The sequence below is a fragment of the Saccharothrix sp. NRRL B-16348 genome, from assembly GCF_001280085.1.
Classification (GTDB): Bacteria; Actinomycetota; Actinomycetes; order Mycobacteriales; family Pseudonocardiaceae; genus Actinosynnema.
On the sequence record NZ_LGED01000244.1, the window covers coordinates 1 to 56642 of the forward strand.

Consider the following 56642-nt stretch of genomic DNA (forward strand, 5'->3'; position numbering starts at 1 on the left):
CCCCACGTAACCGAGCCAACTCCCCCTCCGCCCCCATCCGCTCAAAAATCCGCGTCGCCACCGTCGTGTGCTCCGCGGCCCTCCCCACCTCACCGGCCTCGACCAGCACCGCCGCGAGGTCCTCGTTCGCGTTCGCCCGCGCCCACGGGTGCCGATGCCGCTCCGCCACCTCCAACAACCGCGCCGCGTCCCGGTCCACCAACGCCCGCGCGTGCCCGGCGGCCACCGACACCGCCCCGAACCCCGGGTTCTCGGCCGCCAACCGCTCGGCCACCTCCACCACGTCCCCCGCCAACCCGCTGTCACCCGCCGCCGAGGCCTGCCGCACCAACCACGGCGCGGCACCCGGCTCCTCGATCAGCATCCGCCGGGCCCCGTCGACATCCCCCATCCGCTCCCGCGCCAGCTCGGCCGCCCGCCGCGGCCCGCCCTGGGCGTACGCCAGCAGCAGCTCCACCCAGTCGTACTGCCCCGAGTGCAGCACCGCCTCGCCCGCCGCCAGGTCCGCCCGGTACCGGCGCACGTGCTCGGCCGCCGCCGCGGTCTCGCCCTGGTGCAACGCCACCGTCGCCAGCACGGTCGACGCCAGCGGCACCAGGATGCGCAGGCCGCGGTCCCGCGCGGTCGACAGCCCGCGCCGCGCCGCCGCCAGCGCCTGGCCCAGCTTCCCGGCCTGGACCAGCACCCTCGCCCGCGCGATCGTCCGGGCGGTCGGCGCGCCGGCCGTCACGGCCTCGTCGTCGCACACCACCCCGTCCCGCACCAACTTCTCGGCCTGGTCGAACTCGCCCAACGCCGACAACTTCAACGCGTACGACACCGCCGACTGCGACTGCCACCACGCCGTGGGCCGGTCGAGTTCCCAGCGGGTCGACTCACGGCCCCAGTACATGCCCTCGGCGAGCCTCCCGGCGTTCCACTCCAGGCACGAGTGGACCGTCGCCGCCATCACCACGTCCGCGTCCGCCGGCTCCCGGTCCCGCGTGGTCAACACCGACAACGCGTGCGCGCCCGACCGGCTCCCCGTGGCGAAGTACAGCGACAGCAACCGCCCGGCAGCCGCCAGCCGCCGCAACGGCTCGCGCACACCCGGCGTGGTCACCACCTGCTCCATCGCGGACACCGCGTCGGCGGGCCGGCCGTCCGCCAGCAGGATCCCCGCCAGCACGACGTGCAGCTCCGCGGCCGCGCCGGCGGGCACACCGCCGACCAGGCTCTCCCGCGCCAGCGCGATGGCGGAGCCGAGCTTGCCGTTCGCGGCCAACGACCGCACCTCGCTCACCGCGACCGCGCCCTGCTCCTCGCCCAGCGTCTCGGCGGCCGCCGCGGCGCCACCCACCTCGGCCGACCTCGTGCGCAGCACCTCCGCGTCGTGCCGCAGGGCGTGCCGCACCGACCCGGGCATCGAGTCGACCACCGCCCGCCACACCAGGTCGGACCCGAACTCCAGCCGCTCGTCGACGCACACCACCAGCCCGGAGGCCAGCACCTCGTCCACCGCGAGCAGCAACGCGCCCGTGGTCTCGTTCATCATCGCGGCGACGTCCTGGAGCAGGAACGACCTGCCGATCACGGCCGCGACCCGCAGCACCTGGGTGGCCTTGGCCGACATCGCGTCGACCTGACCGCGCACCACGGCCCCGACCCGGCGCGGCAGCCACCCACCACGGGGCCGGGCCACGCCGTCGCGCACTTCGAGCCGGCCTTCCTCCCGCAACCCCTCCACGAGTTCGGCGACCAGCCGGGGGTTGCCGCCCGCGCCCGCCGTGAAGGACGCCAGGTCCGGGTGGGGCGCCGCGTCCACCAGGTCGGTGACCATCCGCTCGACCGCGTCGTCGTCGAGCGGTGCGAGCCGGAGCACCTCTCCGTGCCGGCGCAGCGCGTCCCGCACGTCGGCGAACTCGCCGCACAACCCCACCAACACCGACACCCGCGGACGCCCGCTCCCCGCCGCCACCGACTCCACCAGGTCCAGCAGCGCCGCCGGGTCCTCGTGCGCCTGGTCGATCACGACCAGCAACCGCCGATGATCATTTTTCACCCGTTCGAGGGCTGTCGCCACATCGGCCGACGCCGCCAACCCGCCGCCCGGAACGGGCACGACGGCGTAACCCCGCTCGCGGGCGGCGGCGACCGCCTCACGCAGCAGGGACGTCTTTCCGGAGCACGGCGGGCCGTCGATGGCCAGCAGGCCACCAGGCGCGGACAGGAAGCGGAGAACCGAAGCCCATTCACGATCCCGGCCGTACAATTTCGACACAATCCAGACTGCTACGCGTCTCGACTGGCTGTCAATTCAGCCACTTCCGCCGTTACCGACGTTTTCACCTAATGCGACGAACGCCGGCCACCCGATCCAGTTCACGCACCACCGACTCGGGATCGGTCGCGAGCACCACTCCGGCGGCACGCAGCACGGCCAGGTGCCCCTCGAACGCGGGGTGCGCCGCCTGGTCCTCGGACACCTGCGGCAGCACGACCATGGGCGTGCGGCGGCCCAACGCCTCGCACAGCACCGTGAGCGCCTGGTTGTCGGCGATCCCCAGCGCGAGCTTGGCCAGCGAGTTCGCGGTCGCCGGCGCGAACGCGAACGCGTCCGGCACCGGGTGCGGCTTGGGCTCGGACGGCAACCGGGACGTCCACCGCACCGGCAGGTCGGTCACCGCACCGAGCGCGCCCAGCTCCGGCTCCAGCCACCGGGCCACGGCGGGGGTGAACGTGATGGCCAACCGCCACCCCCGCGCCGCCAGGGGCCGAGCGAGCCCGTCGACGAACCACCGCTCGACCCCACCGGCCGCTGACGCGACCACCCCGAGCACCGCCGCACCGCTCAATGCGCCGCTCACCGGACCGCCGCCCACCGGACCACCATTCACCGAATCCCGCTCACCGAATCACCCCACCGCTCAGCGGCACCACCTGGCGGCGACCACCGCTCAGCCGCACCACTCAGCGAAACCACCGCTCAGCGGATCAACCCGCCTAACCAAGACCACCACTCACACCGGCCGCCGCAGCATCGCGCAGAACATCGCGTCCGTCCCGTGCTTGTGCGGCCACAACTGCACCTGCGGCCCGTCGCCCAGGTCCGGCACGTCCGGGAAGAACTCCCGCGCGTCCAACCACTCCGCCTCGGTCCGGCGCGCCACGTCGGCCACCACGCCCACCGTCTCCGACAAGTGCGGCGTGCACACCACGTACGCCACCACACCGCCCGGCCTGACCAGCGACAACGCCGCCGTCAACAGCTCGCGCTGCAACCGCGCCAACGGCGCGACGTCCGACGGCTGCCGCCGCCACCGCGCCTCGGGCCGCCGCCGCAACGCGCCCAACCCCGTGCACGGCGCGTCCACCAGCACCCGATCGAACCCGCCCTCCTCCAGCCCGGACTCCCGACCGTCGGCCACGTGCACCGTGATCGGCAGGTCGCCGGCCGCCTTCCGGATCAGGTCCGCCCGGTGCGGCGCCTTCTCGACCGCGTCCATCGACGCGCCCGACATCCGGGCCAGCGACCCCAGCAGCACGGCCTTCCCGCCCGGCCCCGCGCACAGGTCCAGCCACCGCTCGTCACGGCCCTCGACCGGCACCCGCGTCAACGCCACCGCGCACAGCTGGCTGCCCTCGTCCTGCACCGCCGCCAACCGCTCGCGCACCGCGTCCAGATCGCCCGGGTCACCGGAACCCGCGTCCAGGTGCACCCCGTACGGCGAGTACGGCGCGACCTCGCCGCCGGTCATCGCGGCCAGTTCCTCCGCGCTGCACTCGCCGGGCCTGGCCGCCAGGTGCACCGCCGGCCGCATGTCGTCGGCGGCCAACGCCTCCCGCAACGGCTCGCCGCGGCTGCCGAGCGCCTCCGCGAACGCTTGCGCGATCCACCGGGGGTGCGCGTTGGCCATGGCCACGTACCCGATCGGGTCGGTGTCCTCGTCGGGCGCGACCTCCTCGACCCAGGCGGCCTCGTCCTGCCCGGTCACCCGCCGCAGCACCGCGTTCGCGAACCCGGCCGCGCCCGAGCCGCGGTCGGCGCGCACCAGGTCCACCGTCGAGGCGACCGCCGCGTGCGCCGGGATGCGCGTGCGCAGCAGCTGGTAGACGCCCAGCCGCAACGCGTCGAGCACCGCACCGTCCACTTCGGACAACGGTCGGTCGGTGCACGCCGCCAGCACCGCGTCCAGCAGTCCCTGCGCGCGCAGCGACCCGTAGGTCAGCTCGGTCGCCAGGGCGGCGTCACGCCCGGTGATCTTCCGTTCCCGCAGGATGCCCGGGAGCACCAGGTTCGCGTAGGCGTCACGCTGCCGGACGGCGCGCAACGTGTCCAACGCGGCCTGCCGCGCCGGGTCCTCCACCGGTGGCCGGGCCGGACCGCTGCGCCCACGTGGTGGGTGCGCCCGCTGCGGGCGGGATGGACGCGAAGACCTCTGGGTCATGAAATCCGTTCCCCCGCCTCGATCCGGGCGCCGCGCGCCCAGTCGGTCGCCGACATCCGCTTCTTGCCTTGCGCCTGCACGTCGCCCAGCGCCACCGGGTCGGTGGCCGTGCCGACGAGCACGCGCTTGCGCTCCACCCGCAGCTCACCGGGCGCGAGCGGTTCCGCCGCCTCGACCGGGAGCACCGGGCCGAGCTTGAGCCGTTCACCGCGGAATTCCGCCCACGCGCCGGGGTCCGGCGTCACCGCGCGGGCCACCCGGTCGATCGCGGCGGCGGGCGTGCCGAAGTCGAGCCGCGCGTCGTCCACGGACACCTTCGGCGCGTAGCTCACGCCCTCCTCGGGCTGCGCCACCGGCCGCAGCGTGCCGTCCGCGATGCCGTCCACAGTGGACAGCAGCAGCCGCGCGCCCGACTCGGCGAGCCTGCCGAGCAGGTCACCGGCCGTGTCCCGGTCGCGGACCCGCTCGGTCACCACGCCGAACACCGGGCCGGCGTCCAGCTCCTTGACGATGCGGAACGTGGTCGCGCCGGTGATGTCGTCGCCGTGCCGCACGGACGCCTGCACGGGCGCCGCGCCACGCCAGGCGGGCAGCACGGAGAAGTGCAGGTTCACCCAACCGTGGCGAGGGATCGCGAGGGCCGACTCGGGCAGCAGCGCGCCGTAGGCCACCACCGGGCACAGGTCCGGCTCCAGCTCCTTCAACCGCGCCTGGAACACCGGGTCGCCCGCCTTGGCCGGCGCCAGCACCTCGATGCCGCGTTCGTCGGCCAGCGCCGCGACCGGGGAGCGCTCCACCCGGCGACCGCGACCGGCCGGCGCGTCGGGCCGGGTCACCACGGCCACCACCTCGTGCCGGTCGGACTCCAGCAGCGCCCGCAACGACGGCAGCGCGACCTCGGGCGTGCCCGCGAAGACCAGCCGCATGTCAGACCCCTCCGCAACGCACGTCGGGACTCGGACGGCACAGCATGGTTCCCTGGACGAACACGCACTCTCCTCGCATCTTCTGCGACACCGCAGACGGCAAGTCTAGAAGAGCGCCCCGGACCCAGCTCGCCCGCGCGGTCGCACCAAGAGGCGACCGCGCCCGCCGTGCGCGCTGAAGCGGCGATCAAACCCCAAACAACGGGTGGGGCGACTGCTTGATCGTCGGCACGCCGCCGTCGAACCACGACTGCTGCCGGATCGCCCGCATGGCCTCCTTGCGGGTCTGGTCGTCCAGCCGGTCGAGGAACAGCACGCCGTCCAGGTGGTCGGTCTCGTGCTGGATGCAGCGGGCCAGCAGGTCCGTGCCCTCGACCTCGATCGGCTCGCCGTGCATGTTCCAGCCCTTGGCCACGACGTGGCGGTGCCGGCGGCAGTCCCACGACATGCCGGGGATCGACAGGCAGCCCTCCGGGCCGTCCTGCTCCTCCTCGCCGACCACCTCGAACGTCGGGTTGACCAGGTGTCCGGCGAAACCGTCGCAGTGGTAGGTGAACACCCGCAGGCCGACGCCCAGCTGCGGCGCGGCCAACCCGGCGCCGCCCGCCTCGCTCATCGTGTCCCACAGGTCCTTGACCAGCTTGCGCAGCTCCGCGTCGAAGTCGGTGACCTCGACGGCGGGCGTCCGCAGCACCGGGTCGCCGAACAGCCGGATCGGTTGGACGGTCACGCGCACTCCTCGAAGCCTGGGAGGTTCCAGTCTACGAAAGCCCGCTCAGTGCTCCAGGTCACGGCCGAGGAACGTGACGCCGACCAGCGCGGCCAGGAAGTGCCCGACGAACCGGGCCGCCGTCGTGACCACCGGCTTCACCGCGTTGGTGGTCAGGTGGGTGACCGCGCTCGGCGTGGCTGTCATGGTCATCGTGGTCATGTCGGCTCCTCAGCTCCTCGCGTGCTCCTCGCGTGCTTCCACCGTGCGCCCCGGCGACGTCGGCGCGCGTCCGCTCGGAGTAGCGGGTGGGCCTCATCCCGGGGAATGAGGTCGGCTACACGCCGGGGGTAGCTGCGGCTACCTACCGGCATGACTGCTGCGACATCGGGCCGGCAGGGGGCAGCACGGGGGCCAGACACCGACGCGGAGCTGTGGGCGCGCGGCGACCAGGCGGCGTTCGGCGCGCTGTTCGACCGGCACGCCGAGGCGGTGTGGAACCACGCCCACCGGCTGACGGCGTCGTGGTCGCTCGCCGAGGACCTGACCTCCGCCACCTTCCTGGCCGCGTGGCGGCGCCGGTCCGACATCACGCTGGTCCGCGACAGCGCCCTGCCCTGGCTGTACACCGTGGCGGGCAACCTGGCGCGCACCGGGTTCCGCCGTCTCGGCCGGTTCCGGCGGGCGTTGCTGCGGGCGCGCCGCCAGGAGGTGGTGCCCGACCACGCCGAGCGGGTCATCGCCTCCGTGGACGACGACCGCGCGTTACGCCGGGTGCTGGAGGTGGTGGCGTCCTTGCCCAAGGCCGAACGGGAGGCCGTGGAGCTGGTCCTGCTGGGCGAGCTGTCCACGGCCGAGGCCGCCGAGGTGCTCGGGGTCGCCGAGGTGAGCGTGCGGTCGCGGATCTCGCGGGCCCGTGCCCGACTGCGTGCGGTGGAGGAGCGATGAGCCAGCCGGAGATGATGTTGCCGGACCTGCCGCCACGGCGTTCCCTGCCGCCTGACGTGCGGAAACGGTTGCGCCGCCGGGTCCTGGGCCGCCGGCTTCCGGCCGGCCGGGTCCCGAGCGGCGGCGTCCCGAGCGGTGGGGCCGCACGTGCGCCGCTGGCCGCCGCGGCAGCCGTCGTGGTCCTCGCCGCGGGTGGCACGATCGTCGCCCAGTCCACCCAGGGCGACCCGGACGCCGTCACGCCGCCGTCGACCGCGCAGTCGACCGCGGTGTCGTCGTCCCCCGGCGATTCGCCCGTCACCAGTCTCACGCCCGGCGCGACCGGTGGCGAAGCGGAGCGCTGCGGGTTCGGCGGCGGCGACGTGCGGTTCACCCTGGGCCTGGCCGGCCGCCGGATCCTCGTGACGCGGAACGGCCGGTTCTGCGAATTCACGCACACGACCGTGGCGCACGACAGGCCGCAACGCCGGTCTCCGGGGCTGGACGCCGCGCACGTGGTGCTGGCCGGCACGGTCGACGCGGCGCGGGTGGGTGGCGTCGAGATCACCGACAGGCAGGGCCGGACGGTGTCGGCGGTCCTGCGGGACGGCACGTTCGCCGCCCGCCTGCCCGACCAGCCGCCGCTCACCTCGAACACCGTCGCCGAGGGCTTCCGGGTCCGCGTGCTCGACCACGACAACCAGCCGATCGAGACCGTCACGCTCGACTGAACCGCGGATGGCCCACCCGTCCAACCGACCGGGTGGGCCACACACGTCACCTCACGGGCCACGCCACGTCACAGCGCCGACCTCACCACGTGACCGCGCAGGCCACGCCGCGTCACAGCGCGGGACCTCACCGCGTGACCACGCAGGCCAGGCACCACGTCACCCCGTGGGCCACACCGCCCGAGCCGCGCCACCGCCACGCCGGGACGTCTCCGCCGCCGCGCGCCACCGCCCGTCGGGCAGGCGTTCGACCGCCGTGACCGCGCCGATCTCGCTGGTCGACGTGAACCGGTGCCCCAACGCGCGCAGCGGCTCGGCCTCCGCGCCCGCCAGGAACGCGGTCTCGGCCTGGGTGGTGGCGGCGTTGCGCTGGGACGCCCGCGGCGCGGCGATGGCCTCCACCAGCGGCGTGCCGCGGTCCAGCCGGCTGGTCAGCACCTGCAGGACGGTGGTGATGATGCTCGCGCCGCCCGGCGACCCCAGCGCCAGCACCGGCTTGCCGTGCTCCAGCACGATCGTCGGCGTCATGGACGAACGGGGGCGCTTGCCGGGGCCGGGCAGGTTCGGGTCCGGCACGCCCGGCGTCACCGGCGTGAACGAGAAGTCGGTCAGCTCGTTGTTGAGCAGGAACCCGCGACCGGGCACCACGATGCCGCTGCCGCCCTCCTGCTCGATGGTCAGCGTGTAGGCGACCACGTTGCCCCAGCGGTCGGCGACCGTCAGGTGCGTGGTGTCCGTGCCCTCGTACGGCGTGGCGACCGGCTCGCCGCTGGTCGCGCACGGCGTCGGGTTGCGCGGATCGCCCGGGGCGACCGGGCCGGTCATGGCCGCCGTCGGCGAGATCAGGCACGCCCGGCTGTCCGCGAACCGCTGCGACAGCAGCTCCCGGGTCGGCACGTCGCTGAACGCCGGGTCGCCGACCCAGCGGTTGCGGTCGGCGAACGACAGCCTGCTCGCCTCCAGGAACCGGTGCAGGTACTGGACCGGGTCCGCCGCGGCCAGGTCGGTGGTCTCCAGGATGTTCAACGCCTCGCCGGCGGTCGTGCCGCCGGACGACGGCGGCGCCATGCCGATCACGTCGTAGCCGCGGTAGCGGACGCGGGTCGGCTCGCGCAGCGGCGCCTCGTACCGGGCGAGGTCCGCCGCCGTCATGTCGCCGGGCCTGACCTTGCGGGTGGTGCCCGCCACCACGGGCGGCTGCCGGACCGCCGTCACCAGGTCGCGCCCGACCTCGCCGCGGTAGAACGCCGACACGCCGTCCTCCCGCAGCTCGCGGTAGGTGTCGGCGAGGTCGGGGTTGCGGAACGTGCTGCCGACCGCCGGCGCGGCGCCGCCCGGCAGGTACAGCGCGCTGGTGGAGGTGAAGTCGGCGAACCGGGCGGCGTTGCCGGTGACCTGGCGGTGGAACGTGGCGTCGACGGTGAACCCGCGCCGGGCCAGCTCCTCCGCGGGCCGCACGGTCTGGTCGAGCGACCAGGTGCCCCACTGCCGCAGCGCCTGCTGCCAGGTGCGCGGCGTGCCCGGGACGCCCACCGACAACCCGCTGGTCACGGCCTCGGCGAACGGGATCGCGGCGCCGTCCTCGACGAACAGGTCCGCGTCGGCGGAGGACGGCGCGGTCTCCCGGCCGTCCACTGTGGACACACGGTGCGTGCGGGCGTCGTAGTGCACGAAGAACCCGCCACCGCCGATACCGGCCGAGAACGGGTCGGTGACGCCCAGCGCGGCGGCCACGGCGACCGCGGCGTCGGCGGCGTTGCCACCGCGGCGCAGGACGTCGACGCCGATCTGCGAGGCGTCGGGGTCGACACTGGACACCACGCCGCCGAAGCCGACCGCTTCGGGCACGCGTGGTGGATCGGCGACGGCGGAGGCGGCGGCGGGCAGGAGAGGTACGACGAGGAGTGATGCGAGGACGCTGGCGACAGTCGACCGGAGCATCGTTCCCTTCTACTCCACCCCGGCGGAAAGCAGTACCACCCGGAAGTCGCCGTGTCGGGTGGGTGTCAGAGGACTTCGAGCGGGTCGAGCTTCACCCGCACCACGTCGGGCTCCTTCCGGGCGCTGCGCACGGCCAGCACCTCGGCCAGCAGGGTTGCCAGCGCGCGGCCCTCCGTCCTGGACACCCGGACGAGCGCGCGTTCCTTGTCCTCCGACAGCGGCACGGGGCCCAGCACCTCCCCCGTCGGCGGCAGGCGCAGTTCCTCCAGGACGCCGGCCAGCGCGTCCGGCGCGCCGTCCACGGTCGCCATCCGCACGGCGGGCGGGAAACCCAGCTCGGCCCGCGCCGCCAACTCCTGCCGCGCGTGCCACACCGGGTCCCACCGGACCAGGGCCTGCACCGGCGCCAGCGACGAGTCCGCGACCACGACCACCCGCCCGGCCTCATGGACCAGGGCCGCCGCCGTCATCCACCGGCGCAGCGTCTCCTCCGCCGCGCGCAGGTCGGCCCGGCCGAGCAGCGCCCAGCCGTCCAGCAGCAGGGCCGCGCCGTAGCCGCCCTCGGCGAGCGGCTCCGCGCCCGGCGTGGCCACCACCAGGGACCGGCCGCCCGGCACGTCGGCCAGCACCTCGTCACCGCCCGACGTGCGGACCGGCACGCCGCTGAACGCGCGCCCCAACTCCTCGGCCGTGCGGCGGGCGCCGATGACCTGGCCGCGCAGCCTGCGCGAACCGCAGTTCGGGCAGCGGTACGCCGCCTCCGTCGCGCCGCACCACCGGCAGTAGGCGGGCCTCGGCACGCCGTCCTGGGTGCCGCCCGGCAGCGCCAACGGGCCCGCGCACCGGCGGCACCGGGCGGGCGACCGGCACTGGCCGCAGGCCAGCGCGGGCACGTACCCGCGCCGGGGCACCTGGATGAGCACCGGGGTGTCCGCGGCCAGCGCGGCCCGCGCCGCGTCGAAGGCGATCGACGGCAGCCTGGCCGACCTGGCCGCCGCGTCCTTCACCTCCTGCCACTCGCTCTCGCCCACCGCCGCCACGCGCGGCGCCACGGCCCGCAGCGTGTCGCGGGCCGCGACCACCTCGTGCGCCCAGCCGCTGTCCACCAGCAGTTGCGCCTCGGCGGTCCGGGCGAAGCCGCCGACCAGCAGCGACGCCCCGGTCAGGTGCGAGCGCTGCACCAGCACGTCGCGCACGTTCGGGTAGGGCATCCGCGGCTCGGCGTGCAGGTCGTCGCCGTCGTCCCAGACGGCCACCAGCCCGAGGTCGCGCACGGGCGCGAAGGCCGCGCCCCGCGTGCCGAGCACCACCCGCACCGCGCCCCGCCGCACGGCCAGCCACCGCTTGTACCGCTCGGACGGCCCGAGGTCGGCCGACAGCGTCACCACGCCCGCCTCGCCGACCAGCGCCGCGCACGCCCGCTGGAGCCGGGCCAGGTCGCGGTGGTCCGGCACGACCACCAGCGCGCCCTTGCCCGTGCTCGCCACCGACGCCGCCGCCTCGGCCAGCCTCGCGGGCCAGTCCTCGGCGGGCAGCGCCTGCCACACCGCCCGCGCGGCCCGGCCGGACCGCAGCGCGTCCAGCAGGTTCGGCCCGAACGGGTAGCGCGCCCACCCCTCGTCCGACGGCGCCTCGGGCACCGGCGCGGGCTCGTCGGACGGCTTGGCCTCCGCCCGCGCGTGCCGGGGCGGTATCGCCATCCGCAGCACGTCGATCAACGACCCGGCGTACCGGTCCGCGATCGCCCGGGCCAGCTCCGCCACCTCCGGCGACAGCACCGGCTCCGGCGAGATCACCCGGTCCAGGAACGTCAGCTGCCGCCCGTACTCCGACGACTCCGCCCGCTCCAGCAGGTAGCCGTCCACCAGCTGGCCGGCGAACCGCACCCGCACCCGGCAGCCGGGCACGGCGTCCGCGTCCTGCTCGGTCGACACCTGGTAGTCGAACGGCCGGTCGAGGTGCGCCAACGGCACGTCCACGCACACCCGGGCGACCGGCAGCGAGGCGGCGGGAACCCGCTCGCCGCGCCTGGTAGTCGCCTTGCCCGCCACGGGTGGAGGTCTACCAGAGACCGGGGTGGGCGCCCGCAACCCGGGGCCGGACCGCGAACCGTTCCGTCATGACTCCAGTATCGAACAAACGTTCGAGACAGGCAAGATCACGAGCGGGTGATCGTCGGCGACACGCTCTCCCGCCCGTTCTCCAGGTGCCCCGCCAGCCTGCGGTGGAACCCGCCGTCCGAGGTGATCGTCACGTCGTACCAGCCGTGCCGGAACGCGGTCAGCCACGGCACCAGCCGCCGCCTCCCCGGCCGCACCGCCACCTTGAAGTCGCGGCCGTCGCCCACCACGGCGAACGTCACGTCGGACGTCCCCGAGTTCGCCAACGTCATCGACAGCACGCGGCTGTGCCCGTGGGTCGACGACTCCACCGCCACCGACTCGCCCCGCGCCCCCGCGAACTCGCGCCGGAACCCGTTCGGCCCGACCACGGTGAACCGGTACCGCCCGTCGAACGGCACCGTGACGTCCACCGAAGACCGCACGTCGAAGTGCGCCGGGGCCTCGAACTCCCCCGCGTGCGGGAACAGCGCCAGGTGCACGCTCTCGTCACCCGAGTTCCGCAGCGCCAGCCGCACCTCGCCGCCGACCACCACCCCGGACGCGTCGGGCTGGTAGGGCAGCGGACGGGCCGGCCGCACCGGACCCGGCCGGGGCACGACCGGCCGCCGTGCCCGCCGGGTGAAGTCGAACGCCGAGGTCAGGTCGCCGCACACGGTCCGCCGCCACGCGCTGATGCCCGGCGCCGACACGCCCAGCCACCGCTCCAGGAATCGGGCGATGGACGAGTCGTCGAACACCTGCGAGTCCACGTACCCGCCGACCGTCCACGGTGACACCACCACCATCGGCACGCGCGGGCCCAACGGCGGCTCGTCCACACCGCGCGGCGGGCACGGTGGCGGCACGTCGTCGGAGTGCCCGCCGTCCGCCTCGCCGGTGATGAACAACGCGGTCGAGTCCCACACCTCCGGCGCCGACGCCACCGCGTCCAGCACCTGGTAGGCGGGGTGGCCGGAGCCCACGAGGTACGACACCCTCGGCAGCCGGCCCGCCACCGCGGCGGCCCGGAACTCGTCGCACTCCCGGTAGGCGCGCCACGACAGGCCCGCGTCCCGCAGGCGCTCGGCGTAGCCCGCCCACTCGTACCCGCCGTGCCCGCGCGCCGGGCCGTGGTAGGCGTCGCACGCGGTGAACGTGTCCGCCGGCTCGTGGTGCGCCGTCGTGGCGACGTGGTCGGACGACCGGTCCTCCCCCATGAGCAGCACGACGTGCTCGATGGCGGACAACCCGCCCGGCCGCGGCTCACGGGCCAGCGCCTCGCGCACCGACGGCGGCAGCGGCGTGCGACCTGTAACCGACATGGCTGCTGTCTAACGCCCGCCGGTGAACTCAGGAGGTCTTGCGGACCAAGCCCGTGAAACCCGCGACGAACAAGGTGGCGAAAGCCCACGCCAGCACCTGCAACACCCACGTCGAGATCACCACGGCCCGGCCGAGACCGCTGGTGGTCGCCACCTGGCAGCGCACGCCGTCCGGCTTCGCCAGCGGCATCACGGTGTTCAGCGCGTGCCCGACCTGGTCGACCGACGAGCACGACCGCACCAGCCCCGCCGGTCCGGCGACCCCGGCGACCAGCACCGCGCCGACCGCCAGCGTGCCGAGCAGCCACAACAGTGCGACGGCGGGCCGGTAGCCGTACCCGACCGTCGCGCCGGTGATCCGGTGCCACGTCCGGCCCCACCCGCTCAGCCGGCCCCGGCGCAGCAGGTCGCGCTGCTGGGCGACCCTGATCCGCCGCACGTCGCGCTCGTTGCCCGCCGCCTGGTGCGCCGACGCGAGCTGGGCGTAGGGCTGGCTGGCGTACACCGGCGTCCGCGTGGCCAGCAGGTCAAGCCACTCGTCCGCGGTCGCGTCACGGGGCACGCCCGCGTAGGTCAGGCCGTCCAGCTCGACCCGGCCGTCCACGCAGTCCGGCGGCAGCAGCACCTCCATGCCGACCTTGACCTGCTTCACGTCCAGCGCCACGGCGCCGGCGCACTCCCCGCCGCGCAGCACCAGTTGGCCGCCGATGCGTGCGCCGCGGATGCGCACGGCCGCGTACCGGTCGGACCCGGTGGACGCGCGGAAACCACCGCCGAGGTGCACCGTGTCGTCCACCTGCAGGTCCACGCCGAGCAGCGCCGAGTCACCCGGTGACCGCAGGTGCGCGCCGCCGCAGTGGAGGTTGCCGCCCAGCCGCGCGCCGTCCAGCCGGATCGTGCCGACCGCCTGGACCTCGGACAGGTAGAGGTGGCTGCCGGTGCGCAGCTTGACGCCGTGCACCGCGTACTCGCGTTCGGACTTCAGGTGCGACCGGGACAGGCTGACGTGGCCGCCGATCGACGCCTCGCCCAGGTCGAGCGCCCAGTCGGCGGCGCCGCCGTCCAGCCGGGCGCGTTGCAGCAGCAGGTAGTGGTCCAGCTTCAGCCACGGCGCGGACACGGCGGGCGCGACGAGGCCGCTCAGGTCGAGCGACGTCAACCGCGCCCGGTCCAGCAGCACGGGCTCGTCGGTCGTGCAGTCCACCAGCGCGACCGGCCGCGACACCACGACGTCCGACAGGTCCAACTGCCCGGTGATGCGCGCGCCGCTGATCCGCAGGCCCCGCTGATCGAGTTCGTCGGTCAGCAGGTCGCGGATCAGCGACGCGGGCAGCGCTTCACCGTCGAGGTCCACGGCCTCGCCGCGGACCAGACGTCGGGTTGAGCCGTCACGCACCCGCGGCGGCGCGGAGGGCGTCGGCGCGGTCCGTGTTCTCCCACGGCAGGTCGACGTCGGTGCGGCCGAAGTGGCCGTACGCGGCGGTCGGGGCGTAGATCGGGCGCAGCAGGTCCAAGTCGCGGATGATCGCGGCCGGGCGGAGGTCGAAGACCTCGCCGATCGCCTGCTGGATCTTGGTCGGGTCGACCGTCTCGGTGCCGAAGGTCTCCACGAACAGACCCACCGGAGCGGCCTTGCCGATGGCGTACGCCACCTGGACCTCGATGCGCGTGGCCAGGCCGGCCGCCACCGCGTTCTTCGCCACCCAGCGCATCGCGTACGCCGCGGACCGGTCCACCTTCGACGGGTCCTTGCCGGAGAACGCGCCGCCGCCGTGGCGGGCCATGCCGCCGTACGTGTCGACGATGATCTTGCGACCGGTCAGGCCGGCGTCACCCATCGGGCCGCCGATGACGAACCGGCCGGTCGGGTTGACCAGCAGCCGGACATCGGTGGTGTCCAGGCCGAGCGCCTCGACCTCGGGGGCCACGACGTGCTGCCGGATGTCGACGCCGAGCAGCTTCTCCAGGTCGATGCCGTCCGCGTGCTGCGTGGACACCACGACGGTGTCCAACCGGACCGGCTGGTCGCCCGCGTACTCGATGGTGACCTGGGTCTTGCCGTCGGGACGCAGGTACGGCACCGTGCCGTCCTTGCGGACCGCGGTCAGCCGGCGCGACAGCCGGTGCGCCAGCGCGATCGGCAGCGGCATCAGCTCGGGGGTGTCGGTGCAGGCGTAGCCGAACATGAGGCCCTGGTCGCCCGCGCCCTGCTTGGCGATCTCGTCCTCGGTGCCCTCGACCCGCTTCTCGAACGCGGTGTCCACGCCCTGCGCGATGTCGGGCGACTGCGAGCCGATGGCCACGTTCACGCCGCACGAGTAGCCGTCGAAGCCCTTGGCCGACGAGTCGTAGCCGATCTCGACGATCTTGTCCCGCACGATCGACGGGATGTCGGCGTAGGCCTCGGTCGTGACCTCGCCCGCCACGTGCACCTGGCCGGTGGTGACCATCGTCTCCACGGCGACGCGCGAACGCGGGTCCTTCGCCAGCAGCGCGTCGAGGATCGAGTCGCTGATGGCGTCGCAGATCTTGTCCGGGTGCCCTTCGGTCACCGACTCACTGGTGAACAGCCTGCTGCTGTGCTGGCTCACGACACTCCCTAACTGTCCGATCTGCGAATGGTTCAAAGCTTACTGACGGCTCGGGCGCGACGGTCACCGTTCGACGGTCGGTGCGACGGCGTCCCACAATGCGGACGCCAGCCGTGCTTTCGAGCCGTGCGGGATCGGGGTTTCCGCGCCGTCGGCGGACAGCAGCCAGCCGGCGTTGTCCTCGACCTCGAACGCGCGACCGTCGCCGACGGCGTTGACCACCAACCAGTCGCAGCCCTTGCGCTTGAGCTTCGCGCGACCGTACTCGAGCACGCCGGCCTCGGCGTCCCCGGTCTCGGCCGCGAACCCCACGACGACCTGGCCGGGGCGCCGCGCGGCGACCAGCTCGGCCAGGATGTCCGGGTTGCGGGTGAGCGCGACCGGGTCGGGGTCGCGATCGGACTTCTTGATCTTGTGCTGGACCAGGTCGACCGGCCGGAAGTCGGCGACGGCCGCGGCCATCACCACGACGTCCGCCTCGGCGGCGACGGTGTGCATCGCGTCACGCAGCTCCAGCGCCGAGCCGACGCGCACGACGTCCACCCCGGCGGGCGCGACGAGGTCCGCGGTGTGCGCGGCGACCAGCGTGACCCGCGCGCCGCGCTGGGCCGCGACCCTGGCCAGCGCGTAGCCCTGCCGGCCGGACGAGCGGTTGCCCAGGAAGCGCACCGGGTCGAGCGGCTCGCGCGTGCCGCCCGCCGACACGGCGACGTGCACGCCTTCCAGGTCGCGCGGCAGCGCGTCGGGGCGCGCCAGCAGCAACCGGGCCAGGTCGACGATCTCGGCGGGCTCGGGCAGCCTGCCCTTGCCGGTGTCCTTGCCGGTCAGCCTGCCGCTGGCGGGCTCGGCGACGATCACGCCGCGCGAGCGCAGCAGCGCCACGTTGGCCCGCGTCGCCGGGTGCTCCCACATCTCGGTGTGCATCGCCGGCACGAGCAGGACCGGGCAGCGCGCGGTCAGCAGCGTGTTGGTGAGCAGGTCGTCGGCCAGGCCGTGGGCGGCCTTGGCGATCAGGTTCGCCGTGGCGGGCGCGACGACGACCAGGTCGGCGTGCTGCCCCAGCTTCACGTGCGGCACGGAGGGGACGTCCTCGAACACCCCGGTCTGCACGGGCTGACCGGACAACGCCTCGAACGTGGCCGCGCCGACGAACTTCAGCGCGCCGTCCGTGGGCACGACGCGCACGGCGTGGCCGGACTCGGTGAGCCGGCGCAGCACCTCGCACGCCTTGTACGCGGCGATGCCCCCGCCCACCCCGAGGACGATCCTCGGGCGGTCGGGGGCGTCAACGGCCTCGGTCACTCGCCCTCGGTGTGCTCGAGCAGACCCGCGTGGATCTCCCGGAGCGCGATCGACAGCGGCTTCTCGCGCGGGCCCGGCTCGACCAGCGGGCCGACGTACTCGAGCAGGCCCTCACCGAGCTGCGCGTAGTAGTCGTTGATCTGGCGCGCGCGCTTGGCGGCGTAGATCACCAGCGCGTACTTCGAGCTGACCTGCTCCAGGAGGTCGTCGATCGGGGGGTTGGTGATGCCCTCCGGAGTACCCGAGAGCGGGCCCAGCTCGGTGTGCGTGGTCACTCGTCAACGCTCCTGCGGTTCAAGGGTGGGTCTGCGGGTCGTCCCGCGCCTCGCGACGCGCGTGCTCACGCGTCGGGCACCGGGCCGACCACCAAGTTTAGCAAGCTCGCGGCGGCGGACTTCACGTCGTCGTTCACCACGACCTCGTCGAACTCCGGCTCGGCCGCCAGTTCCTCCTTGGCGATCTCCAACCGGCGGGCGACGACGGCGGGGTCCTCGGTGCCGCGGCCGGTCAGCCGACCGACCAGGTCCTCCCACGACGGCGGGGCCAGCATGACGAGCTGGGCCTCCGGCATCGCGACCCGGACCTGCCGGGCGCCCTGCAGCTCGATCTCCAGCAGGGACGGCGTGCCGGCCGCCAGGGCCCGGACCACCGGCGCTCTGGGGGTGCCGTAGCAGTTGCCCGCGAACTCGGCGTGCTCCAGGAACTCGCCCCTGGCGACCATGTCGCGGAACTCGGCGGAGTCGACGAAGTGGTAGTGCACCCCGTCGACCTCGCCCGGTCTCGGCTTCCGCGTGGTCACCGAGACGCTGAAGTGGATCTCCGGTTCCATCCGGCGCAGCTCGGCCAGCACGCTGGACTTGCCGACGCCGGACGGACCGGACAGAACGGTGAGGCGGGGCCGGGCGCGAACGCCCGACCCCACCCCGGTGCCATCACTCACTCGCCGCTGAACTCGGTGAGCAGCGCCTTGCGCTGCCGCTCACCCAGGCCGCGCAGCCGACGGGACGGAGCGATCTCAAGGCGCTCCATGATCTGCTGCGCACGCACCTTGCCGACGCCCGGAAGCGCCTCGAGCAGCGCGGACACCTTCATCTTGCCAAGGACCTCGTCGCTCTCAGCGGCCTTCAGCACGTCCGTCAGGGTCGTGCCGCCACGCTTGAGGCGCTCCTTGAGCTCAGCCCGAGCGCGACGAGCGGCAGCAGCCTTCTCCAGCGCTGCGGCCCGCTGCTCCTCGGTAAGCTGGGGAAGGGCCACGATTTCCTCCGTGGTGTGGGAATTTCAATTCTGGATCGGTGCCGCGACCGTACCGAGCGCAATTGCCTGGGTACAACGTGGGTCCCAGTCAGGTGAATCTTTCAGCGCTGGAGTGGTTGCGGCGGGTGGTAGTAGTACCAACACCCTCCAACAGGTCCATCACCGCCACCGGTAACGCCTTGCGCACGCCCTGTGTGGTATGCGCTCGATGGGTGATGGACCCGCCGGTGGCCAGGACCGTACCAGGGACCGTTTGCGCAGGTGAGCGGACCACGTGAAGCGTGTCGCGATTTGATCGTGATCACATCTCCAGGGAGCGCCGCACGGCGTCCGCCGCGGACCGCAACTTTGCGGCTTCCGGGCCGTGCCTGAGCACGTCCCGGGAGGACGTCGGCAGCACTCCGCGCAGGTCCGCGCCGAACAGCGAGCGCAGGTCCGCGACGGTGGCGCCCTGCGCCCCGAACCCCGGCGCGAGGACGTATCCGTGCAGGTCAGAGAGGTCCAGCCCGTGGTCGCCGACGGTCGCGCCCACCACGAGCCCGACGTCGCCGAGCGGTTCCAGACCGGCGTTCGCGCGGGCCGCGGAGTCCGCGATCGACTGCGCGACCGAACGCCCGTCGGGGCCCACGGCGCGCTGCACGGAAGCGCCCTCGGGATTCGAAGTCAACGCGAGCACGAATATTCCGCGACCGCTCGCGGCGGCGGCTTCCAGGGCCGGATCGAGCGATCCGAAGCCGAGGTACGGCGACGCGGTGACCGCGTCGCCGGCCAGCGGCGAGCCCTCGGTGAGGTAGGCGGCGGCGTACGCGGCCATCGTGGAGCCGATGTCGCCGCGCTTGGCGTCCACCAGCACCAGCGTGCCGCTGTCCCTGAGGTCCGCCACGACGCGTTCCAGCACCGCCACGCCCCGTGACCCGTGCGCCTCGAAGAAGGCCGCCTGCGGCTTCACCAGCGCCACGTGACCGCCGAACGCCTCCACGCACGTCAGCGCGAACCGCTCCAGCCCCGCGGCGTCGTGGGAGAGGCCCCAGGACGCCAGCAGGCCGGGGTGCGGGTCGATGCCGACGCACAGGGGGCCGTGCTCGGCGACCGCCTTCGCCATCCGCGCGCCGAACCTCACGCGTCACCCCGCAGGGCCGCCTGGAGCGCCTGGAGGGGCCGCACGCCGATGTCGCCGCGGATGGCGGCCTCGATGCCGTGCACGGCCGCCGCCGCGCCCTGGATCGTGGTCACGCACGGGATGTCCTTGGCCACGGCCGCGGTGCGGATCTCGTAGCCGTCGACGCGCGGCCCGTTGTTGCCGTACGGGGTGTTGATGATCATGTCGACGGTGCCCGCGAGGATGGCGTCGACGATGTTGTCGGCGCCCTCGAAGTGCTTGCGCACGATCGTGCAGGGGATGCCGTTGCGGCGCAGCACCTCGGCCGTGCCCGCGGTGGCCAGCACCTCGAAGCCCAGGTCGGCGAGCCGCTTGACCGGGAAGATCATGGCCCGCTTGTCCCGGTTCGCCACCGACACGAACACCCGCCCTGACGTGGGCAAAGAGCCGTAGGAGGCGGTCTGCGACTTGGCGTAGGCCATGCCGAAGGACACGTCGATGCCCATGACCTCGCCGGTCGACTTCATCTCCGGGCCGAGCAGCGAGTCGACGCCCTTGCCCTCCGGCGTGCGGAACCGGTGGAACGGCAGCACGGCCTCCTTGACCGCGACCGGGGCGTGCGCGGGCAGCTTCGCGCCGTCGCCCGTCTTGGGCAGCAGGCCCTCGGCGCGCAGCTGGGCGACGGTGGCGCCGAGCATGATCCGGGCGGCGGCCTTGGCCAGCGGCACCGCCGTGGCCTTGGAGACGAACGGCACGGTGCGCGAGGCGCGCGGGTTGGCCTCCAGGACGTACAGCACGTCGTCCTTGAGCGCGTACTGCACGTTGAGCAGGCCGCGCACGCCGATGCCCTCGGCGATGGCCAGCGTGGACCGCCGGACCGCCTCGACGTCGGACTCGCCGAGCGTGATCGGGGGCAGGGCGCACGCCGAGTCGCCGGAGTGCACGCCGGCCTCCTCGATGTGCTCCATCACACCGCCGATGAACACCTCGTTGCCGTCGTAGAGGGCGTCGACGTCGATCTCGATGGCGTCGTCGAGGAACCGGTCGACCAGCACCGGGTGCTCCGGGCTGACCTCGGTGGCGCGCTGGATGTAGCCCTGGAGGGTCTCCTCGTCGTAGACGATCTCCATGCCGCGCCCGCCGAGCACGTACGAGGGCCGCACCAGCACCGGGTAGCCGATCTCGTCCGCGATGGCCTTGGCCTGCGCGAACGACGTCGCCATGCCGTACTTCGGCGCGGGCAGCCCGGCGTCGGCGAGCACCTGGCCGAACGCGCCGCGCTCCTCGGCGAGGTGGATGGCGTGCGGCGGGGTGCCGACGACCGGCACGCCGGCGTCCGCGAGCCGCTGCGCGAGGCCCAGCGGCGTCTGGCCGCCGAGCTGCACGATCACGCCGACGACCGTGCCGGAGCGCTGCTCGGAGTGGAACACCTCCAGCACGTCCTCGAACGTCAGCGGCTCGAAGTACAGCCGGTCCGACGTGTCGTAGTCGGTGGAGACGGTCTCCGGGTTGCAGTTGACCATCACGGTCTCGTACCCGGCCTCGCGCAGCGCCATGGCCGCGTGCACGCACGAGTAGTCGAACTCGATGCCCTGCCCGATCCGGTTCGGGCCCGAGCCGAGGATCAGCACCTTCGGCTTGTCGGGCTGCTCGGCGACCTCGCTCTCGGCGTCGGGGTCCAGCTCGTAGGCCGAGTAGTGGTACGGGGTCTTGGCGGCGAACTCGGCGGCGCACGTGTCGACCGTCTTGAACACCGGCCGCACGCCCAGCCGGTGGCGCAGCGAGCGGACGCCGTCCTCGCCGGCCAGCTCCGGGCGCAGCGCCGAGACCTGCCGGTCGGACAGGCCCGCCCGCTTGGCCTTGCGCAGCAGCCGTTCGTCCAGCACGGGCGCGTCCTCGATCTCACCGCGCAGGTCGACCAGCCACGCCAGCTGCTCGATGAACCACGGGTCGATCCGCGACGCCTCGTGCACCTGCTCGATCGTCGCGCCGAGGCGCAGCGCCCGGTCCACCGTGTACAGGCGGCCGTCGTGGCCCTTGCGCAGGGCGTCCAGAGTGGACTCCAGCGTCTCGTCCGGGTCGGGAGTGGTCCAGAAGCCGGCGGCCTTGGTCTCCATGGAGCGCAACGCCTTGCCGAGCGCCTCCGCGAAGCTGCGGCCGATGGACATCGCCTCGCCGACCGACTTCATGGTCGTGGTGAGCGTGCTGTCCGCGCCGGGGAACTTCTCGAACGCGAACCTCGGCACCTTCACCACGACGTAGTCCAGCGTAGGTTCGAAACTGGCCGGGGTTTCGCCGGTGATGTCGTTCCGGATCTCGTCCAGCGTGTAGCCGATGGCGAGTTTCGCGGCGATCTTGGCGATCGGGAAACCGGTCGCTTTCGACGCCAGCGCCGACGAGCGGGACACGCGCGGGTTCATTTCGATGACGACCATGCGGCCGTTGCCGGGGTGGATGGCGAACTGGATGTTGCAGCCGCCGGTGTCCACCCCGACCTCGCGGATGACCGCGATGCCGACGTCGCGCATGTGCTGGTACTCGCGGTCGGTGAGCGTCATCGCCGGCGCCACGGTCACCGAGTCGCCGGTGTGCACGCCCATCGGGTCGATGTTCTCGATGGAGCAGACCACGACCACGTTGTCGTTGCGGTCGCGCATCAGCTCCAGCTCGTACTCCTTCCAGCCGAGCACGCTCTCCTCGATCAGCACCTCCGTGACCGGGGACTCGGCCAGGCCGGACGCGGCCAGCCGCTCCAGCTCCTCCGGGGTGTGCGCCATGCCCGAGCCGAGGCCGCCCATGGTGAACGACGGCCGGATGACGACCGGCAGGCCCAGCTCGGCCACGGTCGCGCGGACGTCCTCCATGGTCTTGCAGACCGCGCTGCGCGGCACGTCCGCGCCGATCCTGCGGACCAGGTCCTTGAAGATCTGCCGGTCCTCGCCCCGCTGGATGGCGTCGATGTCCGCGCCGATCAGCTCGACGTCGTACTTCTCCAGGACGCCGCGCTCGTGCAGCGCGATCGCCGTGTTCAACGCGGTCTGGCCGCCCAGCGTGGCCAGGATGGCGTCCGGCCGCTCGGCCGCGATGACCTTCTCCACGAACTCCGGGGTGATCGGCTCGACGTAGGTCGCGTCGGCGAACTCCGGGTCCGTCATGATCGTCGCCGGGTTCGAGTTGACCAGGGAGACCCGCAGGCCCTCCTCGCGCAGCACCCGGCACGCCTGGGTGCCCGAGTAGTCGAACTCGCAGGCCTGGCCGATGACGATCGGGCCGGAGCCGATGACCAGCACGTGCTTGAGATCAGTCCTCTTCGGCATCAGCGGCCCTCGCCCATCATCGTCACGAACTCGTCGAACAGCGGTGCGGCGTCGTGCGGACCGGCCGCCGCTTCCGGGTGGTACTGCACGCTGAACGCGGGCACTTCCAGGGCGCGGACACCCTCGACCGTGCCGTCGTTGGGGCAGTAGTGGCTCAGCAGCACGCGGCCGAAGTCGGAGGTGAACTCCTCCCCCGGCTCGCCTTCCAGCGCGAACCCGTGGTTCTGCGAGGTGATGGCCACCTTGCCGGTCGCCACGTCGATCACCGGGATGTTGATGCCGCGGTGGCCGTAGCGCATCTTGTACGTCTCGCGGCCGAGCGCGCGGCCGAGGATCTGGTTGCCGAAGCAGATGCCGAACAGCGGGATCCGGCGGTCCAGCACGCCCCGGGTCAGCTCGACCGCGTGCGCCTGGGTGGCCGGGTCGCCCGGGCCGTTGGACAGGAACACGCCGTCCGGCTTGACCGCGACCAGGTCGTCGACGGTCGAGGTCAGCGGCAGCACGTGCACCTCGATGCCGCGGGCGGCCATCATCCGCGGCGTGTTCGACTTGATGCCCAGGTCGAGCGCGGCGACGGTGAAGCGGCGCTCGCCAACGGCCTCGACCACGTACGGCTCGGGGGTGGTCACGTCGCCGGCCAGGTCGGCGCCCTTCATCGTGGGCGCGCTGCGGACCCGGGCCAGCATCTCCTCGACCTCGCCCAGCTCGTCGCCGGAGAACACGCCCGCGCGCATCGCGCCCTGCTCGCGCAGGTGGCGGGTGAGCATCCGGGTGTCGATGCCCGCGATGCCGACGATCCCCTGGCTCACCAGCTCCTCGTCCAGCCCGCGCTTGGACCGCCAGTTCGACGGCGCCCGCGAGGGGTCGCGGACGACGTACCCGGCGACCCAGATGCGGCCCGACTCGTCGTCCTCGTCGTTCCAGCCGGTGTTGCCGATCTGCGGCGCGGTCTGCACCACGATCTGGCGGTGGTAGGACGGGTCGGTCAGGGTCTCCTGGTAGCCGGTCATGCCGGTGGAGAACACCGCCTCGCCCAGGCTCGCGCCGACCGCGCCGTAGGCCTCACCGCGGAACACGCGGCCGTCTTCCAGCACCAGTGCCGCGTTCGTCATGAGTCGCCTCCCAGCGCTTGCACCCACTGCTCGTACACGTCCTTGTCGTCGCCCCGGAACCCGGTGTCGAACACCTGGTCGCCGAGGTGCCAGCGCACGACCAGCAGGCCGTCCGCCGTCATCACCTTGCCCGCGAGGCCGCGGGCCGTGCGGGCTCCGTCGAGTTGCGCCGTGGGAATCCACAGCGCGCTCGCGCCGGTGCGCTCCACCAGCACACCGTTCTCGGTGAGCTTCAGGGTCGCCTCGGCGCGGTGGCCGATGTCGCCGACCGCGACCCGGTCCTGCCAGTCGTCGCCGATGGTGGTGCCGACGTACACGCCGGTCGTCTCCAGCATCGTCGCGCCGGTCTCGGCGGGCGGCGGCGGGAACTCCGGCAGCACCTCGGCCTGCCGGCGTGCCCGGCGTTGCCAACCGCGCCACATGCCGTAGAGGCAGAGCAGGAAGATCGCCAGCACGGCGAGGGAGAGCAGCACGCGCGTCATGCGGGGATCCTTCCGCCGGCGGCCGTCACGCGCCCGCGCAGCAGGGTCGCGACCACCGCGCCGGGCAGCTCCATGCCCTCGAACGGGGTGTTGGCCGCGATGCTGGCGAACTCCGCGCCGCGCACCGTCCAGGTGGCGTCCGGGTCGACCAGGGTGAGGTTGGCGGGCTCGCCGACCTCGATCGGCCGGCCCTGGTCGGGCAGCCCGGCGATCTCGGCGGGCCGCTCGCTCATCACCCGCGCCACGCCGCGCCAGTCCAGCAGACCGGTCCTGACCATGGTCTCCACCACGATCGACAGCGCGGTCTGCAGGCCGAGCATGCCGGGCCGGGCCGCGGACCACTCGGTGTCCTTGTCCTGCACGGCGTGCGGCGCGTGGTCGGTGGCCACGCAGTCGATGACGCCCTCGGCCAGCGCCTCGCGCAGCACCTTGACGTCGGCCGCCGTGCGCAGCGGCGGGTTGACCTTGTTCACCGGGTCGTAGGTCGCCAGCCGGTCGTCGGTCAGCAGCAGGTGGTGGGGCGTGACCTCGGCGGAGACCTCCGTGCCGCGGGCCTTCGCCCACCTCAGCACGTCCGCGGTGCCGGTGGTGGAGACGTGGCAGACGTGCAGCCGGGCGCCCGCGTGCAGCGCCAGCAGGCAGTCCCGGGCCACGATCGACTCCTCGGCCGCGGCGGGCCAGCCCTGCAAGCCCAGCCGGGACGCCTGCTCGCCCTCGTGCGCCTGCGCGCCCACGGTCAGCCGGGGCTCCTCGGCGTGCTGCGCGACGACCACGTCCAACGCCCGGCTGTACTCCAGCGCGCGCCGCATGATCAACGGGTCGTGCACGCAGTGGCCGTCGTCGGAGAACACCCGCACGCCCGCCTTGGCCATCGTGCCCAGCTCCGCGAGCTTCACGCCCTCCAGGCCGACGGTGACCGCGCCGACCGGGTGCACGTCGACCAGGCCGACCTCGCGGCCGCGCCGGGCGACGTGCTGGACGACCACCTCGTTGTCCGCGACCGGGTTCGTGTTGGCCATGGCGAACACCGCCGTGTAGCCGCCCAGCGCGGCGGCGGCCGAGCCGGTGGCGATGGTCTCGGTGTCCTCGCGGCCGGGTTCGCGCAGGTGGGTGTGCAGGTCGACGAAGCCGGGCAGCAGGACCGCGCCGTTCCCCTCGACCACCTCCGCGTCCGGGGCTTCGACGGACCCGATCGCGGCGATCACGCCGTCGCGGATCAGCACATCGGTCGGGTCGCCTTCGCCGTACGGTCGTACTCCCTTGAGGATCAAGGGGATCACGCGGTTTCCTCCTCGTGGGCAAGCAGGTGGTAGAGGACGGCCATGCGCACGTGCACGCCGTTGCGCACCTGGTCGGTGATGGCGGCACGGGGTGAGTCGGCGACCGCCGAGGCGATCTCCATGCCGCGCAGCATCGGACCGGGGTGCAGCACGACCGCGTGCTCGGGCAGCAGCTTGAGCCGCCGCTCGCTCAGGCCGTAGGCGATGGAGTACTCGCGGGCCGACGGGAAGAACCCGCCGTGCATCCGCTCGGCCTGCACCCTCAGCAGCATCACGGCGTCGAGGCTGGGCAGCTCGGCGTCCAGCTCGTGCGAGACGGTGACCGGCCAGTTCGATACCCCGACCGGCAGCAGCGTCGGCGGCGCGACCAGCGTCACGTCCGCGCCCAGCGCGGTGAGCAGGTGCACGTTGGACCGGGCGACCCGGCTGTGCAGGACGTCGCCGACGATCGCGATCCGGCGGTCGCGCAGGTCGCCGAGGCGTTCCCGCAGGGTGGCCGCGTCCAGCAGGGCCTGGGTCGGGTGCTCGTGCATGCCGTCGCCCGCGTTGACGACCGACGTGCCCGCCTCGCGCAGCCAGCCGGCCAGCCGGTGCGCCGCGCCGGACGCCGGGTGCCGCACGATGACGCAGTCCGCGCCCGCCGCGGCCAGGGTCAGCGCGGTGTCCCGCAGCGACTCGCCCTTGCTCACGCTGGACCCGGAGGCTGAGACGTTCACCACGTCCGCGCTCATCCACTTGCCCGCGATCTCGAAGCTCACCCGGGTGCGGGTGGAGTTCTCGTAGAACATCGTGATGACCGTGCGGCCGCGCAACGTGGGCAGTTTGCGCACCTCACGGCCTTCGAGGGCCTGCTTGAGGCTCGCCGCCGTGTCCAGGATGGCGGTCGCCTGCGCCGGGTCGATGCCCTCGGTGGTGAGCAGGTGCTTCACCGCAGCACCACCCCGTCGCGCTGGTCGAACTCGTCCAGCAGCACGTGGACCTCCTCGGTGCGGGCCGTGGGCACGTTCTTGCCCACGTAGTCCGCGCGGATCGGCAGCTCGCGGTGGCCGCGGTCGACCAGGACGGCCAGCTGCACGGCGCGCGGGCGGCCGTGGTCGCGCAGGGCGTCGAGCGCGGCGCGGATCGTGCGGCCGGAGAACAGCACGTCGTCCACCAGGACCACGAGCTTGTCGTCGATGCCGCCCTCGGGCAGCTTCGTCGCCTCCAGCGGCCGGGTGGGGCCTCGGCGCAGGTCGTCCCGGTAGAGGGTCACGTCCAGCGTGCCGGTCGGCACCTCGACGCCCGAGAACTCGGCGATCCGCACGGCCAGCCGGCGGGCCAGCGGCGCTCCCCGGCTCGGAATCCCCATCAGGACTACTGCGGGTGCGCTCGGTGCATCAAGAGCGGTCTTCTCGATGATCTGATGGGCCATTCGGGCGACGGTGCGCGCGACGTCGCCGGCCGACAGGAGCTCGCGCTCCCGGGCCGGGTCCGTCGCGCCACGTTGACGTGGCGCCACGGTTGGACCTCCTTCCCCGCCTCGCTGGACGGGTCCTTAAAGGACGTCGGACACCCGGCTGCGACCGGGCTGACCAGCACCGTATCAGGCGAGCGCGGTCAATCTTCCGGGTGGTGTGCGTGGTCTCGCCCACCTGTCCCAACGAGATCAGCTTGACCTGGTGACCACGGAGAGCAATCATTACTCTGCGTATTGATCTAAGCCTCCCCGCGGCAGTCCCCTACCGGCTGACGGGGCGAATGAACGGAGAACCGCCACATGGGCGACTACGCCAAGGCGCTGGGGGCAAAGCTCCGCGCGATCCGCCAGCAGCAGGGCTTGTCTTTGCACGGCGTCGAGCAGAAGTCCGGCGGTCGCTGGAAGGCCGTGGTCGTCGGCTCGTACGAGCGCGGCGACCGCGCCGTGACCGTGCAGAAGCTCGCCGAGCTGGCCGACTTCTACGGCGTCCCGGTGGCCGAGCTGCTGCCGGAAGGTCGGGTTCCGTCCGGTGCGGAGCCCGCCACGAAGATCGTCATCAACCTGGAACGGCTGCAACAGCTGCCGGCGGAGAAGGTCGGACCGCTCGCGCGGTACGCGGCCACCATCCAGAGCCAGCGCGGCGACTACAACGGCAAGGTGCTGTCCATCAGGACCGAGGACCTGCGGTCGCTGGCGATCATCTACGACATGACGCCCGGCGAGCTGACCGAGCAGCTCATCGACTGGGGCGTGCTGCCTCCCGAGGCTCGTCCGGCCAAGGAGGACTGAGCACGCGGAAAGGGCCACCCGGCGGTTCGCCAACGGGTGGCCCTTCCGGCCTGTGGCCTGCGCGGCGGCAGGCGGTGCGGCTGTGCACGCGTGCGGCCGAGGCCGTGACGTGCGTCGACGTGCGTCCGCGGCGGCTGCGGGTGCTTCGGCGTGCGGCTGCGGTGTGCGGCTAGAGCACGGCCCGGAGCTGGTCGGCGATGACCGCGATCCGGCCGAGCACGCCGTTGACGAACCGCGGCGAGTCGTCCGTGGACAGGCCCTTCGCCAGCTCGACGGCCTCGTCGATCGCGACGGCGTCCGGCACGTCCGCGGCCCACAGCAGCTCGTAGAGCCCGATCCGCAGCACCGCGCGGTCGACCGCCGGCATGCGCTGCAGCGTCCAGCCCTCCGCGTGCTCGGAGATCAGGTCGTCGATGCGCGCGCGGTGCGCCGTGACGCCTTCCACCAGGACGATCGTGTAGTCGTTCACCGGCGGCACGTCCGTCGAACCGACCCGGTCCGCGAGCAGCGTGACCGGGTCGGCGCCCCGCAGGTCGGCCTCGTAGAGGACGTCGAGCGCGCGTTTGCGGGCCTTGCTCCGTGCGCCCATCTCAGCCGTTCACTCGGCCGAGGTAACGGCCGTCGCGGGTGTCGACCTTGATCTTCTCGCCGGTGGTGACGAACAGCGGCACCTGGATCTCCGCGCCGGTCTCCAGCGTGGCGGGCTTGGTGCCGCCGGTGGAGCGGTCGCCCTGCAGGCCGGGGTCGGTGTGCTGGATCACGAGCTCGACCGAGGTCGGGAGCTCGATGTAGAGCGCGACGCCCTCGTGCATGGCGACGATCGCTTCCTGGTTCTCCAGCATGTAGTTCGCCGCGTCGCCGACCGTCTCGGCCGGGATGCTGATCTGGTCGTAGGTGTCGCCGTCCATGAAGACGAAGTCGGCGCCGTCCTTGTACAGGTAGGTCATGCCGCGCTTGTCGACGGTGGCCGTCTCGACCTTGGTGCCCGCGTTGAAGGTCTTGTCCACGACCTTGCCGGTCAGGACGTGCTTCAACGTGGTGCGCACGAAGGCGCCGCCCTTGCCCGGCTTCACGTGCTGGAACGCGGTGACGGTCCACAGCTGGCCGTCGAGGTTCAGCACCAGGCCGTTCTTCAGGTCGTTGGTGGTGGCCACGGTGGTGGGCTCTCCTGTTGCGTGAGTGGAGGACGACGTCGGCTCGGCCGACGAATCCGATTCCAGCGATCCGACTTCAGATGACCACGAGCTCCTTCGTGGTCAGGGTGAGGAGCTCCGGGGCGCCTTCGCGCACCACGAGCGTGTCCTCGATGCGGACACCGCCCTTCCCGGCCAGGTACACGCCGGGCTCGACGGTGACCGCCATACCGGGCAGAAGTGTACCGTCACCCGCCTTCGACAGCGCTGGAGCCTCGTGGATCTGCAGGCCGACGCCGTGGCCGAGGCCGTGCAGGAACTCGTCGCCGTAGCCGGCCTCCTCGATCACGCCGCGCGCCGCCGCGTCCACCTCCGAGACGCGCGTGCCGACCGCGAGCGCGGCCCGGCCCGCCGCCTGCGAGGCCGCGACCAGTTGGTACAGCTCGCGCTGCCAGTCCGCGGCCCGGCCGACGACCAGGGTGCGGGTCATGTCGGAGTGGTAGCCGTCGACCAGCGCGCCGAAGTCCAGCTTCACGAAGTCGCCGTCGCGGACCAGGGCGTCGGTCGGCCGGTGGTGCGGCACGGCCGAGTTCGCGCCCGCGGCCACGATCGACTCGAACGCCGGACCGGCCGCGCCGTGGTCGAGCATGCGGCTCTCCAGCTCGCGGGCGATCTCCTTCTCGCTGCGGCCCGGCCGCAGGCCGCCGTGCTCGACGAGGCCGGCCAGCGCCCGGTCGGCCGCCGCGCACGCCATGCGCAGCGCCTCGACCTCGGCGTCGTCCTTGACCAGCCGCAGCCGTTCGACCAGGTCGGCGGCGCGCACCAGCTCCGCGCCGTCCGCCGCGTCGGTGAGCGCGTCCAGGCCGTCCACCGTCACGTGCCTGCTCTCGAAGCCGACCCGGCCCGCGCCCGCCTTGGACGCGCGCTGCACCAGCGCCGCGTCGCAGGGCCGGTCGATGACCCGCTCCAGGTCCGGCACCTGCGCGGCGGCCTGGGTGAGGTACCGGCCGTCGGTGCAGAACACCGTCGCGTCGTCGGAGTCGGCGTGCACGAGGAGCGCCGCGTTCGAGCCGGTGAACCCGGTGAGGTAGCGGACGTTGAGCAGGTTCGTCACCAGCAGCGCGTCCAGCTCCCGGTCCCGGAGCGTGGCGCGCAGGGCGGCGCGGCGAGTGGAGTGCGGCATGTCAGCAGCCTAAGGCCCGGTGGACCACCTCACCGTGCCACTCGATCGGGTGAACCGTGCTGAATCGTGCGACGGTTCGCGTGACGGACAGTGCGGCCCTCGGCGGGGCTGTCGGGCGCTATGACGGGCCGCCGGTCCGACTTAGGGTGGGGCGCATGCGCGTGTGGCTGGTCCGAGGGTTCTGGCTGGGTCTGTTCCACGGCGGGGTGCAGACCGGCACCTCGGCGGTAAGCGTGCACAGTCCTGAGGCCGCCTCTTCCACCCGGTACATCGCGATCGGGTTGGTCGTCGTGATCGGGCTGCTGTGGGGTGCGTTGGACGCGTGGCGGGGGTTGGACGGGCGCGGCATGGTGTGGTTCGCCGCGGCGCTGGTGGCGGGGCCGTTGGCCGGGATCGCGGGCGTGGTCGGAAGGTCGCTGGTGGACCAGACGGGGTTGGAGGCGCTCGGGCCGGCGCTGACCGGCGGAGCCGCGTTCACGGCGTTGCTGGTCATGACGACGGCGGCGGTCGGGATGGCCATCGGCAACGCCCTGCCCCAACCGGAAGGCTCGCAGCCGGAAGGGTCGCGCTAGCCCGCTCCCGCCACGAGCTCCACCTCGAAGCCGTCGGAGTTCTCCAGGTAGGCGGCGTAGTGGTCCGGGCCACCGGCGTGGGGGTACTTGTCCGAGAACAACGGCGACCAACCGTGGTCCGGCGCGGTGGCGGCGAGCCGGTCGACCTCCGCCCGTCCCGCGACGTGGAACGCCAGGTGGTTCAGGCCCGTGCCGAGCCGGCGGTGTGCGTCCAGCGCGGGCGAGTGCTCGACCACCAGGTAGGTGGGGCCGAGCCGCCAGCTCACCCCCGCCGACCAGCGCTGGTACTCGACCCAGCCCAGTTCGCCGAGCAACCAGCCGATGCTGCGCTCGGCGCGGGCCAAGTCGGGCACCCACAGCTCGACGTGGTGCAGGTACCCGGCCGTCATCCGCCCCCGCCCATCGTTCCTCGCCATTCCTCTCCTCGCCGCCGTTCGCCGAGCCACCAGCCGATGCCGTGACCGGCTGCCCTGCTCGGCGCGAGATGATCACCCGAAAGAGGCACCGGCTCCGGGGATGAATGGCAATCCCGGATTTGTTGCCGGAAAAGAGAGGTGTGGCGCCCCGGCCTCACGTGTCTGTGTCGGCTCTGCGGGTGTGGTCGGCTGATCGGCTTGGCGTGTCTGTGTCGGCTCTGCGTGCCTGTGTGGGCTTGGCGGGCGCGGTCGGCTGAGCGGGCCTGTGTGGGCTTGGCGGGCGTGGTCGGCTCGGCGGGCCCGCGGTCACAGCAGGATGCTCCCGCCCGCCTTCGGCTCGGCCGCGACCGCGGAGTAGGCCGCCGCGATGAGCGCCGGGTCCGGTCCCTCCAGCCGGCCGGGCTTGGCCAGGCCGTCGAGCACCACGAACCGCAGCACGCCCGAGCGGGTCTTCTTGTCCGAGCGCATGCCCTCCAGGAGCTGGCCGAGCGCGTCCGGGTCGTAGCCCGTCGGCAGGCCGAGGGAGGTGAGGATCGAGCGGTGCCGGTCGGCGGTCGCGTCGTCCAGCCTGCCCGCAAGGCGGGCCAGCTCGGCGGCGAACACCAGGCCGACGCTGACCGCCGCGCCGTGCCGCCACCGGAAGCGCTCGCGGCGCTCGATGGCGTGCGCGAGGGTGTGGCCGTAGTTCAGGATCTCCCGCAGGTCCGATTCGCGCAGGTCGGTCGACACGACGTCGGCCTTGACCTGGATCTTGCGCCGGACCAGCTCCTCGATCACGTCGCCGGCCGGGTCGAGCGCGGCCTCCGGGTCGGCCTCGATCAGGTCGAGGATCACCGGGTCGGCGATGAAACCGCCCTTGACCACCTCGGCCATGCCCGCGACGAGTTCGTTGCGGGGCAGGGTCTCCAGCGTGCTCAGGTCGACCAGGACGGCTTCCGGCTCGTAGAACGTGCCGACCAGGTTCTTGCCCGCGTCGGTGTTGATGCCGGTCTTGCCGCCGACCGCGGCGTCCACCATGCCCAGCAGCGTGGTCGGCACGTGGACCAGCTTCACCCCGCGCATCCAGGTGGAGGCGACGAACCCGGCCAGGTCGGTCACCGCGCCGCCGCCGAGGCTGATCACGGCGTCCGTGCGGCCGAGGCCGATGCGGCCGAACACGTCCCAGCAGTACCCGGCGACCCGCAGGTCCTTGCCGTCCTCGGCGTCGGGGACCTCGACGCGGTGCGCGTCGATCCCGGCGGCCTCCAGCTCGCCGCGGACCACCTCGGCGGTCTCGGCCAGCGTCGGCGTGTGGACGATCGCCGCCCTGGCCGTGCCCTTCAGGGTCTCGACCAGGTCGCCGAGCAGGCCGCGGCCCACCACCACGTCGTACGGTCGTTCCGCGGCCACGCGGATCCGCACCGGCTCGCCCATCACCACTCCCCTCGTCGGGTCACCATTCGACCACGTCCGCTCCGAGCGCCGCGCCGCCCCACACCCCGGCCAGCACCTCGGCCTGGTCGGAGATCGCGCGCCGCGCCGTGCCCTTGACCTTCGACCAGCCCGTGAGCTGGAACGTCACCGTCCGGCCGCGGAACTCGTGCCGCCACGCGCCCGCGACCCGGCCGTGCAGGACGAGCGCGCCGGGACTGCCGACGGGCCGCCACACCTGCTTGGCGACGTCCGGGTCGGCGACCAGGTGACGTGGGCCGAGCAGGTACGGGTCGCGCGGGAACAGCAGCAGGCCGGCGGGCGGGTCGGGCGCTTCGGGCACGTCCTCGTGCGCCAGCAGCCGCTTGCCGTCGACCCGGACCGGGCGCAGGTCGGGCCACGTGTCCTGGGGGCCCGCGCCGAGCCACTTCTCCGCGTCGGCCTTGGCGAACGGTCCGACGAGCCGCGCGTAGTCGCGCAGCAGGGTCGGCTCGCCGGGGTAGTCCTCGACGTCGGGTCTCGCGGTCGGGCGGCGGAAGACGAGCTTCGCGCCCACGTGCTCCAGTTCGATGCCCGCGAGGAGGGTGCCGAGGCGGAACAGGTTCTCGATGACGTGGTCGACGCCGCAGCCTGGGCAGTACGGGGTGGCGGCCGGGGGCAGCAGCGGGCTGATCGCCGCGGACAGCTCGCCCTTGGTGGCCGTGTCGCCGGGGAACTCGCGGTGCAGGAGGTCGACGACGAGGTCGACGTGCTCCAGATCGGGTGTCGGGTGCGCGCCGCACCACGCCGTCAGTTGCCGTGGCGTGCGCGGGCGGAGCTGGCGGCGCAGCGCGGGCAGGTCGTCGCGGCGGTGCAGGTGCGGCGCGCCGCGCAGGCTCAGCACCCGGACCAGGTCGTCGGTGCTCTCACGGCGTCCGCGCACGCCCAGTGCCGCCGCGCCCGTCTTCGGCGGGCTGTCGACCACGCCGAGCGGCAGCACCGCGTCGGGGTCGTCGCCGTGCAGACCTTGCACCGCGGCGCGGTGCGCGAGGACCCGTGCCCCGGTGAGGTCCACTCAGGTCCCTTGCGCCTGTCCTGTCGGGCGGAGCACGGCGTCGACCACCTGCTCCGGCGTGAGGTCGTCGGTGGTCACCTCGACCGTGGCGACCTCCCGGTACAGGGGCAGGCGCGCGTCGAGCAGGGTCTTGAAGGTCGCGCGCGGGTTCACGCCCGCCAGCAGCGGTCGTGCGCCGGACATGCCGGTGCGCCGCACGCCCTCGGCCATGCCGACGTTCAGGAAGACCACGGTGTGCCCGGCGAGCCGGCCGCGGGTGGTCTCGGACAGCACCGCGCCGCCGCCGAGCGCCAGCACGCCGTCGTGGTTCTTCAGGCCCTCGGCGACGGCTTCTTCCTCCATCGCGCGGAACGCGGGCTCGCCGTCGTCGGTGAAGATGTCGGAGATCGGCTTGCCCGCCGTGGCGACGATGTCGTCGTCGGTGTCGCGGAAGGTGACGTCGAGGCGTTCGGCGAGCAGCCGGCCGACCGTCGTCTTACCGGCTCCCGGCGGCCCGAGGACGACGAATCGCGGGCTCACAGGCCCTCCCAGCGGGCTTCCAGCGCCTCCAGGTAGGAGGCGACGTTGCGCTTGGTCTCGGCGATCGAGTCGCCGCCGAACTTCTCCAGCGCCGTCTCGGCCAGCACCAGCGCCACCACGGACTCCAGCACCACGCCCGCGCGGGGCACCGCGCACACGTCCGAGCGCTGGTGGATCGCCACCGCGGGCTCTCCGGTTCGGACGTCCACAGTGGACAGCGCGCGGGGCACCGTCGAGATGGGCTTCATGGCGACGCGGACGCGCAGCGGCTCACCGTTGGTGATGCCGCCCTCCAGGCCGCCCGCCCGGTTGGAGCGCCGCGTGACGCCCTTCGGCCCCGGGCCCCGGTCGATCTCGTCGTGCGCCTGGCTGCCCCAGCGCTCGGCGGTGGTGAAGCCGTCGCCGATCTCCACGCCCTTCATCGCCTGCACGCCCATGAGCGCGCCGGCGAGCCGCGCGTCGAGGCGCCGGTCCCAGTGGACGTGCGAGCCGAGGCCCGGCGGCAGGCCGTAGACGATGACCTCGATCACGCCGCCGACCGTGTCGCCCGCCTCCTTCACCGCCTCGACCTCGGCCACCATCGCCTCGGTGCCGCGCGCGTCGAAGGCCCGGACCGGGCTCGCGTCCACGGCGGCGAGGTCGTCCGGGCCGGGGACGGGCGCGTCGGCGGGCGTCTTGGCCTTGCCGATGGAGACGACGTGGCTGATCACGTCGGCGTCGAAGACCTGCTTGAGGAAGTGGCGGGCGACCGTGCCGAGCGCGGTGCGGGCCGCGGTCTCCCGGGCGCTCGCGCGTTCGAGCACGGGACGCGCCTCGTCGAAGCCGAACTTCTGCATGCCGGGCAGGTCGGCGTGGCCGGGGCGGGGCCTGGTCAGCGCCTCGTTGCGGCCGGTCGGCTTCAGCTCGGACGGGTCGACAGGGTCGGCGGACATCACCTTCTGCCACTTGGGCCACTCGGTGTTCCCGATCCGGACCGCGATCGGGCCGCCCTGGGTGAGCCCGTGGCGGACGCCGCCGAGGATCTCGACCTCGTCGGCCTCGAAGCCCATGCGCGGGCTGCGGCCGAAGCCGAGCCTGCGGCGCTCCAGTTGAGCGGTCAGGTCGGCAGTGGTGACCTCGACCCCGGCGACCATGCCTTCCAGCACGGCGACGAGGGCCGGTCCATGGGACTCCCCAGCGGTGATCCAGCGCAGCACGCCGCCGATCCTTTCACAGTGTGAACAGGGGCGGACGTCCAGGTCAACGCGCTCCGACCGTGTCCCGCCAGGTGGACGCCCGGCCGGTCCCGACCGCGCTCCGCAACGCACCGACCAGGGCGTCCGACGCGATCTCCCAGGACAGCCCCGACGAGTCACCGAGGTTCAACCGCAGCGGTTCCCCGAGCCGGTCGAACACCACCGCGAGTTCCACCCCGGTGAACCGGTGCCACCGCGGCGGCCAGTCGGCCGGCAACGCCTTCGGTGAAGCGAACGCGTCGACCACCGCGCCCCGCGTCACGAGGTGGCCGCGGGGCGGCCGGGCGGGATCCGCCGGCAGCACGAGCTCCGCCGCGAGCACGGCCGCGAGCAGGTCGTCCTGACCCAGCTCTTCCCGGTGGACGAGCCGCAGCACGGCTTCCAGCTCATTGGCCGGTCCCGCTTCGACGGCCGACTGGTCCGTGGCCGGCGCGGGCGCGGGTGCGGCGGATGCCGATGCGGCAGGTGCGGCTGGGGCGGCCGCGGGCCCGGCGGCCGCGAGTCCGGCGCGTACGGGTCCGGCGGGTGCGGCGGCGAGCGGTGCAGCGGGTCGGGACGAGGCGGGACCCGGGGATCCGGCCATGTGCGCGAGCGGGGGCGGGGTGGTGGCCGCAGCACCGGTCGGCGCGGCGAGGTGGGCCGGCGCGGGTGGACCGGCGGATGTGGCAGGGGGCCGTGCGGCCGGGTGAGCGGGTGGTGGTGGGTTGGGGATCGGGCGGTAGCGGGGGTTGGGGACGTACTGGTCGGTGATCTCGCCTCGGCCGTCCACCAGGTACCTGCCGATCACCGCCTCGGCGGGTGGGGCGGCGGTGGAGGTGCGGTGGTTCGGGTCGACCACGTGCAGCCAGGCATTCGGGGTGGTGCGCGCCCTTGCCCTCATCTCGGGGGTGATGGGTGGTCGGTTCATTTCCGCCCTTCGCCGTGCGCGGTCGTGGGTTCGTGCCACGATGGCCGCGTTTCTCGACCGACCGATGTAGGGAACCATGACCGACCCGCACCAGTACGTCGAACGCTTCGAACAGCAGCTCCAGGACGCGCAGCGCAAGGCCGACGCGATCCAGGGCGCCTTCCGCGAGGCCCGCGCCGAGGTCCGCAGCCCCGACGGGGCGGTCGTGGTGGCCGTCGCCTCGGGCGGGCGGATCGAGTCGCTCCAGCTCACCCCGAAGGCGATGGACCTCGGCCACACCACGCTCGGCCGCACGATCATGGACACGATCCGGCGCGCGCAGGTCGAAGCCGCGCGCAAGATCGAGGAGTCGGTGCGCCCGCTGCTCGGCGACGGCGAGAGCATGCGTTACCTGCGCGAACAGGTCGAGCAGGGCATCGCGGTGATCGACCCGGGTGCGCCTCCGGCCGAGCCGCCGACGGCAGAGCGCCCGGCGAACCGCCCGACGAACCGCGACGACGACGACTTCGAAGGCGGCACGTTCCTGCGATGAGCGGTTTCGAAACCAGGGCCGACGCGGTCGAGGCGCACGGCAAGCTGCTGTCCGACCAGCTCGCGGCCGACCTCCAGGAGGCCGTCTCCGCCTCGCACACCAAGCTCGGCACCGACGTGATGGGGCTGATCTGCCAGGTGTACACGTTCGTGTTCGACGAGGAGTTGCAGCAGGCGCAGGACCTCGTCGCCAAGCTGCCCGCGGCGGTGGAGGTCACCGGCGTCGAGCTCAAGGCGACCGCCGCCACCTACCGCGACGTCGACGGCGGCAACGCCACCGGGTTCGAGGGGATCAACGCGTGACCAACGAACTGATCGCCAAGCCCCAGAAGGACACCAAGGTCCTGACCGGCGCCGGCCCGTTCGACACGGCCGAGGACCTCGTCCGCGACATCGCGCTGCCGTTCCAGGAGGGCAAGTCGATCGACCCGGTCGCGCTGGGCATCGACTCGGCCGCGATGGCGATGGACGTCGCCGGCGCGGTCGCCGACCCGCTGGGCACGCTCGCGTCCTCCGTGGTCGGCTGGATCATCGAGAACGTCGACTTCGTGCGCAAGCCGTTCGACGACCTGGCGGGCGACCCGGCCGCCATCGAGGCCGCCGCGACCACGTGGACCAACATCGGCGCGCGGCTCAAGGAGGTCCAGCAGGCGCAGCAGGCGGACCTGACGAAGCTCGCCGGGTGGACCGGGCCCGCCGCCGACGCCTACAAGCAGCGGGCGGGCGACCTGATCACCGGCCTGGCGAACTCGGCCGAGGCCGCCGAGTCGGCCGCGAACAAGATCAAGGTCGCGGCGGCGCTCGTCGCGGCGACCCGCACGCTGATCCGCGACCTGCTCGCCGACCTCGCGGGCACCCTGATCGCCTGGGGCATCCCCGCCGCGGCCGCCGCGGTGCCGTCCGCGGGCGCGTCGATCGCGGCGTTCATCACCCGGGCGATCACCAAGGCCGTGCAGATCGGCGGCAAGGTCGCCCAGTTCCTGAAGAAGCTGTTCGGTGCGCTGGACAAGCTCTCCGCGCTGGCCAAGCGCGCGGGCAGCGCGATGCGCAAGCAGTCCGACGACCTGGCGGCGCTGGCGCGGCAGGCGCCGAACACCCCGCACGGCAACCAGACCGCCGCCGACCTGCTGCACCGCTCGACCACGCGGGCGTCCCGGGCGGACGGCCTCGACTCGGCGGGCGACCGCCTCGCCGACACCGCGACGCGCGGGCGCGACGCCCTCGACAACGTCACCCGCCGGGCCGACGACTGGGCCGCCACCACCAACCAGCGCGTCGGCGACTGGGCCGACCGCGTCAAGCAGGGCGGTCCGGCGCGGCAGCAGAGGGTCGAGGACCTGTACGCCAGGCTCGGCCAGCCACCGCTGAGCACGCGCAGCGCCGACATGCCCGATCCGGGCAACGGCGTGCAGCGCGCCGGCGACCGGGTGGACAGCCGCACCGGTGGCGGCATCCTGGACGGCCAGAACTGGGTCCGGGCCGTCGCCAGCCGTGACATCGGCCACCTCATGCCCACGCCCGGCGACCTCGTGGCCCCCGTGAAGGAAGGCGCGAAGGAGCTGAACAAGCAGTTCCTCGCCGACGACGACCAGAAGTGGAACGAGCATGACCGCCCGCAGTAAGCGCTCCCGCCGCCTGCGGGCCCTCGGCTTGTTCCTGGTCGGTGCCTACTGCGCCTTCTTCAGCTTCGTCGTGTTCAGCATCGGCCGGGAGAGCGAGCCGTACTCGGGCGACGGCACGCCGGAGGTCGACGGACGCGCCCAGGACGTCACGTGCTCGCGCAACTGGCTCGTCCTCGGCGCCACCTGGTCGTGTGACGCGACCGTGGTCACGCCCGACGGCGGTCGCCACCGGTTCTCCAGCTTCGCGAACAGCCTGTCGCCCGCGGACGAGGGCGCCGAGATGACCGCCGACCGGACCCGCAGCGGCAAGAAGGCCACCACCTTCCACCGCACGAGCGGACCCACGGTGAACACGCTCGGGATGGTGGTCGGCGGGTTCGGCGGCATCGGCCTGGCGATCATCGGACCAATCGTCGTGCTGGCGCGCAAGCGGGAGGAAGCACCCTCACCCGGCTGACACCGCGACCAGCCACGTCGCCGCCAGCAACCCCGGCCCGTGCGGTAAGCCCTCGCCACGCCACCACAGGCCCAGCACGAGCGTCACCACGCTCGCCAGCACGGCGGCGAGGGGAAGGGCCAACCAGGAGACCGAACCCAGCACGGCGCCCAGCGGTCCGGCCAGCTTCACGTCTCCCCCGCCCATCGCCGACGGCGACAGCAGGCGGACCAGCAGGTGGAAGCCTGCGAAGACGACGCAGCCCGCCAACGCTCGCCACAGGTCGGCGCCGCACAGCCACAGCGTGACGCCGATCGCCGGGTACGCGGGCAACGTCAACGCGTCCGGCAGGCGCTGGTGGCGCAGGTCGGTCACGGTCAGCAGCACGCCGAGCCACGCCAGCAGCAGCGGCACGGGCAGCCACGGCGGCGGTGCCAGCGCCCAGGCGACGAACCACAACACCGCCGTCGGCACGGCGCACCACAGCAGGCCGACGTGCGCCCCGCGTGGGAGGCGGCGGAGCAACCCGGCACCAACGGCGCCGGCCAGGAATCCCGAGATGACCATGGGTCCAGCGTGGTCCCGGGAAACCCCGGGGTGCAACGAGAAGTGCGGGTGAATGGACCATTCACCCGCACTCGTCCCCGTCAGCCGAGAACCGCGATCAGCGCTGCCACGAGAACAACGCGTCACCCGCCGCCACCGGACCACCGGCCTGGTCCAGCAACACCTCCGGCGCCGCGTCCAGCGCGATCACCGGGCAGATCGGCGCGAAACCCGCCGCCTCCACCTCCGCCGGGTCCCACGTCACCACGGGCTGCCCCGCGCGCACCGCCTCACCCTTGACCACGTGCACCGTGAAGCCCTCGCCCTTGCGCTTCACCGTGTCGATCCCGAGGTGCACCAACACCGCCGCACCCTCCGAAGTGGCCACGACGAACGCGTGCGGGTGCAGCGTCACCACGGTCCCGTCCACCGGCGACACCACGTCCGCACGGACCCGCGCCGGCTCGACCGCCACCCCCGGACCCACCATGGCCTGCGCGAACACCGGGTCCGGCACCTCGGCCAACGGCACCACGCGCCCGCTGACCGGGCTGGTCACGCGCAGCGTCACAGCAGGTCCTCGATGTCGCTGGCGATCGTGTCGGCCTCGGGCCCCACGACCACCTGCACGACGTTGCCCGAACGCATCACGCCGTGCGCGCCCAGGCCCTTCAAAGCCTTCTCGTCCACCAGGGAACCGTCTTCCAGCTCACAGCGCAGGCGCGTGATGCACGGCTCGATCTCCACGATGTTGTCCGCACCGCCGAGCGCGGCGAGGATGCGCTCCGCCTTGTCGTCCGCCACTTGAAGTCCTCTCTCGACACCTGGCCTGAGGGTGCCACCACTCGGGCACGGTCCCGTAACGGCGGTTGACACCCGGTCGGCGCGCGGAGCATCCTCCCCGCACCAACTGGTCTAGACCGGAAAGTACCAATCCGGACATGGACGCGCGAGCACCGGGGAGGTGTCATGAGCCGCAACGAGATCGTCGACGGGCCCAAGCCCAAGCACGCCCAGTTGCGCGACATCCTGCGGCGCATGGCCGAGCAGGAACTCCCGCCGGGCTCGCCGATCCCGTCCGAACGCGACCTCGCCGAGCAGTACGGTGTGTCCCGCATCACAGTACGCGCCGCGGTCGGCCAACTCGTCACCGAGGGCCTGCTGACCAGGGCGAAGGGCCGGGGCACGTTCACCGCACGGCGGCGCCTGGACGTCCAGCTGTACCTGGAGTCGTTCACCGACGACATGCGACGGCGCGGCCTGACCCCCGCGACCGAGGTGCTGACCTGCGCCGAAGAGGTGCCGCCGCCCGAGGCGACGGCCGCGCTCGGCCTGCTGCCGCACGAACCGGCGTGCCGGCTCGTCCGCCTGCGCCGGGCGGACGGCGTGCCGCTGGCCGTCGAACGGGGCTGGTACAGCCCGCGGGTCGTGCCGGACCTGGACCAGCACGACCTCACCACCTCGCTCTACACCCTCATCGCCGACACGTACGGGGTCCAGCTCGACCACGCGGGCCAGACCGTGTGGGCCGAGGGTGCCGACCCCGAGACCGCGAAGCTGCTGGCCGTCCGGCCGGGCAGCTCGCTGCTCGTCTTCCGCCGGGTCTCGAGCTCACGAGGCAGGCCCGTCGAGGACATGACGTCCTGGTACCGGGGCGATCTCTACCAGGTGACCATGCAACTGGACCGGACCGTCCCGGAATCCGGCCCGCACCACTCCGCCAAGGGAGGTACCCCATGAGCGCCAGCGCCCCACAGGCGACCGGCGGTCGTGAGATCAAGGGTCTGGCCGGGCTGCAGCGATTCGGCCGCAGCCTCATGCTGCCGATCGCCGCACTGCCCGTCGCCGCACTCCTGCTACGACTCGGCCAGGACGACATCCTCGGCAAGGACTTGCTGGGCTGGAACGCGGTGGCCGGCGTCATCGGCGGAGCGGGCAACGCCCTGTTCGCCAACCTGCCGCTGCTGTTCGCCGTCGGTGTGGCCATCGGCTTCGCCCGGCGCGGTGACGGTTCGACCGCGCTGGCCGCCGTGGTCGGCTTCGTGGTGACCGAGGCCGTGTTCAAGGCGATGTCGCCGCTGGTGCTGCCGCTGCCGGCGGACGCGGCGGCGGACGCCAAGCAGGAGATGATCAACTACTCGGTGCTGACCGGCATCGTGGTCGGCTTGATCACCGCGGTGCTGTGGCAGAAGTACCACCGCATCAAGCTGCCCGCCTATCTGGCGTTCTTCGGCGGCCGGCGGTTCGTGCCGATCCTGGTCGCGGGCGTGATGATCCCGGTCTCGGTGGTCATGGGCCTGATCTACCCGTGGTTCGACGCGGGCCTGACGTCGGTCGGCGAGGCGATCTCCAACAGCACGATCATCGGCGCGGGCGTCTACGGCACCATCAACCGCCTGCTGCTGCCGTTGGGCCTGCACCACATCCCGAACACGTTCATGTGGCAGGTCTTCGGCGAGTACGAGGGCAAGACCGGCGACATCCAGCGGTTCTTCGCGGGCGACCCGTCCGCGGGCACGTTCATGACCGGCTTCTTCCCGATCTTCATGTTCGCGCTCCCGGCGGCGGCGCTGGCCATCGTGCACACCGCGCGGCCGGCGCAGAAGAAGGTCATCGCGGGCATCATGGGTTCGGCGGCGCTGACGTCGTTCATCACGGGTGTGACCGAGCCGCTCGAGTTCGCGTTCATGTTCGTGGCGTGGCCGCTGTACGTGATCCACGCGGTCCTCACCGGCACGTCGCTGGCCATCAGCAACGCGCTCGGGATCCACGACGGGTTCGGGTTCTCGGCGGGCGCGATCGACTACATCCTCAACTTCAACATCGCGACCAAGCCCCTGCTGATCCTGGTGCTGGGCGTGATCTACGCGGCCATCTACTACTTCCTGTTCCGCTTCGTCATCACGAAGTGGAACCTGAGGACGCCGGGCCGCAGCGAGGACGAGGACCCGGAGGCCGACCCGAGCATCGTCGAGGACGGCGGCAAGGGCGAGCGGGCCGAGAAGCGGGACAAGGAAGGCCGGTCGGACGCGACGGCGTCCTGACGGCGGACAGAAGGAACGAGAGGACGGGTCATGCCTGAGCGACGGGTCACCGTGGCGAGCAAGGTCGGACTGCACGCGCGCCCTGCCGCACTGCTGGCGAAGGCGGCGGCCGGGCAGCCGGTGAAGGTCACCATCCGCAAGGACAACGGCCAACCGGTCGAGGCGGCGAGCGTGCTGGGTCTGATGACGCTCGGCGCGATGCACGGCGACGAGGTCGTCCTGGCCGCGGACGGCGACGGCGCGGACGCGGCGCTGGAGGCGATCGCGCAGATCATCGCCACCGACCTCGACGGGGGCTGATCCCCTCAGCACGAACGACTGGGCCCTGCTCGCACCCTCGCGCGAGCAGGGCCCAGCGCGTTCTGAGCGTTGAATTCAGGTGTTCCGAACGTAGGACACGCGCGACCTGAACGTAGGACACGCGCGTTCTGAACGTAGGACACGCGCGACGCGAACGTAGGACTCTCGCGTTCTGAACGTAGGACTCTCGCGTTCTGGCTAGTCCTCGGTGCCGCAGCACCGGCGGATCAGTCGCGGCGTCAGCGGGGCGCGCAGCACGACCGTGCGGAACTCCTCGTTCCCGGCCAGTTCCCGCAGGTGTTCGGGGAAGCACTCGGACGCCCACAGCGGTTCGACGATGCCGCGCACCGCCTCCGGATCGGCCTCCAGGTGGTCGGCCATGGCGGGCCAGCGCACCCGCACGATCGCCCACAGCGCGAGCACGTCGGAGGCGACGGTGTTGTTCTCCAGCACCCGCACCGAGCGCAGCACGCTGTAGGTGTTCAAGAACTTCTTGACGTTGCGGGGGTTCGCGTCCAGCAACGGCAGGAAACGGCGCAGCGCGTGTTCGGTCCGCTTGCGATTGCGCGGTGTGTTGAGGGCGAGCACGGCGTCGGTGACCAAGTCCTCGCGCGCGTCGTCGCTGGCCCCGTCCAGGACTTGCAGGATCTCGGCTTCCTCGCCCTCGGCGATGCGTTGGCGCGCTTCCCGCACTTCCGCCTTGGTGTCCTCGTCGTCGTCCGCCGAGTCGATGCGCAGCAGCCGGTCGAGAAAGGCGGACCTCGCCTTCGCGGTGGGCACGGGCACCGGCACGGTGAGCTGGAAGAGCTTGTCCAGGAACAGGTGGCCCAACGGGTAGCCGGGCAGCGCGACGCTGTCGCCGAACGCCTTGTAGGCGGTCTCGTAACTCGTGCGGAGCCAGGCCCCGTCGGCGGCGACGATGAAGTACGCGGCCGTGCCGGCGTCCCTGATCAGGGTCTGCACCGAGTCGAGCAGTTCGACGACGTAGGTGTCCGCACAGCGGTCGAGGTCGTCGATGAAGAACAGCAAGGGTTTCGCGGACTTGCCGGACATCCACCCGAAGTGGGCCGCGACCTCGTCCATCGGGTTGGCCGTGAACTGCTCGAACAGCCGGGCGCCGCGGGCCGAGTCCCACAGCAGGAAGCGGCTCACCAGCCGGGAGGCGACCCACAGCGCGGTCACCGCGCCGGCCACGGTGGTCACGCCCTTCGCCGCGGTGGTGAGCAGGTCGCCGCTCGTGCCACGCGGCCACAGCAGCACCAACGACGCCGCTGCCAGCGCCAGCAGGACGACCGCCAGCAGGTACGGCGCGCCGGACCTCCGCGCCCGGACGAACGTCTCCGCCAAGCGCAGCCAGGCGGCCCGCCAGAAGCCCCGCTGACGGGAGATCTCCTTGCGGGTGGCGCCCAGCAGCGTCCACCACGGCGGGGCGATGCGCGACTGCCGCCACGCGTCGAACCGGACGATGGTGAACTCGCGTTCCAGCCGCTGCCCCAGGAAGTTGAGCAAGCTGCTCTTGCCGGTGCCCCACGCACCGTCGACGTGCACGAGGAACGAAGTCCCCGGCTCGTCCCGGCGCACCTCGCGCAGTCGCATGGCGAGCACGTCGGCCAACGACGCGCGGTTCAGGTCGTCCCGGCCGGCGGGTGCGTCGGTCGACCACTCGACGTCGGCGTCGGGCTCGGTCGGCTCCCCCCGTTCGGGCACGTCCGGTTCGCCCGGCGCTTCGGTCGTAGTCTCGGGAGTGGCCGGTTCCCTCGGAAGAGGGGTCGGCGCGGGATGAAGAGCCGTCGTGGGGACGCCCTTGGGCGCGCCCGCGATGTACAGCGGCCCGGTCAGCGTGCTGCTCATCACGGGCGTCTGGCGGTTTGCCGACCTCAGGCCGTTTCGGATGTAGTCGTACAGCTCACGGATCTCGATCAGACCGTCGCCGTCGAGGTCGGCGTTCCCGGTGCGCAGGCCTTCGACCAGCACCGAGGTGAACAGGGAACTGAAATCCTCACCCTCGCGGTCCTCGTAGGCGAATTCCATCCCTCTCGACGAAGTCAGCACAGCCTGCCCGGAGGCGATCCGGCCGACCTCCACGAAGGACCCGGAATAACTGCAATCGAGGATCACGACGACGTGCCGCGCGCGACACCGGCTGAACAGGTCGGAGAGGAAAGTGGCCGGGATCGCCGTCGCCGAGAGCAGGGACGATTCGGTGTCGACGGCCGCCAGGTGCAGCATGCCGTCGTCTGTCTTCAAGCCGAAGCCGGAGTAGTAGAACAGCAGCACTTCGTCGCGGGACGCGTCGTTGAAGAACCCTTCGATGCCGCGCCGGGCCTGGTCCGCGGTCGGCTCGGCCAACCACTGGACGTCGAATCCACCCACGTCCGGGTCGGAGAGCACGTCGGACAGCGCCGCGCCGTCCACCCGAGCGCTGGTCAGGCGGCTCAACCTCGGATCGGTGAACTCGCCCGCCGAGATGAGCAGCGCCCGCCGCTCACCCGTGACGCGGTCAGGCATCGAGCGGGAGGGGGAGGAGGTTGTCGGTGGCGGTGCGGAGGGCGGCGCGCATCGCCTCGCGCGGGGCCGGGTGGCCGGTGAACTGCTCCGACTGGCCGAAGGCCTGGTGCAGGAGCATGTCGAGGCCGGTGGCGAGGGTGCGGCCCCGTTTCTCCACGGCGTGGGCCAGCGGGGTGGGCCAGGGGTGGTAGATGACGTCCAGGACGTGGGGCGCCTCGGCCAGCGCGCCGGCGATCGGCTCGGTCGCGTCCGGTGGCACGGTGCTGACCAGGACGTCCGAGGCGGACGCCAGGGCGGCGAAGTCGGCGGCGTCCCACGTGACGACGTCCAGGGCCAGGCCGAGGCGGGACGCGCACGACTCCGCCTCCGCCGCACGGCTCACCGAACGGACCACCAGCGTGACCGCGCGGACGCCCACGGACGCCAGCGCCACCAGCGCCGCGGTGGCCGTGCCGCCCGCGCCCAGCAGCACCGCGCGCGACCCGGACGTGAAGCCGCACGAGGCACGCAGCGCGCCGAGGACGCCGTCCACGTCGGTGTTGTCCGCACGCCACCCGCCGTCGACCGGCACCAGGGTGTTCGCGGCGCCGACCTGCACGGCCCGGGACGTCGCGGTGGTGGCCACGGCCAGCGCGGCGCGCTTGTCGGGCATCGTCACCGACAAGCCCACCCACTCCGAGCCCAAGCCCGTGACCAGGGCGGACACCTCATCGGCGACGCACTCGACGCGCGTGTACTCCCAGTCGGACAGGCCGAGTGCCGCGAACGCGGCGTTGTGCAGCACCGGTGACAGCGAATGCGCCACCGGCGAGCCGATGACCGCCGCACGTCGAGCCCGGGTCACGGTCAGAAGACGCCTTCCCGCTGAGCCTTCTTCGACACGGCGTCGTGCTCGTCGAACGTGTTCGTGAAGCACGACGTGCCGTCCTTCTGGCACTTCACGAAGTACATCCACGGCCCGTCCTCGGGCGTGATCGCGGCCTGGATCGCCTCACGGCCGGGCGAGCCGATCGGCGTCGGCGGCAGCCCCTGCACCTGGTAGGTGTTGTAGGGGCCGGCCCTCTCGCGGTCCTCGTCGCTGGTGGTGATGTGCGGCCGGTCCAGCTTGTAGTTGACCGTCGAGTCCAGCTCCAGCTTCTGCGGCAGCGCCAACCGGCTGTAGATGACCCGCGAGATCTTGCCGAAGTCCTTGGTCACGCCTTCCTTCTCGATCAGGGAGGCGATGACCAGCACCTCGTACGGGCGGAAACCCGTCTTGCCCGAGCCGCTGGGGATGCCGTAGCCCTGCAGCCGGTTCAGGGACGTGGCGATCACGCCCTTGAGCAGCTCGACCGCGTTCGCGCCCGGCTTGACGTGGTACAGGCCCGGCACGATGAGACCTTCGAGCCGGTTCACGTTCGGCGCGGCGACGACGTCGGGCAGCGCCCACTCGGGGATGCCGAGCGCGGCCGGCTCGGCGTTGTCCGCCGCGTCGCGCAGCTGCTCGGGCGTCACGCACTGCTTGGCGCCGTCCAGCTCGACGCACGAGGCTTCGGACAGCATCGACAGGATGCCCTTGGTGACCTTGCCGTCCTGCGCGGTGAGGTCGTGCAGGACGTTGCCGCCCTTCACCTCCAGCGGCACGATCTTGGACGCCTCGTCCACCATCCGCGCCACCGCGGCCTCGCCGGACATCTTGGTCTTCATCAGGTAGAACCCGGGCTGGATCGCGGTGACCCGCGAGTCGTCCGCACCCGCCTCGGTGAACGCGCGCGCGCTCGCCACCACGCCCTGCTCCTTGAGCGTGGTCGCGATGGTGGTGACCAGGTCGCCGTCCTTGACCTCGACCACCACGTCCGCCTCGCCCGCGCCCGCGAAGTCGTCGTACGAGCCGATGCCGCTCAACGTGCGGTAGCCGTAGTACGCGCCGACACCGCCGCCGGTCAGCACCAGCGCCACGACGACCCAGAGGATCATCCGCCTGCGCCTGCGCTTGGCGCGGCGGGCCGCGGCGTCGCTCCTGCCGCGTGCCGCCCGCTCGTCGTGGCGGGTCTCTGGATCGGTGAACAACCCGAGGTCGTCGTTCACGAGCCGTCCTTAGCTCCGGGGGCTCGCTCCGCTGCGGATCGAGCCACTTGTCGCGCGCGTGCGTCCAGCCAGGACTGCAGGATCTCGACCGCGGCAGCCTGGTCGACGACGGCGCGCTGCTTCTTGCCCCGCACCCCGCGTTCGGCGAGCACCCGGCTCGCCGTGACGGTGGTCAGCCGCTCATCGGTGAGCCGCACCGGAACCGGTGCGACGCGCTCGGCCAACGCCGCAGCGTACGCCGTCGCGCTCGCCGCCGCCGGCCCGTGCTTCCCGGCCAGCGTCCGGGGCAGGCCGACCACGACTTCCACCACGTCGTGCTCGGTGACCAGGCCGGCCAGGTCCCGCAGGTCCCGACCGGTCTTCACGTCACGTGCCAGGGTAACCAGCGGCGTCGCGAGGAACGCGCCCGGATCGCTCAGCGCCACGCCGACGCGCACCGCGCCGACGTCGACGCCCAGCCTCCGACCGAGGCCGGGATCGTCGACGCCGGGGCGGTCAGCGCTGCTCAACGGCGCGGTCCACCTCGGCGCGCAGGGCGGTGATGGCGTCGCCGACCCCGCCCGGGTTCGTGCCGCCACCCTGGGCGAGGTCCGGCTTGCCGCCGCCCCGCCCGCCGACGGCCGGGGCGAAGGCAGGCACCAGCTTGCCGGCGGCCAACCCCAGGTCACGGGCGGCGGACGTGGTGGCGACCACGAAGCTGACCTTGTCGCCGTCCGGGGCGAACAGGCCGACCACGCCCGGCTTGTCGCCGAGCCGGTTGCGCACCTCGCCGGCGATGGTCCGCACGTCGGCGCCCGACGTGCCCTCCGGCAACCGGAGGGCCACCAGGGACACCCCGCGCACGTCCAGGGCCTGCTCGGCCAGCGAACCGGCGTTGGCCACGAGCTGGGCGGCCTTGACCTTCTCCAGCTCCTTCTCGGCCACCCGCAGCCGCTCGACCAGGGCCTCGACCCGGGCGGGCACCTCGGCGTCGGGCACCTTGAGCATGGCGGCGACGTTCTGCACCAGGGCCCGCTCCTGGGCCAGGTACTTGAAGGCCTCGATGCCGACGTAGGCCTCCAGGCGGCGCACGCCGGAGCCGACGGACGACTCGCCGATCACCGTGATCGGGCCGATCTGGGACGAGTGCTCGACGTGCGTGCCACCGCACAGCTCGCGCGACCACGGCCCGCCGATCTCGACCACGCGCACGGTCTCGTCGTAGGTCTCGCCGAACAGGGCCACGGCGCCCATCTCCTGGGCGCCGCCCATGTCCGTGTACACGACCTGCACCGGCAGGTCCTTGCGGACGGCCAGGTTGGAGACCTCTTCGATCTCGCTGCGGGCCTCCTCGGACAGGCCGCCGGTCCAGGCGAAGTCCAGCCGCAGGTAGCCCGGCTTGTTGTACGAGCCGCTCTGCAGGGCCGACGGGCCGAGCACCTGCCTCAGGGCGGCGTGCACGACGTGCGTGCCCGAGTGGCCCTGGCGGGCGCCGACGCGCCACTCCGGGTCGACCCTGGCCTCGACGTGCTCGCCCTCGGCGATCTCGCCGCTGACCACGCGCACCTGGTGCACCCACAGCTTGCGGGACACCTTCTGCACGTCCACGACTTCCAGCTCGGCGTTGGCCGTGACGATGGTGCCGGCGTCGCTCTCCTGGCCGCCGGACTCGGCGTACAGCGGGGTGCGGTCGAGCACGACCTCGACGATGTCGCCCTCGCGGGCCGACTTCACCCGCTTGCCGCCGCTGACGATGCCGCGCAGCGTGGCCTCGCTGGCCAGCTCGGTGTAGCCGGTGAACTCGGTGGCGCCCAGCTCCAGCAGCTCCCGGTACACGGTCTGGTCGCCGTGGCCGGTCTTCTTGCCGGCGGCGTCGGCCTTGGCGCGGGCGCGCTGCTCGGCCATCAGCTTGCGGAACCCGTCCTCGTCCACGGTGAGGCCGGCCTCGGAGGCCATCTCCAGGGTGAGGTCGAGCGGGAAGCCGTAGGTGTCGTGCAGCTGGAAGGCCTTGTCGCCGGGCAGCGTGGCGCGGCCGTCGGACTTGACCTCGGCGGCGGCGTTCTCGAAGATCCGCGACCCGGCGTCGAGGGTCCGCAGGAACGTGTCCTCCTCGGCCTTGAGCACCTGCTCGATCCGGGCGAAGCCGGACACCAGCTCGGGGTAGGACGGGCCCATGGCGTCGCGGACGACGGTGGCGAACTGGGTCAGCACGGGCTCGGTGACGCCCAGCAGGCGGGCGGAGCGGACGATGCGGCGCAGCAGGCGGCGCAGCACGTAGCCGCGGGCCTCGTTGCCGGGCGTGACGCCGTCGCCGACCAGCAGCACGCCGCTGCGGGCGTGGTCGGCGATGACGCGGAAGCGCACGTCGTCGGTCTCGTCGGCGCCGTACTTGCGGCCGGACAGCTCCTCGGCCTTGGTGATCACGGTGCGGACGAGGTCGGTCTCGTAGACGTTGTCGACGTCCTGGAGCAGCATGGCGACGCGCTCGACGCCCATGCCGGTGTCGATGTTCTTGTCCGGCAGCTCGCCGAGGATCGGGTAGTCCTTCTTGGCGCCGCCCTCGCCGCGGACGTTCTGCATGAAGACCAGGTTCCAGATCTCCAGGTACCGGTCCTCGTCGACGACCGGACCGCCCTCCTTGCCGAAGGCCGGGCCGCGGTCGTAGTAGATCTCCGAGCACGGGCCGCACGGGCCGGGCACGCCCATCGACCAGTAGTTGTCCTCGACGTCGCGGCGCTGGATGCGCTCGGGCGGCAGCCCGGCGACCTTCTGCCACAGGCCGGCGGCCTCGTCGTCGTCCAGGTAGACGGTCACCCAGATGCGCTCCGGGTCGAGGCCGTAGCCGCCGTCGGCCTGCGGCCTGGTGACCAGGTCCCAGGCGAGCCGGATGGCGTCTTCCTTGAAGTAGTCGCCGAACGAGAAGTTGCCGGCCATCTGGAAGAACGTGTTGTGCCGGGTGGTCTTGCCGACCTCGTCGATGTCCGGGGTGCGCACGCACTTCTGGATGCTCGTCATCCGCGGGGCGGGCGGCGGGGCCTCGCCGAGGAAGTACGGCTTGAACGGCACCATGCCGGCGTTGACGAACAGCAGGTTCGGGTCGTCGAGCAGGAGCGAGGCGCTGGGCACGTACTTGTGGCCGGCGTTCTCGAAGTGCTCGCGGAAGCGCTTGATGATCTCGTGGGTCTGCACGGGTCTTGTCCTTCGGGAGTGTGGAAAGTCAGGGCGCGGCTAGGCGAACGAACGACCTACCTGGCGTCGTTCGCCCTGCGCGCTCGCCGACCCGGCGTGAAGCCCGTCTGACGTTCCACGGTGTCCTGCAACTCCTGTTCGCGCTCCGACATTCCGGCGCGCACCTCGGCGCCGAACGAGCCGACGGCGCTCGCCAGCTCGCGCAGGCCCTGGCCGACGTTCTCGCCGATGCCGGCGGGCGTGGCGGCGTGCGCGGCCTGGCCCGCCTTGCGGGCGGCGAAGACGCCGGCGGCGATGCCGAGCCCGAACCAGAACAGCCGCCTCATCGCCTGCCCCTGCGTCGAGTGTGCTTGCTGGGAGCCTCCTTGGCCGCGCGCCGGGCGCGGATGGCCTTGCTGACGCCGTAGGACAGCGCGGCGGCCTTGACCAGCGGCCCGCCCAGCGTGGCGGTGAACAGGGAGGTGAGCGCGGAGACGTTGCCGGTGACCGCGCGGGCGTTGGCGGTGATCCCGTCCACCCGCTCCAGCTGCGTGTTCACGTGCGTGATCGTCGTGTTCGCGCCGGTGAAGATCGGGTCGCTGTTCTGGTGCGCCTTGCGGATGGCGATCGTGGCCTCGTCCAGCGTCCGGCCCAGCTTGATCAACGGGATCGCCAGCAGGAGCACAAGCAGCACGAACGCGCCGGCGGCGACCAGCGCGGCGATCTGCCCTGGCGACACGGATCCTCCTGGTGGATTGCAAGGCTCAAGGTGGTGGCCAAGGTTACCGCGACCGCGTCGGGGCCTCCGAACGAGATCAGGGCAGGGCTGTGCCACGTGGTGGGACGCCGCCGCCAAGACCCCCCATTTGGCGTCGATTCGATCGTGGTCGCGGCGGCTAGCGTTGGTGACGCGAGTGATCGTCACACCACGGATGGTCACGGAGGGCTTGACACACACCACACCGAGTAGATGAGGTAAGCCTAACCTTAGTCGATCGTCGGAGGTGCCGTGTTCGCCGTCAGTTCCTCCGGACGACCGATCCCGCCGGGCAGGCCCGTCGACGTGCTGGCCAGGGCACGCCGGGTGCTCGGCGAAATGCCCGAGCACGGCATCGGCGCGGACGCCGCGCTGGCCCGCGTCACGACCGCGCTGGCCGACGGCGGGATCGACCTGACGAGCCCGTTCGCCGCCGCCCACCTCCAACCGCCGCCGCTGGCCGTCGCCGTCACGGCCGACGCGCTCGTCAGCGCGGGCAACGCCTCCCTGGACACCTACGACTCCGGCCCGGCCGCCCTCGCCGTGGAGCGGTGGGTCGTGGCGGCGCTCGCCAGGCTGGCCGGGTTGGGCGCCGACGCCGACGGCGTGTTCACCCCCGGCGGCACGCTGTCGAACCTGACCGCGTTGCTGCTGGCCCGGGACGCGGCGGCGGCCCGGCTCGGCCTGGACGTGCGGTCCGACGGGGTGGGGGCGCTGCCCGACCCGGTGGTGCTCTGCTCGGAGCTCGCGCACTTCTCGGTGGCGCGGGCGTGCGCGGCGCTGGGCCTCGGCGAGCACGCGGTGCGCACGGTGTCGGTGGACTCGCGGCGGCGGATGCGGCCGGACGCGCTGGCGTCGACGCTGCGCGCGGGCGGCACGCCGGTGGCCGTCGTGGCGACCGCGGGCACCACGGACTTCGGCTCGGTGGACCCGTTGCCGGAGTTGGCGGAGATCGCCCGCGAGCACGGAGTGTGGCTGCACGTGGACGCCGCCTACGGGTTCGGCGCGGTGTTCTCGGCGAAGCTGGCCGGTCTGGTGGACGGGCTGGCGCTGGCCGACTCGGTGACCGCGGACCTGCACAAGATCGGCTGGCAGCCGGCGGCGGCGAGCGTGCTGCTGGTGCGGTCGGCGTCGCTGTTCGGGCCGCTGGAGCGCTCGGTGGCCTACCTGAACCCGGAGGACGACCGGGCCGAGGGCTACGACGGCGCGCTGGGCCGGTCGTTGCAGACCACGCGCCGGCCGGACGCGGTGAAGGTGGCCGCGACGCTGCTCGCGCTGGGCCGGGCCGGGCTGGGCGCGCTGGTGGACCGGTGCCACGAGCTGGCCGGGCACGCCGCCGCGCTGATCGCCGCCGACCCGTCGTTCGAGCTGGTCGGCGGCGCGACGCTGACCACGGTGGTGTTCCGCTACCGGCCGGCCGACGACTCGCTGGCCGACGAGGTGAACGCGCGACTGCGCCGGGCGTTGCTGCGCGCGGGCTCGGCGCTGATCGGCCGCACCGAGGTGGACAAGGTGACGTGCCTGAAGCTGACCCTGCTCAACCCGAACGCCCGGGAGGCGGACCTGGCCGCCCTGCTGACCCTGGTCCGCGAAGCCGGTTCCGCCGCCGAACGACGACTCGTGGAAGGAGCGGCATGACACCCGATCCGCTGGAGGGCGACCCCAGGTCGACCGCGGAGCACGCGCACCTGGAGGCGTTGTTGCGCTGTTGGGTGCGGGAGCGGAACGCGCCGGTGGCCGACCGGGTGCGGGTCGACGTGCTCGGGCTGCCGCTGGAGGCGGAGGTGCGGTACGCGTCGCCGACCGGGCGGCACCGGTTCGGGCCCGTGACGCTGGCCGGTCGACCGGCCGACCCGGTGGTGGCGGCGGCGCTCGTCGGAGCCGAGTTGGCCGGCGGGGAGCGGGCGGCTCGCGAGCACGTGGCCGACCTGGTGGAGCGCACGGCCGAGTCGGTGCGCCGGGTGGCGGAGTTCGTCGACTACCGGCGTCGTGAGCCCGTCGGGCCGGCGGACCGGTTCCTGGACAGCGAGCAGCGGTTGCTGCTCGGGCACCTGCACCACCCCGCGCCCAAGAGCCGGGACGGCCTGTCCGACGCCGACAACGCCCGGTACGCGCCGGAGCTGCGCGGCTCGTTCCCGCTGTTCTGGTTCTCGGCGGCGCGCGAGGTCGTGTCGCACGGCTCGGTGGCCGGCCCGGACGCGGTGACGTTGATGTCGACGCTGGCCGGCCGCGACCCCGAGCCCGGCCGGGTGCTGGTGCCCGCGCACCCGTGGCAGGCGCACGACCTGCTGAGCAGGCCGCGGATCGCGTCGCTGGTCTCGCGCGGGCTGCTGGAGCCGCTCGGCGAGTTCGGGCCGGCCTGGTCGCCGACCTCCAGCCTGCGCACGGTGTACCGGACCGGCGCGCCCGTGATGCTGAAGCTGTCGCTCGGCCTGCGGATCACGAACTCGCGGCGCGAGTCGACGTCCACCGAGCTGCGCCGCGGCTCGGAGGTGCACCTGCTGCTGGAGTCCGGCTACGCGAGCGGCACGGAGAAGGCGCACCCCGAGTTCAGCGTCGTGCGCGACCCGTCGTGGCTCGCGGTGGACGAGGGCGGCGAGGTCACCGGGCTGGACGTGGCCGTGCGCGAGGTGCCCGAGGACATCGGCGACTCCCGCTGCCTGGCCGGCATGGTCGCGCCGCGGCCCGGCATCGGGCGTTCCCTGCTGGGCGAGCTGGTGCTGCGGCTCAACGCGGCCGAGTGGGTCGCCGACTACACCGACCGGGTGCTGGTGCCGATGCTGCGGCTGTACGCGGAGACCGGCATCGGGCTGGAGGCGCACCAGCAGAACACGCTGGTCCGGCTGGATCCGGCGGGCCGGGTGGTCGGCGGGCGCTACCGGGACAACCAGGGCTACTACCTGGCGTCCTCGCACCTGCCGCGCGTCCTGGAGCGGCTGGGCGTCGAGGAGTCGACGCTGGCCGTCGTGGACGACGCGATCGTGGACGACCGGCTCACCTACTACCTGCTGCGCAACCAGGCGTTGGCGGTGATCGGCTGCATCGGGGTGGAGGGGCTGGCCGACGAACGGGACCTGCTCGGCGTGATGGCGGCCCGGCTGGAGGCGGCGCTGCCCGCGCTGGCCGAGGCGGGCCCGGACGGCGACCGGCTGGCCCGGCGGTGGCTGGAGGCGGACGTGCTGCCGTGCAAGGCGAACCTGCTGACCAGGCTGGAGGGCATCGACGAGGTGCTGGCGCCGCTGGACGCGCAGTCGGTGTACTTCGACGCGCCCAACCCGTTGAGGGAGGGCAGGTGCGCCCCGTGACCCACCTCGACGCCTACCGGCCCACCGACGACCTGTCGGCCGTGCCCGGTCCCCCGCTGCCGGCGCTCACCGGCGGCTGGCGGGCCCGCGTGGTCGACCCGGACACCCGCGACCTGGACCTGGTGCACCGCTGGATGCAGGCGCCGCACGTGGTCGCGTTCTGGCACCAGGCGTGGCCGCGCGAGCAGTGGGCGGAGGAGCTGCGGCGGCAGCTGTCCGGGCGGCACTCGCTGCCGGTGCTGGTGAGCCGGGGCGAGGACCCGGTGATCTACCTGGAGGTGTACCGGGCGGCACGGGACGTGGTCGCGCAGGTCTACCAGGCCCGACCGCACGACATCGGGCTGCACGTCGCCGTCGGCGAGCTGTCGATGACCGACCAGGGGCTGGTGCGCGAGCTGCTGCCGCTGGTGACCGCGGCCCTCTTCGACGCCGACCCGCGGTGCACGCGGGTGCTGCTGGAGCCGGACGTGCGCAACCGGCGGGCGATCGCGTCGTTCACCGCGGGCGGGTTCGCGCCGGTGGGCGAGGTGTTGTTGCCGGACAAGGTGGCCCTGCTGATGGTGCGCACGCGATGACACCCGTGGACGTGGTGGCGATCGGGTGCGGTCCGTTCAACCTCGGGCTGGCCGCGCTGGCGTCGACGGTGGACGACCTGGACGTGGTGGTGCTGGAGGCGCGGCCGGAGCTGCGGTGGCACAGCGGGGTGATGTTCGGTGACGCGGTGCTGCAGGTCAGCTTCCTGGCCGACCTGGTGACGTTGGTCGACCCGACGCACCCGCTGTCGTTCCTGGCCTACCTGCGTGACGCGGACCGGCTGTACCCGTTTTACGTGCGGGAGAGGTTCCACCCGACCCGGCGCGAGTACGAGGACTACCTGAGGTGGGCGGCGTCCCGGCTGCCGGTGCGGTTCTCGCACGCCGTGACGTCCGTGCGGTGGGAGGGCGACCGGTTCGCGGTGTCGGGGCAGGGGTTCTCGGTGGACGCGCGGCACCTGGTGCTCGGGGTGGGCACCACGCCGTCGGTGCCGCCCGCGTTGGCCGGGCTCGGCGAACGGCTGGTGCACAGCTCGGACTACCTGCACCGGTCGCCGTCCGCCGAGCGGGTGACCGTGGTCGGGTCGGGGCAGTCGGGTGCGGAGATCGTGCTCGACCTGCTGCGGCGCAACCTCGACGGCGGGCCGGCGGTGACGTGGCTGACCCGCACCCCGGTGTTCGCGCCGCTGGACTACACCAAGCTGGTGCTGGAGATGACCACGCCGTCGTACGTGCGGCACTTCCACTCGTTGCCGCAGGACCGGCGGGACGCGTTGCGGGCCGAGCACTGGCGGCACTACCGGGCGATCTCGGCGGAGACGTTGGAGGAGCTGCACGACCTGCTGTACCGGCGGGAGTGGGAGCACGGGCTCGCGCCGGTCGAGCTGCGGCCGGGCGTGGCGGTGGTGTCGTCGTCGGTCTCCGGCTCCGAGGTGGTGCTGACGTGCGCGCACCGGGACACCGGGCGGACGTTCCGGCACCACACCGACCTCGTCGTCGCCGCCACCGGGTACGAGCAGGCGCCGACGCCGTTCCTGGAGCCGTTGGAGCCGTTCGTGCGGAGGGACGCGCACGGCCGGTACGTCGTGGCGCTGGACCACTCGATCGCGCTGGACCCGTCGATCACTGGGCGGGTGTTCGTGGCGAACGCCGACCTGCACAGCCACGGCGTGGCCGCGCCCGACCTCGGCATCGGTGCGGTGCGCAACGCGACCATCGTCAACGCGGTGACCGGCCGCGAGGTCTACCCGCTGCCCAAGCACACCGCCTACACCAGCTTCACCGCTCCGGGAGACGACGTTGACTGACCTGTGGCGCGAGTGCTCGGCGGCGTTGCTGGCGAAGGCGATCGGCGAGCTGTGCTTCGAAGGGCTGCTGACCCCGACGGCGCTCGACGAGCCCGGCTACGAGCTGCGGTTCGACGACGCGGTCTACGTTTTCTCCGCGAGGCGGACGGCGTTCGGCGGGTGGGCGGTCGAGCCGGGGTCGGTGCGGCGGGCGGCGGCCGGGATCCTCGGTGACGACGTGGTCGAGCCGTGCGACGACGTGCAGCTGTTCGTGGTGGACGCGTTCCGGCACCTGCGGGTAGACCCGGCCACGACCGCCGGTTTCCTGGCCGAGGTGACCGCGACCCTGGCCGCCGACGTGGCG

At 72.8% G+C, this 56642-nt stretch carries 56 protein-coding genes and 1 pseudogene (1 of these 57 running past the window's edge); 16 read left to right on the plus strand and 41 right to left on the minus strand.

Annotated features, from left to right (window positions below):
• The 6 genes and pseudogenes from ADK67_RS39025 to ADK67_RS51670 all read right to left on the minus strand — a co-directional run.
• Positions 1-2260: pseudogene (locus ADK67_RS39025) on the minus strand (hypothetical protein); the annotation flags it as partial.
• Positions 2261-2324: 64 nt separating this feature from the next.
• On the minus strand, positions 2325-2861 hold the full coding sequence (locus ADK67_RS39030; protein WP_231648573.1) for a flavoprotein: 537 nt from the start codon (positions 2859-2861) through the stop codon (positions 2325-2327).
• Between the two features lie 138 nt (positions 2862-2999).
• A complete protein-coding gene (locus tag ADK67_RS39035) occupies positions 3000-4427 on the minus strand; it encodes an RsmB/NOP family class I SAM-dependent RNA methyltransferase (protein ID WP_082404472.1) in 1428 nt (475 codons plus the stop codon).
• Positions 4424-5353 carry a methionyl-tRNA formyltransferase gene (fmt, locus tag ADK67_RS39040; RefSeq protein ID WP_053721621.1) on the minus strand — a complete coding sequence of 310 codons (930 nt, stop codon included), beginning with the start codon at positions 5351-5353 and terminating at the stop codon, positions 4424-4426. The genes ADK67_RS39035 and fmt overlap by 4 nt, the downstream gene beginning before the upstream one ends.
• Positions 5354-5540: 187 nt before the next feature.
• Positions 5541-6083: a peptide deformylase gene (gene def / locus ADK67_RS39045; RefSeq protein ID WP_053721622.1), complete on the minus strand. Its 543-nt coding sequence runs from the start codon at positions 6081-6083 to the stop codon at positions 5541-5543.
• A gap of 45 nt (positions 6084-6128) precedes the next feature.
• Positions 6129-6284: a hypothetical protein gene (locus ADK67_RS51670; protein WP_157621373.1), complete on the minus strand. Its 156-nt coding sequence runs from the start codon at positions 6282-6284 to the stop codon at positions 6129-6131.
• Between the two features lie 150 nt (positions 6285-6434).
• Here ADK67_RS51670 and ADK67_RS39050 point away from each other — a divergent pair, with 150 nt between their 5' ends.
• Both ADK67_RS39050 and ADK67_RS39055 read left to right on the plus strand, forming a co-directional pair.
• Positions 6435-7010, plus strand: coding sequence for an RNA polymerase sigma factor (locus tag ADK67_RS39050; RefSeq protein WP_053721623.1), 576 nt, complete (start codon positions 6435-6437; stop codon positions 7008-7010).
• Positions 7007-7720 carry a hypothetical protein gene (locus ADK67_RS39055; protein WP_053721624.1) on the plus strand — a complete coding sequence of 238 codons (714 nt, stop codon included), beginning with the start codon at positions 7007-7009 and terminating at the stop codon, positions 7718-7720. Before ADK67_RS39050 ends, ADK67_RS39055 begins: the two co-directional genes overlap by 4 nt.
• Before the next feature lie 159 nt (positions 7721-7879).
• Here the strand turns inward: ADK67_RS39055 and ggt are convergent, their stop codons facing one another.
• The 16 genes from ggt to pyrR form a co-directional block, all read right to left on the minus strand.
• The gene (gene ggt / locus ADK67_RS39060; protein WP_053721625.1) at positions 7880-9661 is read right to left on the minus strand and encodes a gamma-glutamyltransferase; all 1782 of its coding nucleotides are present in this window, start codon (positions 9659-9661) and stop codon (positions 7880-7882) included.
• A 65-nt stretch (positions 9662-9726) separates the two neighbouring features.
• Positions 9727-11712: a primosomal protein N' gene (locus tag ADK67_RS39065; RefSeq protein ID WP_053721626.1), complete on the minus strand. Its 1986-nt coding sequence runs from the start codon at positions 11710-11712 to the stop codon at positions 9727-9729.
• Between the two features lie 107 nt (positions 11713-11819).
• Positions 11820-13085 carry a phospholipase domain-containing protein gene (locus tag ADK67_RS39070; RefSeq protein WP_082404474.1) on the minus strand — a complete coding sequence of 422 codons (1266 nt, stop codon included), beginning with the start codon at positions 13083-13085 and terminating at the stop codon, positions 11820-11822.
• Between the two features lie 28 nt (positions 13086-13113).
• On the minus strand, positions 13114-14439 hold the full coding sequence (locus ADK67_RS39075) for a hypothetical protein (protein ID WP_053721628.1): 1326 nt from the start codon (positions 14437-14439) through the stop codon (positions 13114-13116).
• Between the two features lie 34 nt (positions 14440-14473).
• A complete protein-coding gene (metK, locus tag ADK67_RS39080; RefSeq protein WP_053721629.1) occupies positions 14474-15676 on the minus strand; it encodes a methionine adenosyltransferase in 1203 nt (400 codons plus the stop codon).
• 63 nt (positions 15677-15739) lie between these two features.
• Complete coding sequence (gene coaBC, locus ADK67_RS39085; protein WP_053721630.1) at positions 15740-16978, minus strand: bifunctional phosphopantothenoylcysteine decarboxylase/phosphopantothenate--cysteine ligase CoaBC; 1239 nt, start codon at positions 16976-16978, stop codon at positions 15740-15742.
• Positions 16975-17253 carry a DNA-directed RNA polymerase subunit omega gene (gene rpoZ, locus ADK67_RS39090; protein WP_053721631.1) on the minus strand — a complete coding sequence of 93 codons (279 nt, stop codon included), beginning with the start codon at positions 17251-17253 and terminating at the stop codon, positions 16975-16977. The genes coaBC and rpoZ overlap by 4 nt, the downstream gene beginning before the upstream one ends.
• 65 nt (positions 17254-17318) lie before the next feature.
• The gene (gene gmk / locus ADK67_RS39095) at positions 17319-17918 is read right to left on the minus strand and encodes a guanylate kinase (protein ID WP_053721632.1); all 600 of its coding nucleotides are present in this window, start codon (positions 17916-17918) and stop codon (positions 17319-17321) included.
• Complete coding sequence (gene mihF, locus ADK67_RS39100) at positions 17915-18232, minus strand: integration host factor, actinobacterial type (RefSeq protein WP_033427832.1); 318 nt, start codon at positions 18230-18232, stop codon at positions 17915-17917. Before mihF ends, gmk begins: the two co-directional genes overlap by 4 nt.
• Before the next feature lie 301 nt (positions 18233-18533).
• Positions 18534-19334: an orotidine-5'-phosphate decarboxylase gene (gene pyrF, locus ADK67_RS39105; RefSeq protein ID WP_053721744.1), complete on the minus strand. Its 801-nt coding sequence runs from the start codon at positions 19332-19334 to the stop codon at positions 18534-18536.
• Positions 19335-19348: 14 nt separating this feature from the next.
• Positions 19349-22648, minus strand: a complete 3300-nt coding sequence (carB, locus tag ADK67_RS39110) for a carbamoyl-phosphate synthase large subunit (RefSeq protein ID WP_053721633.1) — start codon at positions 22646-22648, stop codon at positions 19349-19351.
• Entirely contained in the window at positions 22648-23760 is a 1113-nt protein-coding gene (carA, locus tag ADK67_RS39115; RefSeq protein WP_053721634.1) for a glutamine-hydrolyzing carbamoyl-phosphate synthase small subunit, read from the minus strand. Before carA ends, carB begins: the two co-directional genes overlap by 1 nt.
• Positions 23757-24242, minus strand: a complete 486-nt coding sequence (locus ADK67_RS39120) for a PH-like domain-containing protein (RefSeq protein ID WP_053721635.1) — start codon at positions 24240-24242, stop codon at positions 23757-23759. Before ADK67_RS39120 ends, carA begins: the two co-directional genes overlap by 4 nt.
• Complete coding sequence (locus ADK67_RS39125) at positions 24239-25522, minus strand: dihydroorotase (protein ID WP_082404476.1); 1284 nt, start codon at positions 25520-25522, stop codon at positions 24239-24241. Before ADK67_RS39125 ends, ADK67_RS39120 begins: the two co-directional genes overlap by 4 nt.
• A complete protein-coding gene (locus ADK67_RS39130) occupies positions 25519-26451 on the minus strand; it encodes an aspartate carbamoyltransferase catalytic subunit (RefSeq protein WP_053721636.1) in 933 nt (310 codons plus the stop codon). Before ADK67_RS39130 ends, ADK67_RS39125 begins: the two co-directional genes overlap by 4 nt.
• Positions 26448-27020, minus strand: coding sequence for a bifunctional pyr operon transcriptional regulator/uracil phosphoribosyltransferase PyrR (gene pyrR / locus ADK67_RS39135; RefSeq protein ID WP_053721637.1), 573 nt, complete (start codon positions 27018-27020; stop codon positions 26448-26450). The genes ADK67_RS39130 and pyrR overlap by 4 nt, the downstream gene beginning before the upstream one ends.
• Positions 27021-27278: 258 nt before the next feature.
• Between pyrR and bldD the strand changes: the two genes are divergently transcribed.
• Positions 27279-27767, plus strand: a complete 489-nt coding sequence (bldD, locus tag ADK67_RS39140; protein ID WP_015103676.1) for a transcriptional regulator BldD — start codon at positions 27279-27281, stop codon at positions 27765-27767.
• Between the two features lie 169 nt (positions 27768-27936).
• On the opposite strand, the gene nusB is transcribed toward bldD, so the two are convergent.
• The 3 genes from nusB to ADK67_RS39155 form a co-directional block, all read right to left on the minus strand.
• Positions 27937-28356, minus strand: coding sequence for a transcription antitermination factor NusB (nusB, locus tag ADK67_RS39145; protein WP_053721638.1), 420 nt, complete (start codon positions 28354-28356; stop codon positions 27937-27939).
• Position 28357: 1 nt separating this feature from the next.
• Positions 28358-28921 carry an elongation factor P gene (efp, locus tag ADK67_RS39150; RefSeq protein WP_053721639.1) on the minus strand — a complete coding sequence of 188 codons (564 nt, stop codon included), beginning with the start codon at positions 28919-28921 and terminating at the stop codon, positions 28358-28360.
• 76 nt (positions 28922-28997) lie between these two features.
• Positions 28998-30083, minus strand: a complete 1086-nt coding sequence (locus ADK67_RS39155) for a M24 family metallopeptidase (protein WP_053721640.1) — start codon at positions 30081-30083, stop codon at positions 28998-29000.
• Positions 30084-30238: 155 nt separating this feature from the next.
• On the opposite strand from ADK67_RS39155, the gene ADK67_RS39160 reads away from it, so the two are divergent.
• Positions 30239-30655 (plus strand): B-4DMT family transporter, encoded by a 417-nt coding sequence (locus ADK67_RS39160; protein WP_082404477.1) that lies wholly within the window; start codon positions 30239-30241, stop codon positions 30653-30655.
• On the opposite strand, the gene ADK67_RS39165 is transcribed toward ADK67_RS39160, so the two are convergent.
• From ADK67_RS39165 to ADK67_RS51675, 6 genes are all read right to left on the minus strand, one after another.
• Positions 30652-31071, minus strand: a complete 420-nt coding sequence (locus ADK67_RS39165; RefSeq protein ID WP_231648575.1) for a VOC family protein — start codon at positions 31069-31071, stop codon at positions 30652-30654. The genes ADK67_RS39160 and ADK67_RS39165 overlap by 4 nt on opposite strands.
• A gap of 306 nt (positions 31072-31377) precedes the next feature.
• Positions 31378-32484, minus strand: a complete 1107-nt coding sequence (gene aroB / locus ADK67_RS39170; RefSeq protein WP_053721747.1) for a 3-dehydroquinate synthase — start codon at positions 32482-32484, stop codon at positions 31378-31380.
• A gap of 19 nt (positions 32485-32503) precedes the next feature.
• Positions 32504-33535 (minus strand): DNA glycosylase AlkZ-like family protein, encoded by a 1032-nt coding sequence (locus ADK67_RS39175; RefSeq protein ID WP_053721642.1) that lies wholly within the window; start codon positions 33533-33535, stop codon positions 32504-32506.
• Complete coding sequence (locus ADK67_RS39180) at positions 33536-34054, minus strand: shikimate kinase (protein WP_053721643.1); 519 nt, start codon at positions 34052-34054, stop codon at positions 33536-33538. It lies immediately after the preceding gene.
• Positions 34051-35250 carry a chorismate synthase gene (gene aroC / locus ADK67_RS39185; protein WP_053721644.1) on the minus strand — a complete coding sequence of 400 codons (1200 nt, stop codon included), beginning with the start codon at positions 35248-35250 and terminating at the stop codon, positions 34051-34053. The genes ADK67_RS39180 and aroC overlap by 4 nt, the downstream gene beginning before the upstream one ends.
• 43 nt (positions 35251-35293) lie before the next feature.
• Positions 35294-36169, minus strand: a complete 876-nt coding sequence (locus ADK67_RS51675) for a hypothetical protein (RefSeq protein ID WP_157621375.1) — start codon at positions 36167-36169, stop codon at positions 35294-35296.
• Positions 36170-36272: 103 nt separating this feature from the next.
• Here ADK67_RS51675 and ADK67_RS39200 point away from each other — a divergent pair, with 103 nt between their 5' ends.
• The 4 genes from ADK67_RS39200 to ADK67_RS39215 are packed head-to-tail and all read left to right on the plus strand — an operon-like array spanning position 36273 to position 38806.
• On the plus strand, positions 36273-36728 hold the full coding sequence (locus ADK67_RS39200; protein WP_053721647.1) for a YbaB/EbfC family nucleoid-associated protein: 456 nt from the start codon (positions 36273-36275) through the stop codon (positions 36726-36728).
• Entirely contained in the window at positions 36725-37030 is a 306-nt protein-coding gene (locus ADK67_RS39205) for a hypothetical protein (protein WP_053721648.1), read from the plus strand. The genes ADK67_RS39200 and ADK67_RS39205 overlap by 4 nt, the downstream gene beginning before the upstream one ends.
• Positions 37027-38349 carry a WXG100 family type VII secretion target gene (locus tag ADK67_RS39210; protein ID WP_053721649.1) on the plus strand — a complete coding sequence of 441 codons (1323 nt, stop codon included), beginning with the start codon at positions 37027-37029 and terminating at the stop codon, positions 38347-38349. Before ADK67_RS39205 ends, ADK67_RS39210 begins: the two co-directional genes overlap by 4 nt.
• Complete coding sequence (locus ADK67_RS39215) at positions 38333-38806, plus strand: DUF6346 domain-containing protein (RefSeq protein ID WP_053721650.1); 474 nt, start codon at positions 38333-38335, stop codon at positions 38804-38806. The genes ADK67_RS39210 and ADK67_RS39215 overlap by 17 nt, the downstream gene beginning before the upstream one ends.
• On the opposite strand, the gene ADK67_RS39220 is transcribed toward ADK67_RS39215, so the two are convergent.
• The 3 genes from ADK67_RS39220 to ADK67_RS39230 all read right to left on the minus strand — a co-directional run bounded on the left by ADK67_RS39220 (position 38795) and on the right by ADK67_RS39230 (position 40135).
• Positions 38795-39352: a prepilin peptidase gene (locus tag ADK67_RS39220; protein WP_053721651.1), complete on the minus strand. Its 558-nt coding sequence runs from the start codon at positions 39350-39352 to the stop codon at positions 38795-38797. The two genes, ADK67_RS39215 and ADK67_RS39220, sit on opposite strands and share 12 nt — an antisense overlap.
• Positions 39353-39449: 97 nt before the next feature.
• Positions 39450-39902, minus strand: coding sequence for a PTS sugar transporter subunit IIA (locus ADK67_RS39225; protein WP_053721652.1), 453 nt, complete (start codon positions 39900-39902; stop codon positions 39450-39452).
• Positions 39899-40135, minus strand: a complete 237-nt coding sequence (locus tag ADK67_RS39230) for a glucose PTS transporter subunit EIIB (RefSeq protein WP_053721653.1) — start codon at positions 40133-40135, stop codon at positions 39899-39901. The genes ADK67_RS39225 and ADK67_RS39230 overlap by 4 nt, the downstream gene beginning before the upstream one ends.
• 165 nt (positions 40136-40300) lie before the next feature.
• Here ADK67_RS39230 and ADK67_RS39235 point away from each other — a divergent pair, with 165 nt between their 5' ends.
• The 3 genes from ADK67_RS39235 to ADK67_RS39245 are packed head-to-tail and all read left to right on the plus strand — an operon-like array spanning position 40301 to position 42675.
• Positions 40301-41071 carry a GntR family transcriptional regulator gene (locus tag ADK67_RS39235; protein WP_053721654.1) on the plus strand — a complete coding sequence of 257 codons (771 nt, stop codon included), beginning with the start codon at positions 40301-40303 and terminating at the stop codon, positions 41069-41071.
• Entirely contained in the window at positions 41068-42375 is a 1308-nt protein-coding gene (locus tag ADK67_RS39240; protein WP_053721655.1) for a PTS transporter subunit EIIC, read from the plus strand. The genes ADK67_RS39235 and ADK67_RS39240 overlap by 4 nt, the downstream gene beginning before the upstream one ends.
• A gap of 30 nt (positions 42376-42405) precedes the next feature.
• On the plus strand, positions 42406-42675 hold the full coding sequence (locus tag ADK67_RS39245; protein ID WP_053721656.1) for an HPr family phosphocarrier protein: 270 nt from the start codon (positions 42406-42408) through the stop codon (positions 42673-42675).
• Between the two features lie 198 nt (positions 42676-42873).
• Here ADK67_RS39245 and ADK67_RS39250 read toward each other — a convergent pair whose 3' ends face one another.
• Genes ADK67_RS39250 through ADK67_RS39280 form a run of 7 tightly spaced genes read right to left on the minus strand, consistent with a single transcriptional unit; the run spans position 42874 to position 51136 of the window.
• Entirely contained in the window at positions 42874-45183 is a 2310-nt protein-coding gene (locus ADK67_RS39250; protein ID WP_053721657.1) for a caspase, EACC1-associated type, read from the minus strand.
• Positions 45176-46033, minus strand: coding sequence for a shikimate dehydrogenase (locus ADK67_RS39255; RefSeq protein ID WP_157621400.1), 858 nt, complete (start codon positions 46031-46033; stop codon positions 45176-45178). The genes ADK67_RS39250 and ADK67_RS39255 overlap by 8 nt, the downstream gene beginning before the upstream one ends.
• Positions 46030-47250, minus strand: coding sequence for an endolytic transglycosylase MltG (gene mltG, locus ADK67_RS39260; RefSeq protein ID WP_053721659.1), 1221 nt, complete (start codon positions 47248-47250; stop codon positions 46030-46032). The genes ADK67_RS39255 and mltG overlap by 4 nt, the downstream gene beginning before the upstream one ends.
• Positions 47247-47759 carry a Holliday junction resolvase RuvX gene (ruvX, locus tag ADK67_RS39265; protein WP_053721660.1) on the minus strand — a complete coding sequence of 171 codons (513 nt, stop codon included), beginning with the start codon at positions 47757-47759 and terminating at the stop codon, positions 47247-47249. Before ruvX ends, mltG begins: the two co-directional genes overlap by 4 nt.
• Positions 47746-50418: an alanine--tRNA ligase gene (gene alaS, locus ADK67_RS39270; RefSeq protein ID WP_053721661.1), complete on the minus strand. Its 2673-nt coding sequence runs from the start codon at positions 50416-50418 to the stop codon at positions 47746-47748. The genes ruvX and alaS overlap by 14 nt, the downstream gene beginning before the upstream one ends.
• A gap of 56 nt (positions 50419-50474) precedes the next feature.
• Positions 50475-50744: a hypothetical protein gene (locus tag ADK67_RS39275; RefSeq protein ID WP_053721662.1), complete on the minus strand. Its 270-nt coding sequence runs from the start codon at positions 50742-50744 to the stop codon at positions 50475-50477.
• Positions 50741-51136, minus strand: a complete 396-nt coding sequence (locus ADK67_RS39280; protein WP_053721663.1) for a DUF948 domain-containing protein — start codon at positions 51134-51136, stop codon at positions 50741-50743. The genes ADK67_RS39275 and ADK67_RS39280 overlap by 4 nt, the downstream gene beginning before the upstream one ends.
• A gap of 270 nt (positions 51137-51406) precedes the next feature.
• On the opposite strand from ADK67_RS39280, the gene ADK67_RS39285 reads away from it, so the two are divergent.
• The 5 genes in view from ADK67_RS39285 to ADK67_RS39305 are tightly spaced (each overlapping or abutting the next) and all read left to right on the plus strand, a layout consistent with a single transcriptional unit that may run on beyond the window.
• Positions 51407-52792, plus strand: a complete 1386-nt coding sequence (locus tag ADK67_RS39285; RefSeq protein ID WP_053721664.1) for a pyridoxal phosphate-dependent decarboxylase family protein — start codon at positions 51407-51409, stop codon at positions 52790-52792.
• Positions 52789-54459 (plus strand): IucA/IucC family protein, encoded by a 1671-nt coding sequence (locus ADK67_RS39290; protein ID WP_053721665.1) that lies wholly within the window; start codon positions 52789-52791, stop codon positions 54457-54459. Before ADK67_RS39285 ends, ADK67_RS39290 begins: the two co-directional genes overlap by 4 nt.
• Positions 54456-55034 carry a GNAT family N-acetyltransferase gene (locus tag ADK67_RS39295; protein WP_053721748.1) on the plus strand — a complete coding sequence of 193 codons (579 nt, stop codon included), beginning with the start codon at positions 54456-54458 and terminating at the stop codon, positions 55032-55034. Before ADK67_RS39290 ends, ADK67_RS39295 begins: the two co-directional genes overlap by 4 nt.
• Positions 55031-56299, plus strand: a complete 1269-nt coding sequence (locus ADK67_RS39300) for a lysine N(6)-hydroxylase/L-ornithine N(5)-oxygenase family protein (protein ID WP_053721666.1) — start codon at positions 55031-55033, stop codon at positions 56297-56299. Before ADK67_RS39295 ends, ADK67_RS39300 begins: the two co-directional genes overlap by 4 nt.
• Positions 56292-56642, plus strand: the 5' end (the start) of a protein-coding gene (locus ADK67_RS39305) for an IucA/IucC family protein (RefSeq protein WP_063797880.1). It continues 1407 nt past the right edge of the window; only the first 351 of its 1758 coding nucleotides appear in the window; the start codon lies at positions 56292-56294; its stop codon lies off the right edge, out of view. Before ADK67_RS39300 ends, ADK67_RS39305 begins: the two co-directional genes overlap by 8 nt.

Excerpts from the sequence above, each read along its gene's own strand:
- carB (WP_053721633.1), bottom strand. The coding sequence starts at position 22,648 with ATGCCGAAGAGGACTGATCTCAAGCACGTGCTGGTCATCGGCTCCGGC.
- ADK67_RS51670 (WP_157621373.1), bottom strand. The coding sequence starts at position 6,284 with ATGACCACGATGACCATGACAGCCACGCCGAGCGCGGTCACCCACCTG.
- ADK67_RS39245 (WP_053721656.1), top strand. The coding sequence starts at position 42,406 with ATGCCTGAGCGACGGGTCACCGTGGCGAGCAAGGTCGGACTGCACGCG.
- ggt (WP_053721625.1), bottom strand. The coding sequence starts at position 9,661 with ATGCTCCGGTCGACTGTCGCCAGCGTCCTCGCATCACTCCTCGTCGTA.
- ADK67_RS39290 (WP_053721665.1), top strand. The coding sequence starts at position 52,789 with ATGACACCCGATCCGCTGGAGGGCGACCCCAGGTCGACCGCGGAGCAC.
- ADK67_RS51675 (WP_157621375.1), bottom strand. The coding sequence starts at position 36,169 with ATGAGGGCAAGGGCGCGCACCACCCCGAATGCCTGGCTGCACGTGGTC.
- carA (WP_053721634.1), bottom strand. The coding sequence starts at position 23,760 with ATGACGAACGCGGCACTGGTGCTGGAAGACGGCCGCGTGTTCCGCGGT.
- nusB (WP_053721638.1), bottom strand. The coding sequence starts at position 28,356 with ATGGGCGCACGGAGCAAGGCCCGCAAACGCGCGCTCGACGTCCTCTAC.
- ADK67_RS39070 (WP_082404474.1), bottom strand. The coding sequence starts at position 13,085 with ATGTCGGTTACAGGTCGCACGCCGCTGCCGCCGTCGGTGCGCGAGGCG.
- ADK67_RS39275 (WP_053721662.1), bottom strand. The coding sequence starts at position 50,744 with ATGAGGCGGCTGTTCTGGTTCGGGCTCGGCATCGCCGCCGGCGTCTTC.
- ADK67_RS39035 (WP_082404472.1), bottom strand. The coding sequence starts at position 4,427 with ATGACCCAGAGGTCTTCGCGTCCATCCCGCCCGCAGCGGGCGCACCCA.
- ADK67_RS39250 (WP_053721657.1), bottom strand. The coding sequence starts at position 45,183 with ATGCCTGACCGCGTCACGGGTGAGCGGCGGGCGCTGCTCATCTCGGCG.
- ADK67_RS39120 (WP_053721635.1), bottom strand. The coding sequence starts at position 24,242 with ATGACGCGCGTGCTGCTCTCCCTCGCCGTGCTGGCGATCTTCCTGCTC.
- ADK67_RS39155 (WP_053721640.1), bottom strand. The coding sequence starts at position 30,083 with ATGCCGCACTCCACTCGCCGCGCCGCCCTGCGCGCCACGCTCCGGGAC.
- ADK67_RS39205 (WP_053721648.1), top strand. The coding sequence starts at position 36,725 with ATGAGCGGTTTCGAAACCAGGGCCGACGCGGTCGAGGCGCACGGCAAG.
- ADK67_RS39050 (WP_053721623.1), top strand. The coding sequence starts at position 6,435 with ATGACTGCTGCGACATCGGGCCGGCAGGGGGCAGCACGGGGGCCAGAC.
- aroB (WP_053721747.1), bottom strand. The coding sequence starts at position 32,484 with ATGGGCGAGCCGGTGCGGATCCGCGTGGCCGCGGAACGACCGTACGAC.
- ADK67_RS39200 (WP_053721647.1), top strand. The coding sequence starts at position 36,273 with ATGACCGACCCGCACCAGTACGTCGAACGCTTCGAACAGCAGCTCCAG.
- ADK67_RS39165 (WP_231648575.1), bottom strand. The coding sequence starts at position 31,071 with ATGGCGAGGAACGATGGGCGGGGGCGGATGACGGCCGGGTACCTGCAC.
- ADK67_RS39240 (WP_053721655.1), top strand. The coding sequence starts at position 41,068 with ATGAGCGCCAGCGCCCCACAGGCGACCGGCGGTCGTGAGATCAAGGGT.
- fmt (WP_053721621.1), bottom strand. The coding sequence starts at position 5,353 with ATGCGGCTGGTCTTCGCGGGCACGCCCGAGGTCGCGCTGCCGTCGTTG.
- bldD (WP_015103676.1), top strand. The coding sequence starts at position 27,279 with ATGGGCGACTACGCCAAGGCGCTGGGGGCAAAGCTCCGCGCGATCCGC.
- pyrF (WP_053721744.1), bottom strand. The coding sequence starts at position 19,334 with ATGGCGAAGGCGGTCGCCGAGCACGGCCCCCTGTGCGTCGGCATCGAC.
- ADK67_RS39235 (WP_053721654.1), top strand. The coding sequence starts at position 40,301 with ATGAGCCGCAACGAGATCGTCGACGGGCCCAAGCCCAAGCACGCCCAG.
- ADK67_RS39215 (WP_053721650.1), top strand. The coding sequence starts at position 38,333 with ATGACCGCCCGCAGTAAGCGCTCCCGCCGCCTGCGGGCCCTCGGCTTG.
- ADK67_RS39055 (WP_053721624.1), top strand. The coding sequence starts at position 7,007 with ATGAGCCAGCCGGAGATGATGTTGCCGGACCTGCCGCCACGGCGTTCC.
- ADK67_RS39220 (WP_053721651.1), bottom strand. The coding sequence starts at position 39,352 with ATGGTCATCTCGGGATTCCTGGCCGGCGCCGTTGGTGCCGGGTTGCTC.
- ADK67_RS39160 (WP_082404477.1), top strand. The coding sequence starts at position 30,239 with ATGCGCGTGTGGCTGGTCCGAGGGTTCTGGCTGGGTCTGTTCCACGGC.
- ADK67_RS39300 (WP_053721666.1), top strand. The coding sequence starts at position 55,031 with ATGACACCCGTGGACGTGGTGGCGATCGGGTGCGGTCCGTTCAACCTC.